At 60.3% G+C, this 57,671-nt stretch carries 53 protein-coding genes and 2 pseudogenes (1 of these 55 running past the window's edge); 33 read left to right on the forward strand and 22 right to left on the reverse strand.

Annotated features, from left to right (window positions below):
• The 3 genes from FFR93_RS20160 to FFR93_RS20170 all read right to left on the reverse strand — a co-directional run.
• Positions 1-548, reverse strand: a 548-nt coding sequence (locus tag FFR93_RS20160) for an electron transfer flavoprotein subunit beta/FixA family protein (RefSeq protein WP_138394505.1), incomplete at its 3' end; no start/stop codon positions are given.
• Between the two features lie 70 nt (positions 549-618).
• On the reverse strand, positions 619-1,224 hold the full coding sequence (locus tag FFR93_RS20165; protein ID WP_138394506.1) for a dimethylsulfoniopropionate lyase: 606 nt from the start codon (positions 1,222-1,224) through the stop codon (positions 619-621).
• Positions 1,225-1,266: 42 nt separating this feature from the next.
• Positions 1,267-3,303 (reverse strand): NADH:flavin oxidoreductase, encoded by a 2,037-nt coding sequence (locus FFR93_RS20170; RefSeq protein ID WP_138394507.1) that lies wholly within the window; start codon positions 3,301-3,303, stop codon positions 1,267-1,269.
• Positions 3,304-3,450: 147 nt separating this feature from the next.
• On the opposite strand from FFR93_RS20170, the gene FFR93_RS20175 reads away from it, so the two are divergent.
• The 5 genes from FFR93_RS20175 (at position 3,451) to FFR93_RS20195 (ending at position 8,010) form a co-directional block, all read left to right on the forward strand.
• Positions 3,451-4,080: a TetR/AcrR family transcriptional regulator gene (locus FFR93_RS20175; protein WP_138394508.1), complete on the forward strand. Its 630-nt coding sequence runs from the start codon at positions 3,451-3,453 to the stop codon at positions 4,078-4,080.
• Between the two features lie 11 nt (positions 4,081-4,091).
• Positions 4,092-4,886, forward strand: coding sequence for a pyrroline-5-carboxylate reductase dimerization domain-containing protein (locus FFR93_RS20180; protein WP_138394509.1), 795 nt, complete (start codon positions 4,092-4,094; stop codon positions 4,884-4,886).
• 68 nt (positions 4,887-4,954) lie between these two features.
• Positions 4,955-5,956, forward strand: a complete 1,002-nt coding sequence (locus FFR93_RS20185) for an ABC transporter substrate-binding protein (protein ID WP_064708550.1) — start codon at positions 4,955-4,957, stop codon at positions 5,954-5,956.
• Positions 5,957-6,050: 94 nt separating this feature from the next.
• Entirely contained in the window at positions 6,051-6,938 is an 888-nt protein-coding gene (locus FFR93_RS20190; protein ID WP_064708549.1) for a proline/glycine betaine ABC transporter permease, read from the forward strand.
• Positions 6,931-8,010, forward strand: a complete 1,080-nt coding sequence (locus tag FFR93_RS20195; RefSeq protein ID WP_064708548.1) for a glycine betaine/L-proline ABC transporter ATP-binding protein — start codon at positions 6,931-6,933, stop codon at positions 8,008-8,010. The genes FFR93_RS20190 and FFR93_RS20195 overlap by 8 nt, the downstream gene beginning before the upstream one ends.
• A gap of 753 nt (positions 8,011-8,763) precedes the next feature.
• Here FFR93_RS20195 and FFR93_RS41950 read toward each other — a convergent pair.
• Positions 8,764-8,895, reverse strand: a complete 132-nt coding sequence (locus tag FFR93_RS41950; RefSeq protein WP_259663980.1) for a hypothetical protein — start codon at positions 8,893-8,895, stop codon at positions 8,764-8,766.
• A gap of 231 nt (positions 8,896-9,126) precedes the next feature.
• Between FFR93_RS41950 and FFR93_RS20200 the strand changes: the two genes are divergently transcribed.
• The gene (locus FFR93_RS20200) at positions 9,127-10,125 is read left to right on the forward strand and encodes an AraC family transcriptional regulator (RefSeq protein ID WP_138394510.1); all 999 of its coding nucleotides are present in this window, start codon (positions 9,127-9,129) and stop codon (positions 10,123-10,125) included.
• A 56-nt stretch (positions 10,126-10,181) separates the two neighbouring features.
• Here FFR93_RS20200 and FFR93_RS20205 read toward each other — a convergent pair whose 3' ends face one another.
• From FFR93_RS20205 to FFR93_RS20215, 3 genes are all read right to left on the reverse strand, one after another.
• Positions 10,182-10,457 carry a hypothetical protein gene (locus tag FFR93_RS20205; RefSeq protein ID WP_138394511.1) on the reverse strand — a complete coding sequence of 92 codons (276 nt, stop codon included), beginning with the start codon at positions 10,455-10,457 and terminating at the stop codon, positions 10,182-10,184.
• Entirely contained in the window at positions 10,454-12,748 is a 2,295-nt protein-coding gene (locus tag FFR93_RS20210) for an FdhF/YdeP family oxidoreductase (protein ID WP_138394512.1), read from the reverse strand. The genes FFR93_RS20205 and FFR93_RS20210 overlap by 4 nt, the downstream gene beginning before the upstream one ends.
• Positions 12,749-12,849: 101 nt before the next feature.
• Positions 12,850-14,778, reverse strand: a complete 1,929-nt coding sequence (locus tag FFR93_RS20215) for a diguanylate cyclase (protein WP_171049222.1) — start codon at positions 14,776-14,778, stop codon at positions 12,850-12,852.
• 233 nt (positions 14,779-15,011) lie between these two features.
• Between FFR93_RS20215 and FFR93_RS20220 the strand changes: the two genes are divergently transcribed.
• From FFR93_RS20220 to FFR93_RS20235, 4 genes are all read left to right on the forward strand, one after another.
• Complete coding sequence (locus tag FFR93_RS20220; protein ID WP_138394514.1) at positions 15,012-16,058, forward strand: aldo/keto reductase; 1,047 nt, start codon at positions 15,012-15,014, stop codon at positions 16,056-16,058.
• Positions 16,059-16,288: 230 nt separating this feature from the next.
• On the forward strand, positions 16,289-16,810 hold the full coding sequence (locus FFR93_RS20225) for a DUF4142 domain-containing protein (RefSeq protein ID WP_138394515.1): 522 nt from the start codon (positions 16,289-16,291) through the stop codon (positions 16,808-16,810).
• A 7-nt stretch (positions 16,811-16,817) separates the two neighbouring features.
• On the forward strand, positions 16,818-17,138 hold the full coding sequence (locus FFR93_RS20230) for a cupredoxin family copper-binding protein (protein ID WP_138394516.1): 321 nt from the start codon (positions 16,818-16,820) through the stop codon (positions 17,136-17,138).
• Between the two features lie 34 nt (positions 17,139-17,172).
• Complete coding sequence (locus FFR93_RS20235) at positions 17,173-17,883, forward strand: RNA polymerase sigma factor (RefSeq protein WP_138394517.1); 711 nt, start codon at positions 17,173-17,175, stop codon at positions 17,881-17,883.
• A 33-nt stretch (positions 17,884-17,916) separates the two neighbouring features.
• Here FFR93_RS20235 and FFR93_RS20240 read toward each other — a convergent pair whose 3' ends face one another.
• Complete coding sequence (locus tag FFR93_RS20240) at positions 17,917-18,837, reverse strand: iron-siderophore ABC transporter substrate-binding protein (RefSeq protein ID WP_064708539.1); 921 nt, start codon at positions 18,835-18,837, stop codon at positions 17,917-17,919.
• A 93-nt stretch (positions 18,838-18,930) separates the two neighbouring features.
• On the opposite strand from FFR93_RS20240, the gene FFR93_RS20245 reads away from it, so the two are divergent.
• From FFR93_RS20245 to FFR93_RS20260, 4 genes are all read left to right on the forward strand, one after another.
• Entirely contained in the window at positions 18,931-19,938 is a 1,008-nt protein-coding gene (locus tag FFR93_RS20245; protein WP_246661342.1) for an iron ABC transporter permease, read from the forward strand.
• Positions 19,935-20,966: an iron ABC transporter permease gene (locus tag FFR93_RS20250; protein WP_138394518.1), complete on the forward strand. Its 1,032-nt coding sequence runs from the start codon at positions 19,935-19,937 to the stop codon at positions 20,964-20,966. Before FFR93_RS20245 ends, FFR93_RS20250 begins: the two co-directional genes overlap by 4 nt.
• Positions 20,959-21,777, forward strand: coding sequence for an ABC transporter ATP-binding protein (locus FFR93_RS20255; RefSeq protein ID WP_064708537.1), 819 nt, complete (start codon positions 20,959-20,961; stop codon positions 21,775-21,777). Before FFR93_RS20250 ends, FFR93_RS20255 begins: the two co-directional genes overlap by 8 nt.
• A 183-nt stretch (positions 21,778-21,960) precedes the next feature.
• Positions 21,961-22,215, forward strand: coding sequence for a hypothetical protein (locus tag FFR93_RS20260; protein ID WP_138394519.1), 255 nt, complete (start codon positions 21,961-21,963; stop codon positions 22,213-22,215).
• Here FFR93_RS20260 and FFR93_RS20265 read toward each other — a convergent pair.
• Positions 22,188-23,027, reverse strand: coding sequence for a hypothetical protein (locus FFR93_RS20265; RefSeq protein WP_138394520.1), 840 nt, complete (start codon positions 23,025-23,027; stop codon positions 22,188-22,190). The two genes, FFR93_RS20260 and FFR93_RS20265, sit on opposite strands and share 28 nt — an antisense overlap.
• A 318-nt stretch (positions 23,028-23,345) precedes the next feature.
• Entirely contained in the window at positions 23,346-23,528 is a 183-nt protein-coding gene (locus tag FFR93_RS41530) for a hypothetical protein (protein WP_348640331.1), read from the reverse strand.
• A gap of 202 nt (positions 23,529-23,730) precedes the next feature.
• Here FFR93_RS41530 and FFR93_RS20275 point away from each other — a divergent pair, with 202 nt between their 5' ends.
• Positions 23,731-24,516 carry a pyrroline-5-carboxylate reductase gene (locus FFR93_RS20275; protein ID WP_138394521.1) on the forward strand — a complete coding sequence of 262 codons (786 nt, stop codon included), beginning with the start codon at positions 23,731-23,733 and terminating at the stop codon, positions 24,514-24,516.
• A gap of 492 nt (positions 24,517-25,008) precedes the next feature.
• A pseudogene (locus FFR93_RS20285) lies at positions 25,009-25,342 on the forward strand (hypothetical protein); the annotation flags it as partial.
• A 96-nt stretch (positions 25,343-25,438) separates the two neighbouring features.
• Here FFR93_RS20285 and FFR93_RS20290 read toward each other — a convergent pair.
• On the reverse strand, positions 25,439-25,987 hold the full coding sequence (locus FFR93_RS20290) for a cupin domain-containing protein (protein ID WP_064712285.1): 549 nt from the start codon (positions 25,985-25,987) through the stop codon (positions 25,439-25,441).
• 139 nt (positions 25,988-26,126) lie between these two features.
• Here FFR93_RS20290 and FFR93_RS20295 point away from each other — a divergent pair, with 139 nt between their 5' ends.
• Positions 26,127-27,461 (forward strand): aspartate aminotransferase family protein, encoded by a 1,335-nt coding sequence (locus FFR93_RS20295; protein WP_138394522.1) that lies wholly within the window; start codon positions 26,127-26,129, stop codon positions 27,459-27,461.
• 210 nt (positions 27,462-27,671) lie between these two features.
• Here the strand turns inward: FFR93_RS20295 and FFR93_RS20300 are convergent, their stop codons facing one another.
• The 3 genes from FFR93_RS20300 to alr all read right to left on the reverse strand — a co-directional run bounded on the left by FFR93_RS20300 (position 27,672) and on the right by alr (position 31,185).
• Complete coding sequence (locus FFR93_RS20300) at positions 27,672-28,691, reverse strand: AraC family transcriptional regulator (protein WP_138394523.1); 1,020 nt, start codon at positions 28,689-28,691, stop codon at positions 27,672-27,674.
• Positions 28,692-28,768: 77 nt separating this feature from the next.
• The gene (locus FFR93_RS20305; RefSeq protein ID WP_138394524.1) at positions 28,769-30,019 is read right to left on the reverse strand and encodes a D-amino acid dehydrogenase; all 1,251 of its coding nucleotides are present in this window, start codon (positions 30,017-30,019) and stop codon (positions 28,769-28,771) included.
• 32 nt (positions 30,020-30,051) lie between these two features.
• Positions 30,052-31,185 (reverse strand): alanine racemase, encoded by a 1,134-nt coding sequence (alr, locus tag FFR93_RS20310; RefSeq protein ID WP_138394525.1) that lies wholly within the window; start codon positions 31,183-31,185, stop codon positions 30,052-30,054.
• Positions 31,186-31,309: 124 nt separating this feature from the next.
• Between alr and FFR93_RS20315 the strand changes: the two genes are divergently transcribed.
• On the forward strand, positions 31,310-31,774 hold the full coding sequence (locus tag FFR93_RS20315; RefSeq protein ID WP_138394526.1) for an Lrp/AsnC family transcriptional regulator: 465 nt from the start codon (positions 31,310-31,312) through the stop codon (positions 31,772-31,774).
• 12 nt (positions 31,775-31,786) lie between these two features.
• Here the strand turns inward: FFR93_RS20315 and FFR93_RS20320 are convergent, their stop codons facing one another.
• Both FFR93_RS20320 and FFR93_RS20325 read right to left on the reverse strand, forming a co-directional pair.
• A complete protein-coding gene (locus tag FFR93_RS20320) occupies positions 31,787-32,512 on the reverse strand; it encodes a LuxR family transcriptional regulator (RefSeq protein WP_064712288.1) in 726 nt (241 codons plus the stop codon).
• A gap of 155 nt (positions 32,513-32,667) precedes the next feature.
• A complete protein-coding gene (locus FFR93_RS20325) occupies positions 32,668-33,306 on the reverse strand; it encodes an acyl-homoserine-lactone synthase (protein ID WP_138394527.1) in 639 nt (212 codons plus the stop codon).
• Positions 33,307-33,480: 174 nt separating this feature from the next.
• Between FFR93_RS20325 and FFR93_RS20330 the strand changes: the two genes are divergently transcribed.
• The 9 genes from FFR93_RS20330 (at position 33,481) to FFR93_RS20370 (ending at position 43,937) form a co-directional block, all read left to right on the forward strand.
• Positions 33,481-33,825: a helix-turn-helix domain-containing protein gene (locus FFR93_RS20330; RefSeq protein ID WP_064708525.1), complete on the forward strand. Its 345-nt coding sequence runs from the start codon at positions 33,481-33,483 to the stop codon at positions 33,823-33,825.
• A gap of 251 nt (positions 33,826-34,076) precedes the next feature.
• Positions 34,077-35,504, forward strand: coding sequence for a glycoside hydrolase family 15 protein (locus tag FFR93_RS20335; RefSeq protein WP_138394528.1), 1,428 nt, complete (start codon positions 34,077-34,079; stop codon positions 35,502-35,504).
• 94 nt (positions 35,505-35,598) lie between these two features.
• Positions 35,599-37,470, forward strand: a complete 1,872-nt coding sequence (locus tag FFR93_RS20340; protein ID WP_138394529.1) for a GMC family oxidoreductase — start codon at positions 35,599-35,601, stop codon at positions 37,468-37,470.
• Positions 37,471-37,567: 97 nt separating this feature from the next.
• Positions 37,568-38,683, forward strand: coding sequence for a ferritin-like protein (locus FFR93_RS20345; RefSeq protein WP_138394530.1), 1,116 nt, complete (start codon positions 37,568-37,570; stop codon positions 38,681-38,683).
• Entirely contained in the window at positions 38,680-39,237 is a 558-nt protein-coding gene (locus tag FFR93_RS20350; RefSeq protein WP_138394531.1) for a hypothetical protein, read from the forward strand. The genes FFR93_RS20345 and FFR93_RS20350 overlap by 4 nt, the downstream gene beginning before the upstream one ends.
• Positions 39,203-40,141: a myo-inosose-2 dehydratase gene (iolE, locus tag FFR93_RS20355; protein WP_138394532.1), complete on the forward strand. Its 939-nt coding sequence runs from the start codon at positions 39,203-39,205 to the stop codon at positions 40,139-40,141. Before FFR93_RS20350 ends, iolE begins: the two co-directional genes overlap by 35 nt.
• Before the next feature lie 131 nt (positions 40,142-40,272).
• Entirely contained in the window at positions 40,273-41,301 is a 1,029-nt protein-coding gene (locus FFR93_RS20360) for a TIM barrel protein (protein WP_171049223.1), read from the forward strand.
• A gap of 117 nt (positions 41,302-41,418) precedes the next feature.
• Positions 41,419-42,243: an MBL fold metallo-hydrolase gene (locus tag FFR93_RS20365; RefSeq protein WP_138394534.1), complete on the forward strand. Its 825-nt coding sequence runs from the start codon at positions 41,419-41,421 to the stop codon at positions 42,241-42,243.
• Positions 42,244-42,281: 38 nt separating this feature from the next.
• Positions 42,282-43,937, forward strand: a complete 1,656-nt coding sequence (locus FFR93_RS20370) for a thiamine pyrophosphate-dependent enzyme (RefSeq protein ID WP_138394757.1) — start codon at positions 42,282-42,284, stop codon at positions 43,935-43,937.
• Between the two features lie 47 nt (positions 43,938-43,984).
• On the opposite strand, the gene FFR93_RS20375 is transcribed toward FFR93_RS20370, so the two are convergent.
• Together FFR93_RS20375 and FFR93_RS20380 are read right to left on the reverse strand one after the other, a co-directional pair.
• Complete coding sequence (locus FFR93_RS20375) at positions 43,985-45,724, reverse strand: EAL domain-containing protein (RefSeq protein ID WP_246661344.1); 1,740 nt, start codon at positions 45,722-45,724, stop codon at positions 43,985-43,987.
• 71 nt (positions 45,725-45,795) lie between these two features.
• A pseudogene (locus tag FFR93_RS20380) lies at positions 45,796-45,897 on the reverse strand (lipase); the annotation flags it as partial.
• A gap of 209 nt (positions 45,898-46,106) precedes the next feature.
• On the opposite strand from FFR93_RS20380, the gene FFR93_RS20385 reads away from it, so the two are divergent.
• Both FFR93_RS20385 and FFR93_RS20390 read left to right on the forward strand, forming a co-directional pair.
• Positions 46,107-46,403, forward strand: a complete 297-nt coding sequence (locus tag FFR93_RS20385; RefSeq protein ID WP_246661345.1) for a hypothetical protein — start codon at positions 46,107-46,109, stop codon at positions 46,401-46,403.
• A gap of 33 nt (positions 46,404-46,436) precedes the next feature.
• Complete coding sequence (locus FFR93_RS20390) at positions 46,437-47,156, forward strand: 4'-phosphopantetheinyl transferase superfamily protein (RefSeq protein WP_138394537.1); 720 nt, start codon at positions 46,437-46,439, stop codon at positions 47,154-47,156.
• Here FFR93_RS20390 and FFR93_RS20395 read toward each other — a convergent pair.
• Genes FFR93_RS20395 through FFR93_RS20405 form a run of 3 tightly spaced genes read right to left on the reverse strand, consistent with a single transcriptional unit; the run spans position 47,129 to position 52,716 of the window.
• Positions 47,129-48,487 carry a SidA/IucD/PvdA family monooxygenase gene (locus FFR93_RS20395; RefSeq protein WP_138394538.1) on the reverse strand — a complete coding sequence of 453 codons (1,359 nt, stop codon included), beginning with the start codon at positions 48,485-48,487 and terminating at the stop codon, positions 47,129-47,131. The genes FFR93_RS20390 and FFR93_RS20395 overlap by 28 nt on opposite strands.
• Positions 48,484-52,479 (reverse strand): non-ribosomal peptide synthetase, encoded by a 3,996-nt coding sequence (locus tag FFR93_RS20400; RefSeq protein ID WP_138394539.1) that lies wholly within the window; start codon positions 52,477-52,479, stop codon positions 48,484-48,486. The genes FFR93_RS20395 and FFR93_RS20400 overlap by 4 nt, the downstream gene beginning before the upstream one ends.
• An 18-nt stretch (positions 52,480-52,497) precedes the next feature.
• On the reverse strand, positions 52,498-52,716 hold the full coding sequence (locus FFR93_RS20405; RefSeq protein ID WP_138394540.1) for an MbtH family NRPS accessory protein: 219 nt from the start codon (positions 52,714-52,716) through the stop codon (positions 52,498-52,500).
• Between the two features lie 194 nt (positions 52,717-52,910).
• Between FFR93_RS20405 and FFR93_RS20410 the strand changes: the two genes are divergently transcribed.
• From FFR93_RS20410 to FFR93_RS20420, 3 genes are read left to right on the forward strand one after another with little or no spacing between them, the layout of a single operon-like run.
• Complete coding sequence (locus FFR93_RS20410) at positions 52,911-53,897, forward strand: GNAT family N-acetyltransferase (protein WP_171049234.1); 987 nt, start codon at positions 52,911-52,913, stop codon at positions 53,895-53,897.
• A complete protein-coding gene (locus FFR93_RS20415) occupies positions 53,894-55,312 on the forward strand; it encodes an MATE family efflux transporter (protein WP_138394541.1) in 1,419 nt (472 codons plus the stop codon). Before FFR93_RS20410 ends, FFR93_RS20415 begins: the two co-directional genes overlap by 4 nt.
• A gap of 10 nt (positions 55,313-55,322) precedes the next feature.
• Positions 55,323-56,510: a PLP-dependent transferase gene (locus FFR93_RS20420; RefSeq protein WP_138394542.1), complete on the forward strand. Its 1,188-nt coding sequence runs from the start codon at positions 55,323-55,325 to the stop codon at positions 56,508-56,510.
• Here the strand turns inward: FFR93_RS20420 and FFR93_RS20425 are convergent.
• Entirely contained in the window at positions 56,401-57,057 is a 657-nt protein-coding gene (locus tag FFR93_RS20425) for a sigma-70 family RNA polymerase sigma factor (protein WP_138394543.1), read from the reverse strand. The two genes, FFR93_RS20420 and FFR93_RS20425, sit on opposite strands and share 110 nt — an antisense overlap.
• Positions 57,058-57,219: 162 nt before the next feature.
• On the opposite strand from FFR93_RS20425, the gene FFR93_RS20430 reads away from it, so the two are divergent.
• On the forward strand, positions 57,220-57,671 hold the 5' portion of the coding sequence (locus FFR93_RS20430) for a GNAT family N-acetyltransferase (RefSeq protein ID WP_138394544.1). Its footprint extends 40 nt past the window's final position; 452 of the gene's 492 nt are visible here — the first part of the coding sequence; its start codon is at positions 57,220-57,222; its stop codon lies off the right edge, out of view.

The raw sequence follows: 57,671 nt of genomic DNA on the forward strand, positions 1-57,671 counted from the left end.
GGCTCGTTCAGTCTGAGGTCGGTGGTGACGACCGCCGGCAGCTTGATCTCGATCGTCTGCAGGCCGCCATCGACCTCACGGGTCACGGTCGCTTTGCCGTCACCGATCTCGATCTTCGAGGCGAAGGTCGCCTGGGGCCGGCCCAACAGCGCCGCCAGCATCTGGCCGGTCTGGTTCGAATCATCGTCGATCGCCTGCTTGCCTGTTATAACAAGGCCCGGCTGTTCGGCTTCGGCGACACCTTTGAGGATCTTTGCCACGGTGAGCGGCTCGACGGCGTCGTCGGTCTCGATGAGGATCGCCCGGTCGGCGCCCATGGCGAGCGCCGTCCGCAGCGTCTCCTCGGCCTTGGCCGGGCCGATCGAAACCACCACCACTTCCTCCGCCTTGCCGGCTTCCCTCAATCGCAGCGCCTCTTCCACCGAGATCTCGTCGAACGGGTTCATCGACATCTTCACATTGGCAAGCTCGACACCCGTGCCGTCCGGCTTCACGCGGATCTTCACGTTGTAGTCGACAACCCGCTTGACGGGCACGAGAATCTTCATTTGCAAATCCCCTTTGTTATTCCGAATGCTGGCCCTTACCGCGCCGAACGTTTTTTCTGCGCGTCTCACGCTACTGGTGCGGCCGTTCGGCAAGCAACGCCCAGAAGGCGAAGAGCGGCGTATGGACCGACCTCATGGCATGTTTGATCCCTGGGATATTATAGAAGGATCCGCCAATGCCCGGCGAAAACCAGTCCCCCTCCCCCTGTTTGAACTCCCCCTCGGACAGTACGAGATAGACTTCCTCGGGCGCATGATCATGAACCGGATAGCGCACATGCGGCGCCATCAACGTCACGCCGAACCAGAGGTCACTCCGCTCCTCCAATCCGCCGGGGCCGGTGATCATCGCATTGGCATGCCCATCGACGAAATTGTCGCTGGCCGAGCGGTCATACTTGGCGCGCCGACGCCATTCAAGCATCGGCTCGATGCCTTTGAACGCCTCGATCATCTGCGCCAACGAAGCATAGGACGTATCGACCGCGAGCGCCATATCGAGATGAGCGCAGACGGGCAATCGGCTTCCGTCTCCCACGCGCGCAGTCCCCGGACGCTCCAGCGCCGCGAAAAACTGCCCGATCGAGCGGCGGGCTTCTGGAGCGTTGGCGAACTGGCCGAAAGCGACCGAAGCAGCTTCCAGGAAATGCTGGAGGCTTTCGTTACGCAAACTCATATTATTCCCTCCCGATCTGCCGACCGGCGGCCTCTCTTGCAATCATATGTCCTTCGCGATGCGCAGACCGTCATAGACAGCGGCATGCGTGTTGCGGGCAGCGACAGCGTCGCCGATCCGGAACAGCTGGAACTTGCCCTCGGGATTGCGGATGACGGATTGCGGTTTCCCCGCGAGAAGTTGATCGTGCGACATTTCGCCGAGATTGCTGGATCTGGGCTTCAGCTCGAAATAAAGTTCGTCGAGGGGGATGGTCCCGTGATTGACGACGATCTGATCGTAGTTTTGCTGCCGCGCAATCCCGCCGTAATCGCTGCCGACATGGGCGACGAGCTGGTTGCCGCTTTTTTCGGCGGCTTCCAGGCGGTAAGTGACGGTGAAGGTCACGTCATGCTTCTGGAGTGAGCGCATATAGGGCACCAGGTTCATTGCCATGACTTCGGGTGCGAAGGAACGGTCGGGTGTCATAATCTCGACCTTGGCGCCCGCCTTGGCGATGAACTCCGCCGCCTGAAGGCCGGCGTGGTCGCCGGCATCGTCGAAAATCAGCACGTTGGTTCCGGGCTTCACGTCGCCGGAGATGATGTCCCAAGAGGAGACGACCAGCTCATTGCCGCTCGAGAGAACCTCGGTATGCGGCAGGCCGCCCGTCGCGATAATGACGACATCGGGCTTCTCCGCCTCGATCGTGTCCGCTTCCGCCCAGGTGTTGAAGTGGAAGGTGACATCATATTTCTCGCACTGACTCATGCGCCAGTCGATGATGCTGATCATTTCCCTGCGGCGTTCGCTTTGAGCTGTAAGGCGGATCTGACCGCCCGGGTTGTTCGCCGCTTCGAAAACGACCACCTCGTGGCCGCGCTCTCCCGCAACGCGCGCCGCCTCCAGCCCGGCAGGGCCGGCGCCAACAATGACAACCTTCTTCCTTACGTCGGCTTTTGCCACGATATGCGGCATTGTCAGCTCGCGGCCGGTGGCAGCGTTATGGATGCAATAGGCGGCCCCGCCCTGATAGATGCGGTCGAGACAGTAGTTGGCGCCGACGCAGGGACGAATGTCTTCCTCCCGCTTTTCAATGATCTTGCGAACAATATGCGGGTCGGTCATGTGGGCACGGGTCATGCCGACCATATCGACCTTGCCGGAAGCGATCGCGTGGCGCGCGGTGGCGACGTCGGGAATCTTCGCCGCATGGAAGGTCGGAAACTGGGTCGCGGCACGGATCTCACCGGCAAAATCGAGGTGCGGGGAGTTGGCCATGCCTTGTATGGGGATGACGTCGGTCAGGCCAGGATCCGTGTCGATGTGGCCGCGAATGACGTTCAGATAATCGATGAGACCGCTATCGCGCAGCCGCTTGGAGATCTCCATGCCTTCGGCCCGCCCGTTGCCGCCGGGCAGACATTCGTCCGCAGTATAGCGCACGCCGAGAATGAACTCTTCCCCCACCCTCTCGCGTATTGCCCCAAACACATCGAGGCAGAAGCGCATGCGGTTTTCGAGCGCCCCGCCGTAGGAGCCTTCGAGCTCATTGGTCAACGGAGATGCGAACTGGTCGATCAGGTGACCATAGGCCTCCAGCTCGATCCCATCCATACCGCCCGCTTTCATCCGCTCGGCCGCGTCGGCGAAATCCTTGATGATGCGCTCGATGTCCCAATCTTCAATCTTCTTCGGGAAGGCGCGGTGGGAAGCTTCCCGGTGATGCGACGGGGCCAAGACCGGCAGCCAGTCGCCCTTGTCCCAGCGCGTACGCCGACCGAGATGGGTAAGCTGGATCATGATCGCCGCACCCTCCTCATGCACAGCGTCCGTCATTTCCCTGATCCAGGGGACGATCTCGTCCTTATAGGCCAGCAGGTTGTTGAAGACCGGCGGGCTGTCCCGCGAAACCGCGGCCGAGCCCGCCGTCATCGTCAAGGCAACCCCGCCTTTTGCGCGCTCCACCGTATAGGAGCGATATTTCCCCTTCGGCATGCCGTCTTCCGGATAGGCCGGCTCGTGAGCGGTCACGATGATACGGTTGCGCAGCGTGAGGTGCTTGAGCTGGTAAGGCTGAAGGAGGGGATCATTCGACATGGGCCGCGGTTCCGGATTAAAAACGTTGAAGCAGACGCTAAGCTCAATGTACATATGTGTCAACGCGGAAAACAGTGGAGTCGTATATTTCGACAGCGATGTACATTTTTCTTGTACGCCGCTCCATAATTTGATAGGAGATAGTCTATGGACCAGGCTCTAAACGACACCGGTTGGCGCGGATCACAGGAGGGTTGGCTGGAAGCAGCCTACCAATCGCTGCTGGAATCCGGCGTAGATTCTGTGAAAATTCTGCCGCTCGCAAAGAAGCTCAATCTCTCGCGAACGAGCTTCTACTGGTTCTTCAAGGACCGGGAGGAACTGTTGAGCGCACTGGTGGCGCGGTGGCGCGAGAAAAACACCGGCAATATCGTCAAGCAGGCCGAAGCCTATGCGGAGTCGCTGGCCGAAGCGATGCTCAACGTCTTCGATTGCTGGTTGAACACCGATCTCTTCGACGCCAAGTTCGAGTTTGCCGTTCGCAGCTGGGCGCTGCAGTCGGACGAACTTCTGGCCGAGGTCCAGCAGGCCGATCAGATCCGGTTGGAGGCGCTCAAACGCATGTTTATGCGGTTCGGGGTACCAGAAACGACATCGGATGTCAGAGCGCGGACAACTTATCTCGTTCAGATCGGCTATATTTCCATGCAGTCGAAGGAGGATATCGCCGTCCGCATGAAACGGATTCCGGAATATATCGCGATCTACACGGGCGAAGTGCCGCAACAGAGGGAGCTTGATCGCTTCTTCGCCCGGCATGGCTATCGGCCCGGTTGAAGGAAACCCAGATGAGCGTTTCCCTGAGGATTGGTATTATAGGCGGCGGCGGCTGGCTCGGCGGGGCGATTGCCGGATCGATCCTCGATTCCGGCCTGGTGAATCCTGAAAATCTCGGCCTCTCCTATCGAAACGAACAGCCGCGACGTTTCCCGAACTCCTTCTGGACCACCGACAACCAGGCGCTTGCCGATCGCTCGGATGTGATCCTTCTCTCCGTCCGCCCCGATGACTGGCGTCCGCTCGAGGTGGATGCTTCCGGCAGGCTCGTGATTTCGGTCATGGCCGGCATTCGCTTGGCAGCCCTTTCGGAGCGCCACAAGACCGGCCGCGTCGTCCGCGCGCTGCCGAATGCCGCTGCCGAAGTGGGGAAATCCTACACACCCTGGATCGGCGCGAACGATGTCACGAGAGATGACCGGTCCGTCGTCCGGGCGATCTTCGAGACCTGCGGAATTGAGGACGAGGTCGCAAGCGAAAGCGACATCGATTATCTCACGGGCCTTTCCGGCTCCGGGCCGGCATTCCCGGCAATGCTTGCCGCGGCCATGATGCGCGACGCTGTCGCCCGGGGCCTGCCGGCCGAGGTTGCGCGCCGCGCCGTCAACACGGTGATATCAGGCGCCGGCCGGCTGCTAGAGCGCGGCAACGAATGTCCCGACGACGTCGTTCAAACCTTTCTCGACTATCGCGGCACCACCGCGGCAGCCATCGAAGGCATGCGCACCGCCGGGTTCGACGCGGCGGTGGCCGAAGGATTATCATCAGCATTCAAGAAATCGGTGAGTATGGGAGCTGCTTCCTGACGACCGTCGAGGGCGGGTACTGCGGCACCCCGCCTAGCCAGATCAGCCGCTAAATAGAGGGAACGAGAATGAAGAAACTACTTGCATCGACATGTTTGACGTTCGGCCTGATCGGCGGCGCGTCCTTCGCCGGCGCCGCCGAATGCGGCAGCGTCACCATCGCCAGCATGAACTGGCAGAGCGCCGAAGTTCTCTCGAACCTGGACAAATTCATCTTGAACGAAGGTTACGGTTGCAGCGCCGATATCACCGTTGGCGACACTGTTCCGACGATCACCTCCATGGCCGAAAAGGGACAGCCCGATATCGCGCCCGAAGCATGGATCGACTTGCTGCCCGACGTGGTCAAGAAGGGAACGGATGAAGGCCGCATCGTTCAGGTCGGCTCGCCGCTGCCGGACGGCGGCGTGCAGGGCTGGTGGATTCCCAAATATCTTGCCGACGCCCATCCCGACATCAAGACCATTGGCGACGTGCTGAAGCATCCGGAACTCTTCCCCGATCCCGAAGATCCGAAGAAGGGCGCCATCTTCAACGGGCCACAGGGCTGGGGCGGCACCGTGGTGACCACGCAGCTCTTCAAGGCGTTTGAGGCAGAGAAGGCGGGCTTTACCCTCGTCGATACCGGTTCGGCCGCTGGGCTCGATGGTTCGATCTCCAAAGCCTACGAACGCAAGGAAGGCTGGGTCGGTTATTACTGGGCTCCGACGGCACTACTCGGCAAGTATGAGATGGTCAAGCTCGAAGCCGGCGTGCCGAACGACGCTGCCGAATGGAAGCGTTGCAACACCGTCGCCGATTGCCCTGATCCGAAGCCGAATGCATGGCCGGTCGACAAGATCGTGACCCTGGTCGCCAAGCCCTTCTCGGAGAAGGCCGGCCCCGAAGTCATGGACTATCTGGCGAAACGCTCCTGGTCCAACGAAACGGTCAACAAGCTGATGGCATGGATGACTGACAATCAGGCGACCGGCGAAGACGGCGCCAAGCACTTCCTTGAAGAAAACAAGGACATCTGGACCAAGTGGGTCTCGCCCGAGGCGGCCAAGAAGATCGAAGCTGCGCTCTAACATTGACTACCGCGGTGCGCGAGAGCGCACCGCCTCTCGCTGCCGATAAAATCAAAAAGACTGCCACGGCTCTTTGAAGAAAAAGGGGATCCGAATGGAATGGTTTTATAAATTCCCGCACATGAACGACGACGCGCTTCGAAATCTGAAGAAAGCGATCGACGACGGTTTTCGTGCCTTCACGCGCAGCTATGGCGAGAGCATCGAAAACCTCTTCGTTCCGCTTCAGCATTTCCTCATCGCCGCTGAGCGCTTCATGACACAGACGCCGTGGCCGATCATCACCTTGATCATCCTCGTCATTGCCTGGTTTGCGAGCCGCAGCCTGAAGATCGTTCTCGGCTGTCTGGTTACTCTGCTGCTGATCGGCTATTTCGATATGTGGGACGATACCATGCGGACGGTCTCGATGATCTTTGTCTGCACCGTGCTCTCCATCGCCATCGGCATTCCGATCGGCATTCTGATGGCCCGCTCCGACCGGCTGCAGCGTGTCGTCAACCCGATCCTCGACGTCATGCAGACGATGCCAAGCTTCGTCTATCTCATTCCTGTCGTCATGCTCTTGGGTATCGGCAAGGTGCCAGGCCTGATCGCCGTCGTCATCTACGCCATTCCGCCGATGATCCGGCTCACCGATCTCGGGATCCGTCTGGTCGACAAGGATGTGCTCGAAGCTGCCGATGCCTTTGGGACGTCGCGATCGCAGAAGCTCTTCAAGGTCCAGCTGCCGCTGGCGCTTCCCACCATCATGGCCGGCATCAACCAGACGATCATGATGGCGCTCGCCATGGTGGTCATCGCTTCGATGATCGGCGTCCAGGGTCTTGGCCAGCCGGTGTTGAAAGCGATCGCCAACCAGTACTTCACGCTGGGCATTTTCAACGGGCTTGCCATCGTCGGCATCGCCATCATCTTCGACCGGGTCAGCCAGGCATATGGCAAAAGGCTCCAGAAGCATCGGGAGACTGTCCATGGCTGAGCATCGTTTCGGCGGCATCAAGATCCGCAATCTCTATAAGATCTTCGGCCCCAACCCGGCCGCTCATGTCGGAGCGGTGCAGAAAGGCCTGACGAAAGCCGAACTCAACGAAAAGTACGGTCATGTGCTGGGCTTGCGGGATATCAATATCGAGATCCCCTCCGGCCGCATCCAGGTCATCATGGGCCTTTCCGGATCGGGCAAGTCGACCCTCATCAGGCACATCAACCGGCTGATCGATCCAACCGCCGGCGAAGTGCTGGTCGACGGCGTCGATGTCGTGAAGATGAACGAGACCGAATTGCGGACATTCCGCCGGCAGCAGACCGCCATGGTGTTTCAGAAGTTCGCGCTTCTGCCGCATCGCAACGTTCTCGACAACACCATGTTCGGCCTTGAAGTGCAGGGCATGGAGCGGGCAAAAGCGGTCGACGTCGCCATGCGCTGGCTGGAGCGGGTTGGCCTGAAAGGGTTCGAGCAGAGATATCCCAACCAGCTTTCCGGCGGCATGCAGCAGCGCGTCGGCCTGGCGCGGGCGCTCTCCAACGATGCCCCGGTTCTATTGATGGACGAAGCCTATTCGGCTCTGGACCCCTTGATCCGCACGGACATGCAGACGGTCCTTCTCGACATTCAGAAGGAGATCAAGAAGACCATCGTCTTCATCACCCACGATCTCGACGAAGCTTTGCGCCTGGGCGACCAGATTGCAATCCTGCGCGACGGCGAAGTCATCCAGCAGGGCACCAGCCAGGACATCGTGCTGCGCCCTGCGGACGACTACATCGCCAACTTCGTCAAGGAGGTGAACCGAGGCCGGGTCGTTCATGTCGAAGCCATCATGACACCTCTGCACTCCGCCGCGGCAGCGGGCGGGTTGACGATCGCAGCGGGCACGACGGTCGAAGAGGCCGTCCGGATGCTGGCTTCGACGCCGGACGATAATGCCAGGGTGGTTTCCCCGTCGGGGGAAACATTGGGGCTTGTTACCTTCCGCCAGCTCGCCGGCGCAATGGTGAACTCGCAGGAGGTGGCTCCCCAGCGCGACAGCGCCCTTTCGGTCGCGCTCTGAAGGTCCACGTACGCCTCTCGGTTGCCCGGCGACATTGACGGTCGGCACGTCGCCACGCACTGCAACGGGCAAGCCGGCTGCCTGAGGGACCACCATGTCGAAGCTTTTTCCGCGTCTGGTTTCGCTCGTCAGTGTGCGCGGGCGCAGCTTGGGCAACAGGATCGTCTTCGGAGCGCATAGCACAAACTTGGCCAAGAACGGCGTGCCGGGTGACGAGCACGTCACGCCGACGCGCCATCGGCGGCGCCGAGATGATCGTGGTCTGAGTCGATGCCGGCCCATTTCGCCGCCATACTGACCCGCCGAAATTTTCGTCCCGGTTACGACAGCGTGGTCCTTCATTTCCGGCCGGCGACTCGGATTGGAGCTTTGATCCCGTGCCTTAAAAAGAAGGGCAGATAGCGCCAAGCCTATACGTTTTGCGCAGGACTAGTCCAGACTGCGTCACGAAAAGCCGATTGGCCGACAATATCGGCGCCCGACAATTGCTCCATCGCTACGGAATACTAAAGTAGACCCGACCGGAGCCATGATGGCTACGGTCCGGAAGCCCCCTCCATCACTCACCCCAAAATGGTGGAAGGGGATTACATCCATACGCACCCCATCCCGTGCGTATGCCAACTGCCTGTCAGCCTGCCGAAGGCTATCTCGAGCGGTCCACTTTAGAACCTTCGGCAGGCGACTTTTGGCTAGCGCACCCGAACGCGCCATTTGCCCACGCTGGCTCAACGTTTCATCACCGGACTACCATCAAAGCGGCGGCTCCGCGACCTTGCCGAGTGCTGCCGCTTCTGTCAGTTCCTGCCGGCCAAGATCCGCCAGTTCATAGGCCACACTGTGGCTCGGCCTGAACCTGCTTGCTCCAACCAGCGATGCCGACACCCGCATCACCTGAAACCTGCCCGTTTCGCTGACGCTTAATGCGCTTTGGCCTCTTATTCGCTAATATACAGCCAAGCCTCGTTCATCCTGCCCTTCATCGGGTCCTGAAAGGCGCGAGAAGAAAGATGAATCGCCGACGCCCAACCCAAAAAGAAGGACGCACTCATCTGATGGCGATGCCGCCGGGGCGTCATGCCTTATCCGCCGCCAGCGGAAATAGCGAGGGACAGCATGACGGAAAACAGCGCCCAGCCATTCTCCTTCCGATTCCATGGTTCGTCCTTCGACAACATGGTGGAAACTCTCGGCGGCGCTTTCGGGGCGTTTGATGCCGAGCCGGTCGGCCGCGCGAAGGACTTCCATTGGGGATTGGATTTTTCAGTGGCGGAGAGCGCCGTCCTGCTGACGGGCTATCACGAGGCGGAGTTCCAATTCAACATCGAGCCGACTGTCAGCACGGCGGAGTATCTGTCGCTCGTCGTGCCGCGTCGCGGCGGCATGGGAGTCACTTATGGCGCGCGCAAGGCCGAGGCCGGCCAAGGCAAACTGCTTCTCTACAACAATTTCGAACCCGACAGCGTTCTCATGCATGGGGAAGGCAACGTCATCGACGAACTGCTGATCAACTGGCCCGTTATCCTCCAGACCATCGGTCAGACTTTCGAAATGCCGTTCAGCGGCTCGATCGACCTTTTGCCGGAACTGGATCTGTCGTCGCCGGCGGGCCGTACGATCGGCAACCTCACGGAAACGATCATATCAGGGATGCGCGACGACGGCCCTTTGCTGCAGTCCCCGATCGCCATGGCGCATATGACGCAGGCGCTGGCCGATCTTGTCGTGCGTATGGTGCCGCACCGGCTGTCGCATTTCCTGGAAAAGGGGCCGGCCCTGATTGCGCCGAGACATGTGCGCAGGGCGATCGAATTCATGCAGGCCAATATCGATAAGCCGATCACCATGCCAAAGGTGGCCGAAGCGGCCGGCGTCTCCAGCAGAGCACTCGAAACCGGTTTCCGCGCGTTCAAGGGGACATCCCCCGCCGCCTACCTGCTGACGCTTCGTCTGCGTGCGGCGCGCCGCGATCTGCTCGATCCCGAGTGCACGAAGACGATGAAGGCCATCTGTCTGAAATGGGGTTTCTTTCATTTCGGCCGCTTTTCAGCGGTCTACAAGACAACATATGGCGAATACCCGTCCGAGACGAGAAAGCGCGCGAGCCGCGGGTAACCAGCATCTGACGCGCCTCGCGATCTTCCCCTTTCGCTCTTTGCGCCCTCTGTGTTTTAGAGCGCGGCCAGCCTGTAGTGCACGCGCATGGTCCGCGGATCCCGTCTGACGATTTCAAGCTTATCATCCCGAACTGTCAGGGCGCTGAGTTCCCGCAACACAAGGGCATGCGCGATCCCCAGCATTCGCGCAAAGGTGCGGCTGTCGAATGCGATCCCGAGCTCGGCAGCAACGAGCAGACCGGCCTGTATGGAGGTCAGTTCGCTGTCCCTGTCTTGCGCCGAAGCGACAAGGCCAAGAAACCTGTCGGCGCCGGAAGGCTCATTCCTCACGCGGCGTCTCGTCTGCGTAAGGAAACCATGATCGATTTAGAGGTCGGCGTATCGCTTTCCTCGCCGGCGCTGCCGAGCGGCACGAGCACGTTCAATTCCGGGTAATAACCGGCAATGCTGCCCCGCGGAATGTCATAGGGCACGAAGCGGAAATCCCGCGCGACGCGCTCGATGCCGTCGTCGTGCTCGCCGATCACGTCGACGCAGTCACCGGCTTCGGCATTCATCGCCTTCAGATCCGCCGGATGAATGAAGATGACCTGCCGCTCTCCGTAGACACCGCGATATCGGTCATCCAGACCATAGACCGTCGTATTGTATTGATCGTGCGACCGGAACGTCTGCAGGGCGAAACGCCCCTCGCCCCTTCGGGCACGCTGGTGCACCGTCTCCTCTGGAAGCGGCTGGAAGGAGAATGACGCCCTGCCCGCCGGCGTCTCCCACTCCCGATGGGCAGCCGCGTTGCGCAGATGGAATCCGCGCGGCTTGCGCAGACGCGCATTGTAATTTTCAAAGCCTGGAATGGTCGCCTCGATATGATCGCGGATACGGTCGTAATCGTCGGCAAGCTCTGCCCAGTCGACCACGGAGGAGCCAACCGTCGCCTGCGCAAGGCCGGCAATGATGGCGACCTCAGAGAGGAGATGCGGCGAGGCCGGGCGGTTGATGCCGGCGGAACCATGCACCATGCTCATCGAATCTTCGACGCTGACGAGTTGGGAATTGCCGGCAGAATTCAGATCCATCTCGGTGCGGCCGAGGCAAGGCAGAATGAAGGACGCCTCGCCGGGCATCAGATGCGAATGATTGGGTTTGGTGGCGATATGCACCGTCAGCTTCAACCGCCGAAGCGCTTTCTCGACCAGCGCGCTGTCAGGCGTGGCGCGGGCAAAATTGCCGCCAAGCCCGATGAAGGCCTCGGCCGAGCCGTCGAGCATCGCCCCGATCGCCGCGAGGACATTGTGGCCGTGGTCACGAGGCACGGAGAAGCGGAAATGCTTCTCCAGCGCATAGAGGAAATTCTCGGACGGTTTTTCGTTGATGCCGACGGTTCGGTCGCCTTGCACGTTGGAATGACCGCGAACCGGGCAAAGGCCAGCGCCAGGCTTGCCAATATTGCCGCGCAGGAACATGAAGTTGGCGATCTCCCGGATCGTCGCCACCGAATGCAGGTGCTGGGTCACACCCATCGCCCAGGTGCAGATGACCCGTTCGGCCCTGATATAGACATCGGCCGCCTGTTCGATGTCCCGTCGGCTCAGTCCCGATTGGTCTTCGATGTCAGCCCAGGCCGTCGCCTCGACCGCTGCCCGGTATTCTCCAAAACCCGCGCAATGTTCGGCCAGGAACGCATGGTCGAGAACCGGCTGCAGACCGGCCGCAACCGCAGCGTCTTCCGCGGCCAGCACCGCCTTTGCCATTCCACGCACAGCAGCCATGTCGCCGCCGAGCTGCGGTTGCAGATAAAGACTGGCAATGTCGGTCGAGCCGCCACGCAGCATCTCGATCTTGTCCTGCGGATCGGAGAAGCGCTCCAGTCCGCGCTCGCGGAAGGGATTGAGGACGACGATTCGCGCCCCGCGCATTGCCGCCCGGCGCAGGTCGCCAAGCATTCGCGGATGGTTGGTACCGGGGTTCTGCCCGATCACGAAGATCGCGTCGGCCTCTTCGAAATCCTCCAGCAGCACAGTGCCCTTGCCGACACCGATCGCCTGACGCATGCCGATGCCGCTCGCCTCGTGGCACATGTTGGAGCAATCGGGAAAATTATTGGTGCCGTAGATCCGCACGAACAACTGATAGAGGAAGGCAGCCTCGTTGCTGGCGCGGCCGGACGTGTAGAACTCCGCCCGATTGGGATTATCGAGGCCCTTCAAAATGCTGCCGATCTCGGCAAAAGCATCCTCCCACGCCACCGGCAGGTAACGGTCGCTCGCAGCATCGTAACGCATCGGATGGGTGAGGCGGCCATTGAGTTCCAGTTCGTAATCCGACAACTTGCGAAGCTCGGAGACCGTCCTCGCCGCGAAGAAGGCAGGGGTCGCCCGCTTTTCCGTGGCCTCCCAGGCGACGGCCTTAACGCCGTTTTCACAAAATTCGAACGAAGATCCGTGTTCCGGATCGCCCCAGGCGCAGCCCGGGCAATCGAAGCCGTCCGGCTGGTTCGCCTTCAGCATCGCCCGCGCCCCGGAGATGGGCATGCCGCTTTGCAGCAATTGCTTGCCGCAGCTTTTCAGAGCGCCCCAGCCGCCGGCTGCCGCCGATTTCTTCCCAATGAATTTTGTGTCCATGCGCCCTGTATTGTCGAACTGCGATAAACATCAAGGGCGTGCGCTCCATGGCTCGATAGAAGAATCCTATCGACAGAGTGAGGCCCTGTCGGGATTCGAGTCTAACCGGTTTCCTTCATGGCATGCCCGTTCTCGCGGGAGTGTGCCAGGATGCGGTTGCGGCCTTGCGTCTTGGCCTCGTAGAGCGCGGCATCGGCCTCGGCCAGCAGACGGTTCGGGCTGGTCCGCAGGGTCGCGCCTGTCATGCAGGATATGCCGATACTGGCGGTGACCCGGCCAAACTCGCTGCCGGAATGAATGATATTCTCCTGGGCCAGGCGACGCGCGAATTGCTCGGCAACGATCATCGCCCCCCTGGCGCTGGTGTCGGGAAGGAACACGGCGAATTCCTCCCCGCCGTAACGCGCGACGATGTCCGCCGGCCGGCTGACAGACTGGCGCAGACACTTGCTGACGACGCGCAGGCACTGGTCGCCGGCGGGATGGCCATAGGTATCGTTATAGGCTTTGAAGCGGTCGATATCGACCATCAACAGGCTGAAAGGCGTATTTTTCCTGGCGCTGCCCGCAGTCTCACGGGCGAAGGCTTCGTCGAAAGCGCGGCGATTGACGATCCCGGTAAGCCCGTCAGTCTCGGCGAGATTCTTCAACTGCTCCGCCGACAGCCTAAGCGCGATTTCCGCCTGCTTCGTCGCCGTAATATCCGAGACGACGGCCATCGCCGTGCCGTCTCCTGCAATCCTTGTGCGGATGCTGCGCCAATCGCCGTTGTGAAACTGGACCTCCTCATCCTTATTGCTGTGCAGAGTCGCGCTGGCGGTCTTGATCCACTCTTCCGGATCACCCTCTGCGATGGCCGGCCGCTCGCCGGTTTCGACGACGCGGCGCAAGATATCACTGATGTGCGCGCCGACCACGCGGGCGTCTCCGGAGAGCGGAAAAGCGTCACGGTACTGATCATTGCAAAAGAGAAGAAAGCCTTTGCTGTCGTACATGGCGATGCCGTCGGACATGTTCGCCATTGCATGCGACAGCAGATTCTTGCTTTCGCGCAACTCCCGCTCCAGCGCTGTGCGATCGGTCACATCACGCGTTACGCCTGCAAGACCAATGATCCGTCCCTGCTTGTCCCTGAGCGGCACCTTGGAAGCGAGCAGGAAACGGCCTCCGATCCGCTCATTGGAGTCGATCAGCGGCGTCCCTGTCTCCATCACCTGCTGCTCGAGATGATATAATTCTTCAGCGAGCGGCTGCGACATCAGATTGAAATCCGACAATCCGGTCATCTCCGCCGTCGTCCTGAAACGGAAGAGGCGCGTCATGTTTTCATTGACGGTGATGAAGCGGCTGTTCCGGTCCTTCACATAGAGATAGTCCGGCGATTGCGAAAATGCCGTCACCAGAATGCTTCTTTCGAGCTCCCATTGCTGCGTCTTGAGGAGGACGATGCCACCCAGCACGGTCGCCAGACAATTCAAGGCCGTCAAGGGAAATCCCGCTCCCGCCAATAGATGGGCAGTCACGAGGGTGGGAAGCAAGGCCATCGCGGCAACCAGAATGGCGCCAAGGGCAACGCCGAGCAGAACGACGTCGGTGAAACCGGGAGATCTCTTGCGGGTCCAGAAATGGCCGGCCACGCCGATGCCGGTCGCGAAGGCGATGGTGATGATGCCATCGACCATCGCCGTGCCGGCGACCGCAAAGCGGAAGGCGATCGCCAGCGATGCTGCAATAGCCGCAGCAATCGGTCCCCCGAACATGCCGGCCAATGCAAGCGGTGAAAATCGCAGATCGATATAAATGCCGGGATGGAATTCGATCGAAAGCAATATGGATCCGATGGAGGCGCCGCCGGCTATGATTCCGAAAGCGATCTTCTCCTGCCGGAAGGAACGGCGCTGAAACTGGATCGAAAAGAGCGCCCAGAGCGACATCGCCAGAGACACGAAGGAAAGGTTGCCGCCAAATTGCGTCCAGATGCCATTCACCGCGTTGGGTCCACCTTCCAAACCATGTAATAAACATGTCATACGACAACACTGGTTTGGGCTTCGTTAAGTCGGTCAGCTGGTTACGCAACTCACCCGGTTAATGCACCGGATATACCGCTCTTCTGCGGGATTCGGCTGGATGGGGCGCCCCTGGCCGGGACCATCGCAGACCGGGGTTTCTCACTTCAGGCTCGATTCCACCCAAGAGCGTTATTGGTTAGAATGCAGTTCCAGCACGAGCAGCAAACGAATATGGAATGCGGATCCTTGACATGAAGACGCGACATTGGGATCGCAGGGGCGACGGCGGGCTGACCTTTACCGAACTCGGGTTCGGCACCGCGCCTCTCGGCAATCTTTATCGGGCGATAACCGATGAGGAGGCGGCAGCAGTCTTGGATGCGGCCTGGCAACACGGCATCCGTTACTTCGACACTGCGCCGCTCTACGGGCTTGGCCTCGCCGAGAGGCGGGTTGGCCGCTTCCTTGCAACGAAGCAGCGTAATGACTTCGTCATCTCGACAAAAGTTGGCCGGCTCCTCAAGGTCTGCCGACCTGAACAGCGGACCGGCATCGGCAAGTTCTTCGGTACTCCAAATCGCCGAGAAGTTTTCGACTACAGCTACGATGGAGTCATGCGATCTTTCGAAGCCTCTTTCGAGCGGACCGGGCTGGACAGCTTCGATATTCTGTTCGTGCACGATCTGGATGTCTTCAATCACGGCACCCAGGCGGCCTGCGATCATTATGTCGAGCAATTCATGAACGGTGGGTATCAGGCCATGACCTCGCTACGCGACCAGGGAGTCGTGAAGGCCGTCGGTGGCGGAATAAACGAGTGGGAGATGTGTCAGACGCTTGCCGAGCGTTGTAACTTCGACCTGTTTCTGCTTGCCGGACGCTATACTCTGCTTGAGCAGCAAGCCTTGGAATCCTTTCTTCCCCTGTGCGCCGCCCGCAACATCGGCATAGTGCTCGGCGGACCGTATAATTCCGGCATACTGGCGACGGGCCCGGTTGCCGGCGCGCAATATAATTATTCTGACGCCCCATTACACATCCTCGATAAAGTCCGGCGAATCGAGGAAGTCTGCCTGAAATACAATGTCGCTCTCTCAGACGCGGCTCTCAACTTTCCCTTCTTTCATCCGGCTGTCGTTTCCGTCATCCCGGGTGGCCAGTCGATCGATCAAGTGGCGTCAAATCACCGCGGACGGAACAGACATATCCCTCGCAAACTGTGGGAGGACCTGAAATCTCTCGGCCTGATGCGAGATGACGCGCCCGTCTCTGAAACAGAGAGTCATGGGGAGCGCTGACTAGCTATCTAGAAGCGGCCCGATCATGCCGCTGCCGAACGCAGTCGATTCTATCGCTGCGTTCGCAGCCGCCAGGGCTTGCCAATGGTCTCCGACCCCGTCGACCGAAGTCATTCCGGCAAATTTTCGGGAACCTTCTCGACCGATCTGCATCCAATGCTCGCTACCAAGGCGCAACGCCGCCGCTGCCGACAGGCAGGGCGTCACGCGAGGACACAAGGAAACAGATCATGTTCAAACGAATTCTCGGCGCAACCTTCATCGCGGCATCGCTCGGTGCGGCTTCCATCGCCGTCGATGCCAAGCCGACCGACCCTCAGATCGCCCACATCGCCTATACGGCGGGGCAGATCGATATCACCGCCGCCGAGCAGGCGTTGAAGAAGAGCAAAAATCCCGAAGTCGTCGAATTCGCCAAGACCTTGGAACGCGATCACAAGGCCGTCAACGATCAGGCGCTCGCCCTCGTCAAGAAGCTGAAGGTGACGCCTGAGGACAACGAGATCAGCCAGTCGCTCTCGACCCAGGCGAACAAGGAACTGAAGACGCTTGACGCCCTGGACGGCGCTGCCTTCGACAAGGCTTATGTCGAAAACGAAGTCGCCTATCATAAGTCGGTCAACGATGCGCTTGCCAAGGTGCTGATCCCTTCGGCGCAGAATGAAGAGCTGAAATCGCTGCTGGAAACAGGCCTGACGCTGTTCAAGCAACACCAGACGCATGCCGAGCATCTCGCTTCGATGATCAAGTAGGCTTGCGATGGGGTCGCCGACAAAATTGTTGCCGGTGTTGTTGACGCTGCTCTGGGCAAGTAGCGGAGTTGCCTCGGCGGCAGAATATCAGCTTACCATCGCCGGCATGAAGTTCGGCCCAACGCCTGCCGAACTGCATGTCGGCGATGTGATCGTCTGGCGAAACGATGATATATTTCGGCATACGGTGACGGCTCGCGACAAAAGCTTCGATGTCGACCTGCCGCCGAAATCGCAGGCGCGAATGACGGTCGGCCGGGCGGGAGCGGTCGATTTCTATTGCCGCTTTCATCCCGCAATGACGGGAAAGCTGGACGTCCGGCCGTAAGGCCGGGCTCCGATCAAGCAACGCGGAGATTTCCATGGCAGCCATAGCGGTTCCGGTCGCGCCACACCGGCAGCACGTATCGACGCTCACCGATGCCGAGCTCGTACCCCTTGCAAGACAGGGTGACGAGCCCGCCATCCGTGCCATCGTCCAGCGTCACAATCAGCGCCTGTTCCGCACGGCGCGCGCCGTCATCCGCAGCGATTGGGAAGCGGAAGACGTCGTGCAGGCCGCCTATGTCAAGGCTTTCACCAATCTCGCGACATTCCGCGGCGAGGCCGAGCTTTCGACATGGCTGACGCGGATTGCGCTCAACGAGGCGCTAGGCCGGGTGCGCAGCCGAAAGAACACCGCCGGGCTCGAGGAAATCGACATGCAGACGACATCGCGAGGCGGAGAAGTCCTCCAGTTCCCCTCCTCGCTCTCCGCGAACGATCCGGAAAGCGAGCTTTCGCGAAGCCAGGCGCGGCATCTCCTCGAACAGGCCGTCGACGAACTCCCGGACCAATTTCGCGCCGTCTTCGTGCTGCGGGACGTCGAGGGCATGAGCACGGAGGAGGCCGCATCTTATCTCGGCATCAAACCTGAAACCGTGAAGACACGGCTGCACCGGGCGCGGAAGATGATGCGCCAGTCAATCGAACAAAAGCTCTCCGGCGCATTCTCGGCCCTGTTCCCCTTCGACGGCGCCCGCTGCGCCTCCATGGGAGACCGCGTCATCACAGCTCTTCGCCAGACATCGTGAAGTCCAGCAACAGCACGCGCCTGCTTCGACACCTCAACGCGAGGCGGGCAGGCCGTATATCTTCTCGATATCGTCGAGCATCAGGTTTGCCGCGATAATGCCGCCGGCCGTATTCCAGACGGCGTCGCTGACGGCCTCGACCTTGCCTGCCTTGACGACGGCAAGGTTCTTCCACAGCGGATCGGAGGTCCAGTCGGCCGCGGCAGCGGCGGTCTTGCCGTCCCCGGTATCATAGACGAGGTAGAACAGCCGATCGCCCTCGAATTCCGGCGTGCGCTCCTTAGTCACCTCGTCGGCGAATTCCATCCGGTCCTGGTTTGCCGGCCTGTTAAAACCGACCTGGCTCAATATATTACCGGCAAAAGTATCCTTCAGCAGGATCCGGGTGCGGCCGGGCATGAAGCGCACCAGCGAAATCTTCTCGGCCTTCTTATCTCCCAGCGCCTTGCTGATCGCCGCGACGCGATCGTCATAGGCCTTGAAGGCCGCATCGGCCTCCGGCAGCTTGCCGACGGCCGTGGCGTAGAGCTTCATATTGCCCTTCCAATCGCTCCTGATCCGCTCGGAAAGAACCGTCGGCGCGATGGCCGACAGCTGGGAATAGATCTTCTCCTGCCGGAACTTGGTGCCGAGGATGAGATCGGGCTCCAGCGAGGCGATCAGTTCGAGGTTGACGGCCGACTCGTCGCCGACGACGGTGACGCCGTCCATCTGCTTTGCGATGTGCTCGTACCAGGGCTTGCCCAGCCACGAGCGCACGGCGCCAACCGGCGTAATACCGGTCGCAAGCAGCGCTTCCGTTCCCTCGTTGGTCAGGACGACGATCCTCTTCGGCGCGTCCGGCACTTCGGTTACACCCATGGCATGGGTGACTTCGCGTGCACTCGCCGCGGCGGCGGTGATGAGGGACAGGAAAGCCGCGATGGCCGCGAACAGGATGGATCTCGTACGCACAAACGCCTCGAACTTGACAATCGGATGATTTTTCGACCAATCGATCGGGCCATAAGATGAGATGTATTATCCACTTAAAGTCAAGCTGAAACCGTGCGCCCGATTGCCCTCTCCACTTCTTCCCGTCCCGTGATATCGCTGACGATCGCACTATGGGCGGCGCTGACGGTTACCATCGTTGCGAGCGTGGCGCTGGGCTACCGGCAATATTCGCCGGCGGCGATCTGGAACGCGATCTTTTCCTTCGACGGCTCGGAAAGCTCTGTTGTCATCACCACGCTGCGCCTTCCCCGCGCCCTTCTCGCACCGCTCGTCGGCGCTGCTCTCGGGGTCGCCGGCGTCCTGACCCAGACACTGGCACGCAACCGCATCGCTTCTCCCGATACGCTCGGCATCAATGGCGGCGCCGCGCTCGCGGTGGTCGCGTCGAGCGTCTGGTTCGGTGTCGGTTCGATCGCCGGGATGTCGATGGCTGCCATCTCCGGTGCACTCGCCACCAGCCTGCTCGTCTTTGGCGTCGCCGCCAGCTCCGGAGGCTTCTCGCCGATCCGCATCGTGCTGGTGGGCGTCACCGTCGGAGGCCTCGGCTATTCGATCGTCCAGATCATCCTGACCACCAACGAAGCCCAGCTCAAAGAGCTGCTCTTCTGGCTCACTGGCTCGTTCGCCGACCGACCGATCGCCTTTGCCCTCGGGGGCGCGCCCGTGGTTCTGGCGGGTCTTTCGGTCGCATGGATGCTCGCGCAGCCGCTCGATGCGCTGCAGGCTGACGACACGACGGCGGCAAATCTCGGCGTGCCGCTCGCCGTGGTGCGCTGGGCCGGCTTCCTCACCATCTCGCTGCTGACCGGCGCCAGCGTCTGCATGGCAGGCCCGGTCGGCTTCGTCGGTTTCGTCGTGCCGCATGTGGCCAGACGCTTCGTCGGCCTCAACCATCGCCGCCTCATCGTGACCTCGGCGTTGATCGGCGCCATCTACGCCACGGCGGCCGATATTCTCGCGCGGTTCATCATCTACCCGGCCGAGGCGCCTGTCGGCGCGATCACCTCGACCGTTGGCGGGGTGGTTCTGCTCGTCCTGCTTAAGCGGAGAGCGGCATGATGGCCCGGGCCGGCTCGCTCGCCGCCTCCAGAGCGCCGCTGACGCTCGCGGCAATCATCCTCCTCTTCGTGGCTCTCGCGCTGACGGGGATCGCTTTCGGATCCACCTGGATCCCGCTCGCTCAGGTATGGGACGTGCTTTTCGGCGCAGACATCCGCGGCAAGACGGTCATCATCCTGCAGTTCCGCCTGCCACGCGTGGTGATCGCCGCCCTGGCAGGCGGCGGCTTTGCGGTCGCAGGCTATCTTCTCCAGCGCGTCACCCGCAATGAACTTGCGTCGCCCGGCATACTCGGCGTCGTCGACGGCGCGGCGCTGGCGGTCGTCTGCTTCCTCGCCGCACTCTCCAACGAATCCAACGCCCTCGTCACATCGGTCGCCTATCAGCCGGTCGCCGCCGTCGTCGGATCGGTGCTTGCAATCTTCACCGTCTTCGCATTTGCAGGCCGGCAGGCGGCGTCGGCGATCCGTCTGCTTCTCTTCGGCACCGCCGTCGCCGCGGTTTTGAAATCGCTGACCGTGATCGCCATGCTCGTCGGTCCTGTCTACCAGGCAGGACAGGCGGCCCGCTGGATTGCCGGCGCCGTCAACGAGATCAACTGGAATGAAATCCGCATCACCGCGGTCGGTATGCTTCCGCTCGTGCTGATCGTGCTGATCGTGGCCCGCAGGCTGCCGCCGGCCGATCTCGACGAGACATCAGCGAGAAGCGTCGGTCTCGACCTGCCGAGCTTCCGCATCCAGATCTTCGTCCTTGCGGCGGCCATGACCGCGCTTTCCGCTGCCTTCGTCGGCGGTGTCGGCTTCATCGGCCTGATAGCGCCGCATCTCGCGCGCCGGCTGATCGGGCGAACCGTCCATTTCGGTCTTATCGGCAGCTTCTTCATCGGGGCCTCGATGCTGGTCGGCGCGGATCTCCTCGTGCGAGTGCTCTTTTCGCCGACCGAAGTACCCGCCGGAACGGTTCCGGCCGTTATCGGCGCCCCCTACTTCCTTTATCTCCTGATGAGAAACCAGCGCCATGACTGACGCCGCCGCCATCGACAACGTGATCTCAATCGAGGAGCTCAGCCTCGACTACGGCAAGCTCAACGTCCTCCACTCCCTGTCTCTTGCCATCCCCAGGGGCAAGATCACGGTGCTTGCGGGCGCAAACGGCTGCGGCAAATCCACTTTGCTCCGAGCAATCCGCAGACTTCACAAACCGAGCAAGGGCCATATCCTCCTCGAGGAGTTGAACCTTCACAGCCTCGGCGAAAAGGCGCTCGCCAGGAAAATCGGGCTGCTGACCCAGAGCCCTTCGGCACCCGAAGACATGACGGTGCAGGAGCTCGTCCGCCTCGGCCGCTATCCGCACCAGACGCTGCTGCAGCCCTGGAGTGCCGGCGATGGAGAGGCGATCGAGCGGGCGATGGCCGGCACTGGCGTCGGGCATCTCAGCGATCGCAGGCTAGGCTCGCTCTCGGGAGGACAGCTGCAGCGAGCATGGATTGCGATGGTGCTGGCGCAGGAGACCGACATCATCTGCCTGGATGAGCCGGTCAACCATCTCGACCTCGCCCACCAGCTCGAATGCCTGGAACTGGTTCATCGTCTCAAGGAACAATTCGGCAGAACCGTCGTGCTCGTCCTGCACGATCTCAATCTCGCGGCACGCTACGGCGATAGGCTGGTTTTCCTCAAAGGCGGGGAGATCGTCGCCGCCGGCGCGCCGGCCGATCTCGTTACCGAAGAGAGGGTCGCCGAGGTTTTCAGCGTACAGGCGAGGATCATCACCGATCCCGTCCATGGCAGACCGCTTTGCATTCCGCTTCGCCTTGCCGGGAATTCGCCTGGATGAGGCAAGCGGCGGAATCGATAAGATTCCGTTGGCAATATTGTCGGTTATCAACCCTCAAACGATCAGTTGGCTTAGCTCGAATCCTCGGATCGTTTTCGAAAAGATGGACCGTGCGCGACATGGACCCGATTTCCGCTCCGCTCGATGACCGGTCGCGACCGCTGATATAATGGGTGCGCGCTTTTGCCGAACAATCCGGACTGGTGGAAGTGGGTGCGCCTCGCGTTCCAGCGCTTCGCCCTCTCGCAGGCCGGCAACCCGGAGACCGGGGACGAGCTGATCATCGATACCGCTCACCCGCGGAAACTGCTGCAGCTCAATTTCGCCGACCGAAAAAGCCCCAGCTCCGGCTGCGCAGCTACGACTATCACCACGGCCTCTATTGAGCTGCCCGCCGAGAACGAACCGGTTCACCCAGCGAGCTTGACGATGCCGTAGGGATTGAATTTGAACTCGTCTACTTCATAGACGGAATCGAAGGAGAGGCTTGCGCCGCGCGCCGTGAGCGTCGGATCGAGACCTTTCTTGCCGATTTCGTCGGCAACTGCATCCATGATGGCAACGACCTGCCTTTCGCTGCCGGCCGTCACCGGGACATAGACCTCCGGCAGCCCCACCAGGTGGAAGCCGACGCTTTCCAGATATCCGCGCGCCGAGAGCGGCCGCTTCGCAAAGGCCAGGCGGCCGATGCGCCGCTGGGCGAGCAGATCGCCGGCACCCTGCGCTTCGGCTCCCTGCCGGATCAGCTCTCTCCATCGGTCCAGCCCATGCGCGATGCCCGCACTTTCTCCCTTGACGGCAACCGCTCCGGCCTCGATCAGCCGCTCGACGAGACGCAGCGCCGTCATCGACACCTTCACAGTTTCTGCCTTCGCCATGCTCGGCCCGAGGACATAGAGGACGGACTGATGATCGGCGACGGATTGCTCGTCCGTCTCGCTCCATGCATCGGGTTCGACCCGATCCCAGCAGACGTCGAATGACCTTCCCATACGCTCATCCGGCTCGCCTTGCGAATAATCCTCGTCGACGCTGAATCCGGTGGCAAAGTCACGAATCGCTTGCCCTGCCGCTTCGGACAAGCGGCTGAGGTCGCGATCCCGCCCGAGAAAACACAGGACATGCCGGGGCGTCACCGACGACGCCTCCTCCTGGGTCACCTTTTCCGGACTGGCTTGCCCGGCGAAAGACGGTTTCCAGCCGATCATGGTCCATAGGGACCCCAAAAGCGCGCGACGCAGGATATGCAAGATCGATGCCTCCGTTCGGTCGGATGTTTTTGTTTACAGCTTCCGCTTGTAAACATATGGCGCCCGGAACGAAAGCGGGATCTCGCCGCCACAGGTCGCGGATTCCCTGATGCCGGAAGTCCTGGTTGAGCGGCAATTCGCCTTTCGCATGCAGAACGGCTTTGCGCCGGCAGACTCGTCAATCGGGGATGCGCCGATCTTCGCAACCAAGTCCTCGGCCATGTCGGTCCGCACTCTTATCCCGGCGCAATGGAGACGACGACGCCGTCGCGCCCAAAGCTCGAGTTGGCAACATAGATCAGGGCGGCCCTGGTCGCGCTATAGGGCATAACCGCGTTGGCCGGCGCGGCTTGCCATATTGACGATCCGCCCGCCGCCATTCTCCCGGAACTGCATGAGCGCTTCATACCAGAGGTCAGCCGCCGCGATGAAATTTACCTGGAGCTCCTCCCGGCAGGCGGCCAGACAGTCGGAGGGATCGGCATCGACCGAGGTGCGGATGTCGGCATTGTTGACGCGGCGTGGATGCGCCCCGCCGCTGCGAGCGCATCACGCCACAACGCAAGGCGCCGTCGGACCGGAGAGATCGGCCTGAGCGATCAGTCCGTTTCCGTCGATCTTGCGGAGCAGGGCTTCCGCTCCTTGCCTGTCGCGACCATAATGGATGTCGCGCTAGGACCGCTTAGAGCTACGGAGTGATCAGGTGAACATCAAAAGCATCGGATTTGTCGGAACCGGCGTCATCACCGAGGCGATGGTTCGCGGGCTTCTCGCTGAACCGACCTATGCCTTGGAGATTCACGTCTCTCCACGAAGCGCCCACATCGCGGAAACGCTGGCAGGGGAATTCGCCGCCGTGAAGATTGCCAAGGACAATCAGGACGTCGTCGATCGCAGCGACATGGTGTTCCTGGCAATACGGCCACAGATCGCCGAGGAGGTCGTGCGCGCGCTTTCGTTCACGGACGGACAGATGGTCGTCAGCGTCGTCGCGGCGACGGAGCGCCAGGCCCTCATCGATTGGGTCGGCGCGAACGTGCGCCTCGTGCAGGCGATCCCCCTGCCCTTCGTGGCAGCTCGCCAGGGCGTGACTGCAATCTATCCGGCTGATGACTCAGTCGCAGCGCTGTTCGACACACTTGGAACGGCCGTGCAATGCCAGTCGAGAAAGGAATACGATCTTCTCGCAGCCGCGAGTTCGATGATGTCGACCTATTTCGGGATCATGGAGACGGTGGCCGGCTGGCTTGAAGGGAACGGCCTTGAAAGGGCAAAGGGCCACGCCTACATTGCCCCGCTTTTTGCAAGCCTGGCGCAGAAGGCGAGCGGCCCTAGCGCCGAACCCTTCAGCACGCTGAGCCGCGAATTCGCGACCAGGGGCGGCCTGAACGAGCAAGTTCTCTCCGACTTCGGCAGGAAGGGCGGCATCGCCGCGCTGACCGCCGCCCTCGATGGCGTGCTCGCCCGCATCGAGGGCCGCAGCAGCTGAATAACGTCGATCCGCAGCGAAAATGCCTAAGATTGCGCTCATAGATGCAAACAGGTCCTGCAACATGCTTCTCGCAGCCATGATCATCTTCGGCGCCGTGCTTTCAACGCGTGCCTGGATGCCTTGGAACTGAGCCGCCAGAACCGTAAGGCCACAACCTAGTTTTACAAAAATATTGAACTCCGCATCGCTTACCAAAACTGGCGCACACGACCTGATCCGCAGAAGGAGGCGGGGGTGTGCGCACGACAACTCTCGAATGCGTCGGGGCTGTCGGCAAGGGCGATTAGCTCTGCCCATTCCAGACTCGGGTTGCAAGAATCGAAGAAACACAATTCAGGTCTGACGATAGTCGAAAACTACTCTGATAGAGAAAAAACTTGCGGCCCATTGGTCGGAAGAATGACAATCTTCCTCCGGCCTGCTTGTGCCGGCTTATCCCCATCTCATCACCCCCAATTAGCTATCAGTGCAACCGTAACATTTCGGCCGCAGCTGATGTTCAACAGCGCCTCAATCCGCTTCGATGACGCCTCGATGACCCAGAAGGCGCTCGACTATGCCGGCTCGAGGCAGGGCGTCACGGGCAGCGAGCTGGCGCAACCGCTGAAGGCGCTCGTGCAGATCATGATGGCGCAGCTCAACATGCCGGAGCTGCAGAACCAGGTATCGGCCGCCGTCAGCACCTGCTTGACGGACCGAAGAGCCTGACGATCAGCGCCGCCCCGGAAAAACCGGTTCCCGTTCCGATGATTGTGGGCGCCGCCATGGGCGCGCCGAACACCATTCCTTTGGTCTCGGCGTCAAGGTATCGGCGAACTATTAAGCCCAGGATTCGTTTCAAATCGCCACTGCGGGAGGCGGGCCGTTCGTCGATCCGCCCCGAACTTTCCAAACCAGCAAGCACTTTGCCGAAATTGCTCTAAAAAGTAGGCGGCGTGCAGGCGCTAATGACCTCGCAGGGCACCGGCCCCACGCAGCGAAACCGGTGCGGGCGCCGGCTGTCGAAATAGTAAGCGTCGCCTGGCCCCAGCACGCGCCGTTCGTCGCCGACCGTGACCTCGAGCCTTCCAGAGAGCACGATCCCGCCCTCCTCTCCCTCGTGAACAAGTGGGATTTTTCCGGTATCGGCGCCCGGCTGGTAGCACTCCTTGAGCATTTGCAGGCTGCGCCCGAACAGGGTTTCGCCAACCTGCTTGTAAGAAATGGCACCCTTTCCGATCTCCACGAGCTCCTCGGCGGCGTAGAAGGCCTTTTTCGGACGCTCGGGTTCAAAGGCGAAGAATTCCGCCAGACCGATCGGAATGCCGTCGAGAATCCGTTTCAAGGCGCCTACCGACGGATTGGAGGCGTTCGATTCGATCAGCGAGATCGTCGAGTTCGGCACACCGGTGCGTTTGGCGAGCTCACGCTGGGAAAGCTTGTGGGCGAGGCGAAGATGACGAAGGCGGCTGCCGATGTTTATTGACATGATGCGTCCGTTTGCGTTGTCCAGAATAGCTAAAACTTGTCAGATGAGCCGCTACATTTCAATGGTTTGCGGCGGGTAAGAAAAGGACTTGTTTGCAAGGAGGAAATCATCATTCTCGGTCCATCCCGGGGAGGCCAGAATGGACCAGCTGAACAAGACGAACGCGCCCGTACTCGAAAATTTCTGGATGCCGTTCACGGCGAACCGGCAGTTCAAGGCCGCGCCGCGCCTTTTGGCCGCGGCGGAGGGAATGTACTACACCGACGTCAATGGAAACCGGGTGCTGGACGGGACGGCCGGGCTCTGGTGCTGCAACGCCGGTCACGGCCGCAGGAAGATCGCCCAGGCGGTCGAGCGGCAGCTTGCCACCCTCGACTATGCCCCGACGTTCCAGATGGGCCATCCGATCGCCTTCGACTTCGCCGCGAAGCTCGCCGCAACCGCGCCAGGCGGGGCTGACGCCAAGCTCGACAGGATCTTCTTCACCGGCTCGGGCTCGGAATCGGTCGATACTGCTCTGAAAATCGCCATCGCCTACCAGCGCGCCATCGGCCAGGGCACACGCACACGGATCATCGGACGCGAAAAAGGCTATCACGGCGTCGGCTTCGGCGGCATTTCCGTTGGCGGCCTGGTCAATAATCGGCGGGTCTTCCCCCATATACCCGCCGACCACATGCGCCACACGCTCGACGTCGAGCGCAATGCTTATTCGAGAGGGATTCCCGCGCATGGCGTGGAACTGGCCGATGATCTCGAGCGCCTGGTGCAGTTGCACGGCGCCGAAACCATCGCCGCTGTCATCGTCGAGCCGATGTCGGGATCGGCGGGCGTTATCCTGCCGCCGAAGGGTTATCTGGAGAAGCTGCGCGCGACCGCCGACAAGTACGGCATCCTGCTGATCTTCGACGAAGTCATCACCGGCTTCGGACGTCTCGGCACAGCTTTCGCGGTGGATTATTTCGGCGTCGTGCCCGATCTGGTCACCGCGGCAAAAGGCCTGACCAACGGCGCCATTCCCATGGGCGCGGTCTTTGCCAGCCGTAAAGTTCATGACGGACTTATGATCGGACCCGACAATGCGATCGAGCTCTTCCACGGCTATACCTATTCAGGCCATCCGGTCGCCTGCGCGGCGGGGCTCGCCACCCTCGAAATCTACGAGCAAGAAAGGCTGCTGACGCGTGCATCGGACCTAGCCGAATATTGGCAGGACGCGCTCCACTCGCTGAAGGGCTTGCCTAGTGTCGTCGATATCCGCAATCTCGGACTGGTCGGCGCGATCGAACTGGCGCCTCGCGATGGAGCACCGGGAACCCGCGCCTACGACGTCTTCGTCGATTGCTTCAAGAAGGGCCTGCTGATCCGCGTGACCGGTGATATCATTGCGCTGTCACCGCCGCTGATCATCGAGAAAGACCAGATCGACACGATCGTCTCGACGATCGCCGATGCGCTGAAGCGCGCGGCATAGTCTGCCGACAATAGAGCGGTTCAGCTTTTCACGGAAGCGCAGAACCGCTCTAACTTTACGCAATTACCGGCAAAAGCGCTTCGCTTTGCCTGGGAAAACCGCTTCGCACTTTTCCTGGATTTGCTCCAACCGACGCGGTGGTGAACCAGCCGCCGCACGACTACTCTATAGGTTCACCTCGCCCTCGCGGCATGTCTCTTCAAGGCCCATCTAGCGCTTCACGGTCTGCGACGGCAACTGGCCGAAGCGCTTCCTGTAGTCGGCTGCAAATCGCCCGAGATGGGTGAAGCCCCATCTCAACGCGATTTCGGCGATGGCCTGCGTTCCGTCTGATTCCAGCAGCTCGCGATGGGCGGCAACCATCCTGATTTCATGCAGATAGGCGGTCGGGGTGGTGTTCCTGAACTGACGGAATCCTTGCTGCAAAGTCCGAACGCTTACCTTGGCCGCCATGGCGATCTCGCTGAGCGAGATCGGTTCCGCGATGTGTTCCTGCATGAAATCCATGGCCCATTTCACATGGCGCGGGGCCGGGAGCGGAGCGACACGCGCCAGTTCCTCCGAATAGTGATGGGGACATGTCTCCAAAAGCAGGTACACTGCCGCATCGCAGAGCGATTTGACGGCCAGTGGTGAGCGTTGCAGCAAGCCGTTGCCACTGAGACCGCTGTGGAGGTTCGAGACGAGTTGCTGCAGGAGGAATCCCGGACCGGCCGTCAGATCGATGTCGGTATGGAAGCCGACATCGCCGCTGATCGTCCGCTCGCACATATGGGTGAGCTGCGCGGCGATCTTGCCGCGGTCGATGAAGAGGCAGAAATGACTGCGGGGGCCGACGATCCTCGTTCCACTGACGCTGCCCTGTTCCAGTATCACGCCGCGACCGGGTACCGAATATATCGGCTCTTGCTTGCCGCCGAACCACATCATCCCCTGCTTCGGCAGGAACATAGCCAGTTTATCGGCCACCCCTTCCCGCTTGCAGAAAATCGTTCCTTCATAAGAGCAATCGGCCACGCTGACATCTTCCATCGAAATGAAATTGCAGCGATATGCAATGGGCATCGTGCCTTCGGTCGAGACCCTTATCGTGGATCTCGGCGTCGACAGTGCTTCCGCGAGCTGATCCGCGTCGGTTCCGTTCTGCACCGTTGCCCGAAACGACATATTCGCTACGGCCGACGATTGGACCACGCTGCCAGGGGCATGCCGATCGGGGCTAACGGACATTCGTGACCTCCTACAGTGATGCCCGCAAGTGACAAGCATGTACCATATCGTTCATTCCTCCTGTCGTCCATTTCGCGTCAGCCGTATCGGCTAACGGCAAGATCCCTGGCGTCGATATCGGGCGTGCGGCCGCCGACGAGGTCGCTGATCAGCCGGGCCGAACCGGTGCTCATGGTCCAGCCAAGCGTGCCGTGACCGGTATTGAGGAACAGGCCCTTGATCTTCGTCGGACCGATGACCGGCGTACCGTCCGGCGTCATCGGACGCAGGCCGGACCAGAAGGAAGCCTTGGAAACATCGCCGCCGGGGAAGAGATCGGTGACGGAATGCTCCAGCGTGCTGCGGCGGGCGAGACCGAGATCGTTGGTATAGCCTGAAATCTCAGCCATGCCGCCGACGCGGATCCGGTCGCCGAGCCGGGTGATCGCAATCTTGTAGGTTTCGTCCATGACGGTCGATTCCGGCGCGCGTGACACATCGCTGATCGGGATGGTGAGGGAGTAGCCCTTGACCGGATAGACCGGCAGGCCGATGCCCAAGGGCTTGAGCAGCAGCGGCGAATAGCTGCCGAGCGCGACCACCACCGCCTCCGCATCCATTCGCCCGCGGTCGGTGATAATCCCGCGCATGCGGCCCTCTTCGACGTCGAGCGCCTTGATCGTCGTCCCATAGGTGAAACGGACGCCGAGCGCCTCGGCCTTGGCGGCGAGCGCATTGGTGAACTTGAAGCAGTCACCGGTTTCATCCTTCGGCGTCAGCAGGCCGCCGACGATCTTGTCGCGCACGTGCCTGAGCGCCGGCTCTACGCGAATGCAGCCGTCGCGGTCGAGCACCTCATAGGGAATGCCGTCGGCGGCGAGCGCCTTGACGTCCTTGGCCGAGGAATCGAGCTGCTGCTCAGTGCGAAACAGCTGCAGGGTTCCCTGCATGCGCTCGTCATAGGCGATGCTGGTTTCGGCGCGGAGCTCGGCGAGCGCGATACGGCTGTAGTCGGCAAGGCGCAGCATGCGGCTCTTGTTGATCGCGTAGCGTTCGGAGGTGCAGTTCGACAACATCCTCGCCATCCAGGAGAGCATGGCCACATCGAATTTCGGGCGAAGGATGAGCGGCGCATGTTTCATGAACAGCCACTTCATCGCCTTCATCGGAATGCCAGGGGCCGCCCATGGCGAGCAATAGCCGAAGGAGACTTCGCCGGCATTGGCAAAGCTCGTCTCCAGCGCCGGCGCAGACTGCCGGTCGACGACGGTAACCTCATGGCCTGCCTTGGCAAGCTGATATGCGGATGTGACACCGACGATGCCGGCACCCAGAACGATGACTTTCATGATGTCCCCAAAAGGATGGAGCCAGCCGGCTCTCAGCAATATTGCCTGTGATACCGATCGCCGAGACCGGTCAGAATTTCATAAGATATGGTGTCGGCATCGCGCGCAATATCCTCAAGCGTCTGATGCGGACCGAGCACCTCGACAAGACTGCCGAGCGTCAGCGCGCCTTCGGGCAGCGCCGACATATCGACGGTGATGCTGTCCATCGAAACGCGGCCGACGATCGGCAGGCGCGTGCCCTCGTAATAGACGGCGCCGCGGTCGCTGAGGCAGCGCGGCAGGCCGTCGGCATAGCCGGCGGCAATGGTGGCGAGACGCATTTGCCGTTGCGCGAAATGCGCGCCGCCGTAACCAACCTTCGTGCCTGATGATACGGTCCGCGTCTGTACGACGGCAACATCGAGGCTGACGACCGGCTCCATCGGGTTTATCGCGCCGGCGCCTGGAGCGCCGCCGTAAAGTGCGATGCCCGGCCGGGCGAGCACGCCATGATAGGCTTTGCCAAGGAAAACGCCGCCGGAATTGGCGAAGGAAATATCGAAGCCTGGAAATTCGTCGGCGATGCGGGACATTACTGCCAGTTGATCGCTGTTCTGCTGGCCCTCGGTGTCATCTGCCGAAGCCAGGTGGCTCATGATGAACAGGACTTCGATGTTGGTGCCGTTGCGAAGGGCTGTCGCCAGTTCCGCCCTTTCTTCCGGGGGAAAGCCGAGCCGCGACATGCCGGTGTCGAATTGCAGGACAGCAGGCAGGCAGCGCTTCAGCGCGCACGCCGCTGACGACCATTGCTGCCACTGGGCGAGCGAATTGAGAACCGGAACAATGCCCATCTCGGCGCAGGCAATTTCATTGCCCGGCTGCAGGCCATTCAGCACGAAAACCTGGGCATCCCGCGCAAGCACCGGCCGCAGCCTCGCGGCTTCGACGAATTGGGCAACGAAGAAATGCCGGCAACCTTGGCCGTATAGCGTTTTCGCCACCCGTTCCGCGCCGAGGCCATAGGCATCGGCCTTGACGACGGCGCCAGCGCGAACCGGAGCCAGCATCGACACGAGCTTCCGATAATTGCGGCCGAGTGCGGCAAGATCAATCGTAAGATAGCCTGAGGCTCCCTGCGCGATCATGGCAGTCCGTGCATGGGAATCCAAAATATCGCCGTCCATGTTCACCCTCTTATTTCCAGACAGTGTATGGAAGAATCAGCGATATTGCCGGTCAATCTGTGACCGTTTATTGCAATCTTTGAAGTTCATGCGCATGATTGACGAAAATTTGGAACAATCGATCATGCCCGCCCTTGACACGATAGATCGCAACATCCTGAGGCTGCTGCGCCTCGACGCCCGGATGAGCAATGCCAAGCTTGCCGCTGAGGTTGGCCTTTCGCCATCGGCCTGCCTCAGACGCATCAAGATCATGGAAACGACTGGCGTGATCCGGGGCTATACGGCGCTTCTCGATACCAGCAATGCGGATGCGATGATTGCCGTTATAATCAACATCACTCTCGAACGGCAGACGGAGGACTATCTCGACCGTTTCGAGGCGGCCGTCCGCCGCCATCCGGAGATCCGCGAATGTTTCCTGATGACGGGAGGATCCGACTATCTACTGCGCGTGGAAGTCGCCAATGCCGGCGAATTCGAACGGATCCACAAGGAAATATTGTCGGCCATGCCAGGCGTCCTCAGGATTCACTCCAGCTTCTCGATTCGAAACGTCCTGGCAACGCGCGGCAGAGGCAAACGCTGAGACCAGGAAAGCTTATATCAGTTCGAGCGCAATCGCCTTGGCGACGGCTTCGCTCGTCGTGGCGACCGTCAGCTTCCGGCGCGCCGAGGCGAGATAGAGCTGCACCGCGCTGAGCGAAATGGACAATCGGGCGCCGATCTGCTTTGCCAGAAGGCCATTGGCGGTCATCTCCAGGCATTGAACCTCGCGGCGCGACAATTGCGGAACATCCGCAGCCTCACGCATCCCCGACAAGACCATTGCCCGGTCGTGGAGGTGGTGGGCGAGATACTGAAGGTCCCGCATGCTGTCCATCCGAAACTGCCGCCAGTAGGCATCAGGATGCGTGGATGTCACGGTAAACAGCGACCGCTCCCCCCGCGGGCCCCGCACCGGGAGGGTCACACCCTGCCGGCCGACGCCGAAGGCCATGGCTTCCTTGAAGAAGCCGTGCACCCGGCCCGAATCCCATTTCGAAGCGGACCATTCCACAGGCAGGAAGCCGCACCGGCCGAGACGCACGACAGGATCGATGCTGAAATAGTCCCGCTCAAGATATTGTTTCACCCATTCGGGCGGATAGGTCAGCATCAGCAACGGGATGGTGGCATTGCCGCCCGAGGAGCGGGTCACATGCAGAACCATATGCGAGATGGCGTAGATGTGGCGGACTTCGTCCAGCGTTGCCTCCAGATCTCGCATTGTGGGCGATGCGGAGATCCGGTCCAAACTATAGAAAAAACGAGAACTGCTCAGCATGAGTGGACTCGTGGTTGTGTGTTTTCCTAACTTCTCGCATTGGTAACATTTCGCGAGAGCCGAGAACAGGGTATTTTTTAGCAACCATGGCGCGACATGAAGAACAGGTTAAAGGCTGACCATCCCACTTGATGGCGGCGGGACAGCGGCTGCGCTTACCGCATGCCGCCATCGACAAGGGCTCCGGCAGGATTGGGAGAGGCTTGCTCCAGAAGTCGGGACAGGTTGGCCCGAAGTGCTCGACAGTTCTCCGACGTCACATCCCACAGGCCAACATACAGCTTGCCGATCTCCGGCCGGGATCGGGCAAGCGCCGTCGGCCTCCAGCCGATCTTGCGGTACACAGCAATCATTGCGACGTCATAGACGCCGACAATGCTCTCGATACCGGTGTCGAGCGCAAGATCGCAAAGCCCTGAGAGCAACTCCGTGGCGACTGCGCGCGATTGCTCCATTTGCCCGACATGCGGATGAAGGCAAAAGCGGGTACATTCCCAGGTCGTCGGGCTATCGACGTCGATGGGCTGATCGAAGAAATGCCGGAACTCGCTTTTGAGCATCGTCGCTCCGGTGGTCGGCAGCAGGCGCAGCGAACCCGTCAGCGTGCCGGAAGGGTGATGCGTGACGAGATAGACGGGATCCTCGGCCTCGTCGTATCGGTCCCTCTCCCATTGATCCCGGACATCCACCTGCCATCCCAGCCGATCGCGAAAAACGGCGGCGCGAGCCCGAAACATTTCATCGAAAGCACGTCGATCGGTATCGAGCATGTCTTTGGTGAGTATCCGCAACATATCCGTCCCTCCTGATGTGCTGACGTTTCACAACAGGAGGCCGAGCGGGGGCAATCTGGATATTTCACCAGGTTGACCAGTGCCTGGCTTTGCCTTCCCCTTCCATAAGAAGTTTCTGATGTTCGTCGATCGAAAGCTCTTGGTTATCCCGAGCAAGAAGAGGGAGGATTCTTGATGACCTACGACATGGCACGCGGCAGACGTATTCGAGAGGCAATATCCCGGGGCAAGTTCCGGAAAGTTCACGCCTTGGCGGCCGAATTAGACGTGTCCGTCGCCGCCGTCTCACGCTGGCAGAATGGCGGTCATACCTCGCTGGAGAGCGCCTGCGCGCTCGCTGACCTGCTGGATGTCTCCCTCGACTGGCTGCTGCTCGGGCGTGGCACTATGGACTGGCATAGGAACAGCGCGATCTCCCCCGCGGAACTGCAAATGATCCTGGCGTTGCGCAACCGGTCTGCGGCAACACGGTCCAATCTCGTTGGGCTGGTCGAATCCATCCCGCCGGAGCACCCGTAAAGCCAAGCGCAATTCCCTGAGATTTTTTGACCTGAGATCAACACGTTCAGGTTGCCAAAAAACAAAACGTCGACGATCTTTCCAGTTAAAGGTGCAACTGAAGCGAGGGTAAACGGCCAGCCACCCTGCCCTCCTCAGAGACCTTGTGTTCACTCTCAACGCCCATTCGACCGCAATATTTCTCTCATCCGGGTCCGGAATGTTTCCTTGATCTGGTCACGGCAAGTCTCAACCGATTTTGGAGTCAGTCGATGACAGTTGCGCTTTGGAGTCAGTCAATGACGGGTGCGAACCCGACCCATATCGGCGCCAATGCGCCTACGGTAAAACCGCGGCCTGCCTTCGCGCAGACCGATCTGGTCGCATTATCGCGCTATTTTTCTCTTCTTATGATGCGCAACATCACAAGCGATGGCTATGTCATCGAGGATCCCACATCGCCCGGCGTCTTTTCGGCCCCCGGCTGCGTCATCGCCGCACCCTCCTATCCAGCGAACACGCCGGGTGTCGACCAGGACTATGTTTTCAACTGGGTCCGCGACGGCGCCATTACGGCCATCGAGATCGCGCTAGCCGGATTGCTGCCCGTCCCGGGCGGAGTTTCGCCGAGCCTAGTCGACTATGTAAACTTCGCCGCGCTCTGCCAGGCGAATGCCAAGAATTCCGCGACCGTCACACTTGGCCACGCCTGCTTCACCATCGCCGGCGAGGTTCGCCCGTGGTCGGAGCAGAATGACGGGCCGGCCATTCAGTCGATCGCGATCATGACGCTGTTCGATCAGTTGGATGGCGCCACGCAGACGATCGCCAAACAGTTGGTCGAGGCCAACCTCGCTTATCTTCTCGAAGTTTACCAGAACAAGACCACAAATCTCTGGGAGGAATATGAAGGCTATTCGTTTTTCGCCAGAGCCGTACAGCTGCGCTTTTTCCGGGAAATTTCCGCAAACACGATCGGTATTGCGGTGCCTGCCGGGGTGGCCGATGCCATCTCGTGGCTGGAAAGCCAGCTGGCGACCCACTGGAACGGGCAGCTCTATGTCAGCATTCTGGATGCCGCGGAGCAAGCCGGTTATGACGCGAACATCGATATCGTCTCTTCGGTCTGCTATGGCGGGATCGAGCCGACCGATACCAAGCTTCTGGCAACGGCGGCCATTCTGCGGCGCCAGTGGGCCGATCCTTCGTCTTCGAACTATTACCCGGTCAATGGCGCCGACGCGGCCAAAGGGCTCGGACCACTCTTCGGGCGCTATCCAGGTGACCATTACGATGGCGATGTGGCAGCTCCAGTGGTCGGCGGGCATCCCTGGGCTCTGTGCACCGCCAACTTCGCCGAGTTTCAATATCGGCTTGCCAATGCCATCGATGCCAGCGGCGCCATCCCCCTCGATCAGTTCTCCGAACCCTTCTTCGCGGAACTGGGACTTGGCGCATCCAGCAGCGCCGCCGAAGCGTCGGCTGCCCTGCGGGCTTCGTCTGACGCCATGCTGCGCGCCATCGTCTATCACAGCGATCACTATGAGCTCAGCGAACAGTTCGATGGAACCGTCGGCTACGAGAAAAGCGTCCGGAATCTGACCTGGAGCTATGCCTCCTTTCTCTCGGCAGTCAGAGCCCGCGCCGTCGCGCCGGCCGCCAAGTCCAAGCCCCGAAACTCTCGCGGCGCGAAATCATGACGATGGAAGGCCCTAGGGCCTGAAATCTCGATTGAGTCCAGAACGGCATGGTTCGCAAAGCCCTGATGCGGCTTGGGATTAATGGAGGATCAAAGTGCTTTTTCCCCTCGAATCGGCAATAAGAGCCGATGCCAAGACCGTCGCAGAGTCTGGCGACTACGATATCGTGATCGTCGGCAGCGGCATTTCCGGAGCAATCATTGCCAAGCAGGCTGCGGAAGCGGGCAAACGTGTCCTTATCCTTGAAGCCGGAACCGGTGCCAATAGTACTCTGGCAGGCTATGACAATCTGCTGACGACTTTTTATTCGGCAGCCTCCAAGGACAACCAGTCGCCCTTTCCGCTGAATGCGAACGCGGCCATACCCCGCAGCCCGCAACTTCGCAAGCTGCAGGCGGGGGAAACCGATAGCTCGAACTATATCGTTCAATCCGGCCCTTATGTCAGTGATACGGTATATACCCGCATTTTCGGCGGAACGACCATGCACTGGGAGGCGAAAACGCCCCGTCTGCTTCGCTCGGATTTCAAAACGCGCACGCTTTTTGGCCAGGGGCTGGACTGGCCGCTGAGCTTTGAGGAAGTCGAGGAGGATTACCGCCTGGCCGAGCGGGAAATCGGCGTATCGGCAAATGTCGAGGATCAGCAATATCTCGGGCAGACGTTCCCGGACGACTATGTCTTTCCCATGCGCGGCATCCCGCTTTCCTATCTGGATCAGCAGGTCAACAAAGGCATCGAGGGCACCAGCGTCGAACTTTACGACAAGACCTATCCCCTGAAGGTCAGGCCCTATCCGCAGGGGCGCAATGGCATACCAAACCCGGCCTATGACGGTGGGAAGGGCTACCGTCCAATCGGCGCAGTCGATACACATCAGGTCGAAGAGGGTGGTCGCTGCCAAGGCAACACCAACTGCGTACCGCTCTGTCCCGTGCAAGCGCGCTACCACTCCGGCAAATCACTTGCCAAGGCGTTCGCTGTAAGCGGGGAAAGGGGCGAGCGGCTTGTCGAATTGTTGCCGCAGGCGGTCGCATCGAAAGTCAACATCGATCCGGATAGCGGGAAAGTCCGCTCTCTCGAGGTCAAGATTTACAAGGACCCGGCCTCACCGGCCCACGAGACCATCACCGTGAAGGGCAAGATTTTCGTGCTTGCGGCAGGCGCCATCGAAACGGCGCGTCTTATGCTGGCCTCCGGCCTGCGCAGCACCAGCGGTCTTGTCGGACGCAATCTGATGGACCACGCCTACCTGCTGAACTGGGCACTGATGCCTGAGATCTGCGGCACGATGCGCGGAACCAGTTCGACGGGCGGTATTGTCGACCTGCGGGACGGCCCTTTCCGGGAAAAGCAGGCCGCCTTCGCCATCGATATCCATAACGATGGCTGGGGTTGGGCCACGGGTGCGCCGACCTCCGACCTTCTGGAACTGGTGGATGATCGCAACCTCTATGGCGCGGATCTTCGGCGCGGCATGGTCGACCAGGTTTCGCGGCAGTTGCTGCTGGCGTTCATGATCGAGGTCATGCCCGTCGAAAGCAACCGCATCTCGGTGGATCCGCAATATACCGATGCTCTGGGCAACATGCGGCCCATCCTGTCCTTCACGGTTCCGGAATATACCATGAAGGGTGCCGCCTATGGCCGCCAGTTTGCGCGCACCGTCTTTGCGCGCCTCGGCGCGCGGGACCATACCCATTACGACCCCAGCGATTACGGCTATGTGGCCTATGAGGGACAAGGCTATGCGATCCGCGGCGGCAATCATCTGGCCGGCACCCATATCATGGGAACGACGAAGACCAATTCCGTCGTGGACAAGAACCAGCGCAGCTGGGACCACGAAAATCTCTATCTTGTGGGCGGCGGCAGCATGCCGACGATCGGCACGGCCAATGTCACCTTGACGCTGGCCGCCATGTGCTTCCGAAGCGGTCGCAACATTCTCAAGTCTCTGCATTGAACGAAGGCCGGCATCCAGCGCGCAAACGAACCGATGGTTCGATGCAGGCAACGCGAAGCCGGCCGGTGCACCCAACTCATTTTCATGGAGCATGAGCATGGATTCCAGTATCAAGACGCTCGATGAGCTGAAAGAGTTCCTCTACCGGGCGATGCAGCTCGAACATGCGACGATTCCGCCGTATCTGACGGCGCTTTACTCGATCAAGCCCGGCGCCAACCAGGATGCAACCCAGGTTTTGCGCGTGATCGTCGTGGAAGAAATGCTGCATCTGACGATCGCGGCCAATATTCTCAATGCCATCGGCGGCAAGCCGGATCTTGTCAGGCCGGACTTCGTAGCCAGATATCCCGCCGCCCTGCCGGACGGCGAGACCGATTTCAAGGTCGGCATCCAGGCTTTCGGCCGTGAGGCGCTAGCGACCTTCCTGAAGATCGAGCGGCCGGCCCAACGTCCTGAACATCTCGTCGGCAAGGGCCTGATATACCGCAAAACTCCGCCTGATATCACCGCGCTTGCCAGCCATCCGAGGCATGAGGATTTCCATTTCTACAGTATCGGCGAGTTCTACTCGGCGATCGCGGAAGGCATCAAATACTTGGAAGCGGAAGCGCATGGGGCGGGCACAACCATCTTTACCGGCGATGGGTCGCGCCAAATCACCTCGGAATATTATTACTCCGGCGGCGGCGAGCTGTTTCCGGTGACTGATCTGAAAAGTGCCCAGGAAGCCATCGAGCTCATCATCGAACAGGGCGAGGGCGACGGCGGCGGCATCTACGATGATGACGACCACGAACTGGCCCATTACTATCGTTTCGAGGAACTGGTCAAAGGCCGCTACTACCAGAAGGGCGACCAGCCCGGCCACCCCACGGGTCCGCACCTGCAGGTCGATTGGGAGGGCGCCCATCCCATAAAAGAGAACCTGAAAGTGGGGGACATACTCGAAGGTTCGGAACTGCGTGAGGCAGCGACCGCCTTCAACACGCGCTATGGCGAATTTCTCCAGCTTTTGACGCGTGCCTATAACGGCCAGCCAAACCTGCTGCTGGAAGCCGTTCCGATGATGTTCGAATTCCGCAACATGATCCTCGAACTCGTCCGCAATCCGCTGCCGGGGCATCCCGGCAAGAACGGCAGCCCCACCTATGAGATCCCCGGCGGTATCAAACAGCCAGCCGTCACCCGGCAGGCGGAGGTGAACGCATGAGCAGCCGTTTCGAGCCCTTTCTGGGCCTTTCCGTCGAATTGACGGCCTTCTCCCACTTCGACCTTCTGGGAACCGGCCTGGCAGAACGCTATCTCGCCACGCTCGACACGGTGGTCGGCGGCGAGATCACCGACGCGCTGCTGGCCGCGTTCACTGCCCTGCCACCGCCGGAAAGTAAGGCGCGTATCCAGGCAGTTCGCACGACCATCCTCGGCAGTGAATTGCTCGGAGACGTGGCCCGCGCGCTGATCAAGCTCTGGTATTCCGGCACCTGGTTCGAGCTGTCCTCCGCTTGGACGGAGCGCTTTGGACCCAGGCCCGCGAATACCACCTTCGTCGTTTCTCCCGATGCCTATATCGAGGGTCTGCTCTGGAAGGCGATCGGAGCCCACCCTCCTGGCGCCAAGGGGCAGGGCTTCGGCTCCTGGGCCTTTCCACCGAAAATTCCGGCTCCGGCCCCCGGTCCAAAATCTGACCTGACGCCACTTCCGCTTGTCTTCAAAGAACTGGATCAACGCCATGACGAAATATCTGCATCGACTGACGCCCGCTAAGGTCTGGCTCGGCGTCATCCCCACGCTCTGGTGGAATGACGATTTCATCAACATCGACATTGGCATCCCCTATGAGCAGGCTCTGAGTGAAATGGCGCTCGCCGGCTATGTCGGGTGCGGCGTCGGCCATAAATATCCGACGGATCCGAAAATCCTGCGCCCCGTCCTCGAACTCAGGGGATTGCGGATTTCCGAGCCTTGGGTGAGTACTTACTTCACCATAAAGGCGATGAATCGTCACACGCTTGAAAGCGTCGATGCTCAGCTCGACTTCCTCGAAGCCATGGAAGGCGGCAGCGACGATCCGCGCAGGGCCGATCTCGTCGTCGCCGAGTTTGGCGGAGCGGTCAATCCGCTTCCGGTCGCCCTGTTTCCCAATTGCCCCGAATTCTCCGAGGACCAGTGGAAACAGCTGATCGAAGGCCTGCACGCAGCCGGAGAGAAAGCCAGGGCCCGCAACCGCCGGCTCTGCTATCACCCGCACCTCGGAACCGGGGTGATGAAGACGGAAGCGATCCACCGGCTCATGGACGAGACGGATCCTCGCCTGGTCAACATGCTTCTCGATACAGCGCACCAGGCGGCCGCCGGTGTCGATCCGCTGGCGCTGGCCAGAAAATACGCCCACCGCATCAAACATGTTCACCTGAAAGACATTCGCGCCGAGGTGGTCACGAAGATTCACACGGGAGAATTGTCCTTCCAGCAAGGGATCGAGGCGGGGATCTTCACCGTGCCGGGCGACGGCTCCATAGAAACCTTTCCGGAAATACTCGATGCGTTGGCAGAGGCGGATTTCGCCGGGTGGATCTGCGTCGAGGCAGAGCAGGATCCGGCCAAGGCCAATCCGCTGCAATACGCGAAGATGGGCCGCGAATATCTGCGCAAGCTGCTTGGATGGTAGCCCTGCGCGGACGCACCGTTTGTTTCAGCCCTACGGCAATGTGAATGAGACGGGATGGATCTCCGCCTCATCACAAAGCCAGTCGAGACATCATGTGAACCACGCATTACTGGATAGCCACAGCTGGAGCGATGAAGATGGAAGAGGCACGCAGGCGAGATATATTTTTCAGCTTCTTTATGTTTACAGCCGATTTGAGACCGAATGACGCGGGCTATACTCAGGTTCTCGTCAGACATCTGAAAGCTCTTACCGAGATCGGCTACACCGGCTTCGATGTGCATATCGCCCCAGGACCGGCCCATGTCGGTCATCATGCTGAGGTTGAAAGCTATATCAGCCTCAAGAGGGCGTTCGATGAGGCAGGCTTCCGGGGTGTGACGTTCACAACCAATGTGGGGACCACGCGAAGCTTCGATCCGACCTCGCCCTACGAGGAGCAGCGCAAGCAGGCTTTGTCCTATCTCAAATCCCGCGTCGACATCACCTCGGTGCTGGGCGGGGAGAATACGATCATGTCGGGGCCGTTCCTGTACCCCTATGGTATCTTTCCGCTGACGGATGATGGCGATGGGATCTGGAGCGACGCACTTCAGGATTGGATGAAGCCACGATACGCGGCGGCGGCCTCCATCTTCCGGGAATTGGCGCAATATTCTGCCGAGAAGAGGGTGAAGCTCGCCATCGAACCCGTCAAGAATTGGGAAACGCCCGGGCCGACCATGGTCTCGGAGGCGCTGGATTTTCTCGAAAGCGCCGACATTCCGGTCTGTGGCGTCACGATCGATACGGCTCAGGTCGTGATGGAAAGCCAGGGGCCGGCAATATTCAGGAAAAATGTCGCCCGGGCAGCACAGCAGAGCCGGCTGAATTACGTTCATATCTCGGCGCCGGACCGGGGCGCTGTCAGCGACAGCTGGATTCCCTGGGAGATCATGCTGGACGAAATCGAGCCGGTCTATTCCGGCCCATATCTCGTCGAAGTCTTCAACGCGATTCCCCCCTTCGAGAGCTCCATGCGAATGACGCGCAGACGTTTCTGGCGGCCCGGCGAGGACGCGCCGGAGGCGGGCGTCGACAGCGCCTACGACATTGCGCGCGCCGCCCTGAGGACATTGGAGGAAAAGTTCGCGTCCCACGGCCGTCGATCTCATCGGTGATCGCGCTCCGGCGCGCAAATGTTGGAAACAGCCCGCGAATGCTGGGGAACCGAGTCTCCGCCATGCCCGGGTGAACGTCAAACCTCAACAAATGACCTTTCAATCAGGGAGATACCTATGGTGGCGCAATTGCCGGGTCCCATTAAAATCGTCAGGCGAGCAGGCGATGTCCGTATTCACACGTTCATTTCAGCTTTCACGGATGACAATATCGCCAACGCGACGCACATCATCGAAAGCAGGAACAAGCTTGTTCTTGTCGATGGGCAATTCCTCGTCCCCTATGCGCTGCAATTCAGGGCCTATGCCGACAGTCTCGGCAAGGAGATCGACCGGATTTATCTGTCGCACAGGCACCCCGACCATTGGTTCGGCCTGGGAGCCGCCTTCAGCGACATTCCGATTCATGCACTGTCGGAAACGAAGGAGTTCCTGAGGCAGCATGGGCAGGATTCCCTGAACGACCATTGGAAACTGGGCAACCTCGCTCCGAAGAGCTTGGTGATTCCCGAAAAAACCGTCCGCGCCGGCCACGAGATCATCGACGGAGTCAGATACGTATTTGATGAAGTCGTTGATACGGAGATCGATTTTCTCCTCACCATAGGTCTTCCGGACGTGGGCGTTTTTATTGCGCAAGACCTGATCTACAGCGGAACGCACCTTTATCTGACGAAATACATGGAGCATTGGATTGGGATTTTGCAGGGCATGCTGCTCTCCGATTATGATCTGTTCCTTCCCGGTCACGGCTTTCCGGCCGACAAAAACGAGGTTGCCAAAAATATAGAGTATTTGTCCGCCGCCATGGAGGCCGCCGGCAACGGACTTACCAATGATGCCTTCAAGCGCTTCCTGCTGGAAAGATTTCCCGAGCGAAAATGCCCCGGAATATTCGACATATACATACCGCGCTTATTCGATAACGCGAGCGAGTTCTAATATAGATCAATTGTCCTCAACAGGGGAGCCGTTTGAACATGGGCAATACATACACGGTTGGACAATATCTGGTCGACAGACTTGGCGAACTTGGCCTGGGACACCTGTTTTCCGTAGCGGGCGATTATTCGATCGAATGGGTAAACAGCTATGTCGAGAAAAGCGGTATTCAGGTCATCGAAGAGGTGAACGAACTGAATGCCGGTTACGCGGCCGACGGCTATGCGAGACTGAAAGGAATTGGCGCGCTGTGCGTCACCTATTCCGCGGGCTCGCTTTGCGCAACAAATGCGATCGCCGGATCTTACGTCGAGAAGGTGCCGGTCGTTCTGATCAACGGTGCGCCAAGCATCCAAAAAACGCTGACATTCGAACAAACCGGCTACAGTTCGCATCACTTCATCAGCGGACGGGAAACGGATCTTCAGGTGTTCGAATACATAACCGCCGCTACCGTCCGCATCGACAGCCCTCATCTTGCGCCAATGCTCATAGATTATGCGCTGACACAGTGCATCACGGAAAGACGTCCGGTCTATATCGAGTTGCTGGAGGATATGGTCGACCTCGAATGCGCGCGCCCTTCGAATGCATTGAAGGCGGCGCCCGTCATATCCGACGAAGACAGTCTCAATCAGTCGATCGCGCAAATCAGCGACAGATTGGAAAATGCCACCAAACCCTTGATCTGGATCGGTGTCGAGATCGACCGGTTTGGCCTTCACGACCAGGCGGAGCGGCTCATTCGTGACCTCAAAATTCCTTATGTGACTGAGCTTCTGAGCAAGGCCATCCTGTCGGAAGACGATGTCCAATTTGCCGGAGTGTTTGATGGCAAATCGTCGTCACCCGATGTCCAGTCTTTGGTCAGAGACTCCGACTTCGTATTGGCGCTGGGCGTCTGGTTGACTGATATCAACGATTTGGGCTGGCCTGTCGATCTTGATAAAACCGCATTCGCCTCTTGGGATACGGTAAAATACGGCACGATCTTCAATGCACAGGTTTCGCTGGCGGATCTCGTCAACGGCTTGATCGACAAAAGGCTGACGTGCAAAGCCCAAACTCTTCCGGCGAAAACCGCTCGGCAAGCGCCGGTCGTGAATCCAGCAGCCGAGATCACCTATCAGGGCTTCTACGATTTCATTCAGCAGCAGATCGACGGAAACACGATCGTTGGTGCCGACGCCAGTTTGAATTATTTCGGGAGCCTGCTTCTTGAAGTGGGTGCTCGCCGCGGTTTCATCGTCCAATCATCCTATTCGGCGATCGGTTATATTGGCCCGGCCGCGACCGGGGTTTCGCTGGCGAAGCAAGATAAACAGAGGCTGCTGGTCTTTGCGGGGGATGGCGGGTTTCAGATGACCGCTCAATGCCTCTCGACACAAACCCGTTTCAACCTCAACCCGATCGTGTTCGTGATGGACAACGGCATCTATGGCGTGGAGCAGTGGCTTGCCGATGCATCGGTTTTCCACGGCAACAAGCCGTTCTACAATTCATGCATTCTGCACAGATGGAATTACAGCAAGTTGGCGGAGGTCTTTGGCTGCCAAGGCTGGAAAGTGGATACCTATGGCGAACTGCAGGGCGCCATAAACGGCGCCAAAGAAAACCTGAACAGCCCGTCCATCATCCAGGTGGTCGTGCCTCAGCGGTCGATCCCCGACAATGCGAACTGGAAAGCAAGCTAGAACGGTTCAGCTTTTAACGAAGCGCAGAACCGCTCTAGCCTTTGTTTTTACGCAATTCCGGACGGAAAACGCACGACATCCGGTTGCCCGAACTCCAGTGCCTCCTGCTCCAATCGCGCCGCCAGATCGGCGAAGGACTGCGGCCGTCCAAAAGCATAACCCTGGAGAGTGTGGACGCCGAGATCGGCAAGCACTTTGGCATGGTCGAAGGTTTCCACCCCTTCAGCGATGACTTCCATGTCGAGCGCCCGCGCGATGTCGACCAGCGAACTGACGAGCCGTCGGCTGGGCACGGATTGCAGTATCGGCATCACAAGCCGGCGGTCGATCTTGACGCGGTCCGGCCTGAGCTCAAGCAGGCCCAACAGGGAAGCATGTCCTGATCCGAGATCGTCGATCTCGATGTCGATACCGAAGGACTTGATTGCCTGGATGTTCTGGCGCACCCGATCGCTTAGGCTGTCCAGGAATATCGTCTCAATCAGCTCGAAGCTCAACCGGCCGGGAGGGATGTCATAGCCACCGAGCTTTGTTGTCAATTCGGGATCATCGAGACGATCTGCGGAAAGGTTGATGGATAACCGGATGCCCTCCAGCAGGGAGGCCGCGGATTTCATATCCGACAGGACAGCCCTCAGTATGACATCGTCAAGCTCTGCGACCAATCCGTTCGCCGAGGCGAGAGACAGGAAATGGGCCGGAGCGAGAATTCCTCTCGCCGGGTGGTGCCACCTCGCCAGAGCTTCGACGCCGTTTACTCGGAATGACCTGGCGTCGACCTGCACCTGATAAAACGGACGGATCTGCCCGAGCGCCAATCCGGATCGCAGATCCTGGGCAAGCTGCCTTTCGTTGGCTAGGCTCGAGGCCATCTCATCGGTAAAAATCTCGGCGCGATTCCGACCATTCCGCTTGGCATGGTACAAAGCCAGGTCCGACTGGGAAAGCAGCTTGGCGAATTCTGCGCTCATGGCGCTGGCAACGCCGATCGAGCACTGCACGCTGAGCGCCTGGTCGCCTACAGGAAAAGGACTTTCCAGACGTCGCTGAATATGATCGAGCACGGCGTTCGTCTTGCCGGACTTGTTCTCGGCGATGACAACAGCGAACTCATCGCCGCCAAGGCGTGCCGCGAGGTCTCCCGCGGAAATAGCCTCCAAGAGAATCTCGCTGACATGACAGAGAATGAGGTCGCCGACCGCATGCCCGAAGCGGTCGTTGATCTCCTTGAAATGATCCACATCTATATGAAGAAGCGCAACTCGGACGCCTTCCTGCCTGGCAAGCTCAGACAGGGCGAAATCAAAGCTGCGCCGGTTCAAAAGTCCGGTGAGGTGATCGTGATCGGCGGCGAACCGAGCTTCCGCCCGGCTTCTCTCCAGCTCCTTGTTAAGAAGGACGTCGTCCGTCACATCCCATTCGGCGCCGACAAAGCAACCGTCGCCTGCCGCATCAACGAAATAGCGGGCGCGCGAGCGCAGGTAGCGGATCGCTCCATCCGGTCGAACAATGCGAAACTCGGATGCATAATCCGATTTGGTTTCGATCGCGCGCAAATATATTTCATTGGTCGGCCCCACGTCGTCGGGGTGGACGCTGTCGAGCCAGATGACATCGAGCGGCGCTTTCGGAACACCATATATGAGCTTGAGCTGCTCGTCCCAGCGAGTCTGATTCTTTGCGATATTGTGCTGCCAGATGCCGATCCCGGATGCTTCAAGGGCCAGGCCAAGCTGGCGGAGCAGGTTCTCAAGCTCGACGTTTGTTCTGGATCGTTTGTTGCTCAAGGCGGTCTCGCTTCTTCGTTCGCCCGAATGTCGCACTGAATATTTTAAAGAGTGCTAATTGATAGCCAGCCGTTCACAACCCGATGACCGTGGCCGGACAAAAATTCTGCAAGCTTCTCCATGCTTTTCTTCGTCCGGGCATTACCGTGAAAAAGGACAATCGTATCGTTCATCGTCTATCCGCTAACCTGCCGCTGCAGACCATATATCGACCTCATCGATAAATTCTGAAGTGTGCTGTCAGAGAGCTGCCTCCACAACAGGACTGATCAGAGCGCAAAGCTTCACCCGCGCAAATTTTCCTTCTATGCTGGCGAAATCCATTGGGACGCGCACTGCGGGAGGAATGATGTTCGGAGAAATCAGGTATCGGCTGGGTGGAATGCTTATCCTTCTCGTCGGCGTCGTCATGGCCTGGGTTGCCGTCTGGCAGCCGCTTCACCAATCGGAACTCGGAGCGGCTACAGTAACATGGATGCCGCGCATCGTCGTTCTTATTGCCGTTTGCACGGTGTTCGGTCTTTATCTGCTCGTGACCGGTAACCGGTATCCTTATCGCGATGCCGAGCGGCAGTCCCTGACGACGGCTGGCTGGATATTGTTCTCGATAACGGCCCTGACGGCGCTTGCGGGCTTCTTCTGGATGGATGCGACGCTCAAGTCTCTCGGTTACAGCTAATCCAGGTCAACCGGCCATTCGGGCTGAGGCGCTATGCAGCAATCAGAAAATCAACTTGCCGCGATCAATGTCGTGCTCTGGCGGTATGCGGAGAACGATGGCGACCAGAGCAACTGGATGCGGACGCTTTCGCCGAATGAGCGTGAGCGTGCCGCAACCTACCGATTCGACCGGGACCGAACCTCGTTCATCGCCGGCAGGTATCTGCTGCGGCGAATGTTGAGCGCGCATGCCGGCATCCAACCGGGCGAGGTAGTGCTGCTTGCAGACGAGCACGGCAGGCTGGCGCTCGACCGTCGTGATGCGCCACAATTCAGCCTTGCCAATGCCTATGGGCTGGTCGCAGTCGCCGTCGCTTCAGAATGCGAGTGCGTCGGAATAGATTGTGAGCGCGCGGACGCCGAGATCGAGGAGGCAGCACTGGTAACCTATTGCAGCGCCGACGAGCGACGCTGGCTGGACCATCTGCCCATACGTGAACGTCCGCGCGCGGCTGTTGCGCTTTGGGCGCTGAAGGAGAGCCACCTCAAGGCGCTCGGGGTCGGGCTCGGTGAAGATCCTCGCAACATCACTTTTTCCTGGGAGGATGGCACTCCTGTCGCGGCAAAGGGCGGCACCGCCGACCAGGCATGGCATCACCATCTGATCGAGGGCGGCAGCCAGCACGTCATCGCGCTGGCTGTCCGTTCTCAATGCGCTCTCCCAGGCATTCGCGTGGCTATGTTTCAGGACGACATCATACCGTCTGAATAGCCGGCCTGGAGCTGATGTGGCATGGCGGAAGCGGCCTGCGTCGCCCAGACGAGTTGAGCGTTGTCTGGCTCCGCATCGAAATGCTGCCGGCCGAGAAGCGCGTTGATGATGGTTGCGCTGCGCCAAGCCATCAGGCTGAGCTGCGAGTCGGCAATACCGTGCGAATACCGGCCGGCATTCTGCGCAAACAGCCGATTGGTCCTCGGACCTGTCCACTGCATCGTGTAATCGTCATTCAGACTGGGGTAGCCGTTTCTGTCGAGACTTATTCTTTCGCCAATCGAGCCGAGCGCATCCGGCAATCGGAACCTGTAGCCGGTTGCAAGAACCACCGCGTCGGCATGAAGCACCTCTATCCCGCCGTCAAAATGATTTCGGACGATGAGCCGGTAGGCATTGCCATTCCGCTCCATCTGGATCACATCGCGGCTCGGCGACAGCGACGCGTTGAGCGCGCTCGGTTCGAGATAACGCAGCGCGTAGAGCCGCCGGTAGATCGAATGGATCGTCGAAATCGACAGGCCGTCGCTGGTCAGGATCGAGTTCTTCAAGGCTGCCTGCTTCTGCTCGCCGCCGAGCTTCAGATAGGCCTGCACATATTCAGGCGAGAAGACCTGGTTCGAAAATGGCGTATCGTTGATCGGTTCGAAATTATGTCGCCGGCTGATCCAGGTCAGCTCCTTTATCGAACTCGGGTCACCAAGCAGCGCCTCGACCACCTCACCGCCGCTCTGACCGCCGCCGACCACCACGATACGGGCGGCCTTGAGATCGCCGAGACGCGATTTGGCCTCGCTGTTGTGGAAGCAGTCCCCACCCAGGAAGGGTTTCGCCCAATCGGGCACGAAAGGCGACGACCCCGTGCCGATTACGAGGTTGCGCGCCTCTTCCTGGCCATTGTCGAAGCGTAGCACGAAGCGGTCGTCGCGGTGCTCGACGTCGCGTATGTCGGTGGAAAAGCGCAGGCTCTCCACGCCCTTTGCCACCCAGGCGAGGTAACGGGCGAATTCCTGCCGGGGAACGGCGTCGTAATTGGCGTTCAAGAAGGCGTAGAGCCGCTTATGGGCCACCAGATAGGAAATGAAGGACCAGCGGCTGGTCGGCAAAACCGGGGTGACGAGGTCCTTCAGGAAGGACGACTGCAGTTCTACGCCGGGCATCATCATGCCGGGATGCCAGTCGAAGGAGCCGCGCCGCTCGAAGAAGCGGCTGCGGAGCTCGGGCACTGATTCCAACAGGCAGGCAAGGCTCAGATTGGACGGACCTATGCCTATGCCGGCAACATCGAGCGGCTCGTTCAGGGCATCCCTGCGGGTAAAAGCGACGGTCATGCGTTATCCTTCTCTGTTTCCTTGAGACGCAGGGCAAGCCTTGAATGGAAGGCGGGAGACCCGATCATGTGCAGGTGGTTGGTGCCCGTGATGATTTCGGCCGCGTGCGCCCGCGGCGACAGGCGGCGCCAGTCGATCAGGTTGAGGCCGCGGTTGAGGCTGTCGTCGGCCGCCCAGGGATAGATCGGCACGTCATGGGGAACGAGCCGATGCTTGCGGAAGATGAGCGCATTGTCGATCAGCACCCAGAATGTATGTTCGCGGCTGCTGATGTCAGGCCCGTCAGTTGGAAGCGGATCCTTCTCGTCCCCGACGAAGCGCAGGAACTGCTCATAGGTATCGGCGTCCATCGTCGAAAGCAGCCGGTCCCATTCGGAGCGCATCGCCGTCTTTTGCAGCCAAGCCTGCACGTCCCGATGCAGCGCGTCGCGTTCGCCGGGCCGGAAGCGGGGCTTGGCGCCGATCGCGAATTCGGAGCCGAGGTCACAAACGTCGACCATCGCCATCATCCTGACGTCGACCTCGTTACCGAGTGTGCGGGCCGCCTCGTAGGCCAGCAGACCGCCCCAGGACCAGCCGAGGAAATAGCAAGGGGCTCCCCTGCTGTGCGTCCTGATATAATCGACGTAACTCTCAATGATTTCTTCGATCGGCGCGCCGACTTCCTTCTTCTCGGAAAGAGAATGGCAAATGAAGCCCGTCGCCGGCTGATCGACCCCGAGATAATCGACCAGCTTCACATATTCGCGAGTACTGACGAGAAGGCCGGGGAAGCAATAGAGCCGCGGCTTGGCGCCTGATGCGCGCAGCACGATTACCTCGGACAGGTCCCGCTCTGCTCCCTGTTCCATCACGCCGGCAAAAGCGCGAATAGTCGGATTGTTGAAAATATCGGCGACGGTGAGCGGAACCTTCGGCCGGCGCTGCCGGAGCAGCGAAAGGATACGGATCGCGCCCAGCGAATTGCCGCCGATCGTGAAGAAATTGTCCTCGACGCTGATCGCCTCCAGCTTGAGAACCTGGCGCCACACCTGCAGCACCTCTTCCTCGAGCGTGGTCGCCGGCTCGACGATGGCGCGCTTGACCGGCTGCGGCGCCGGCAGCGCGAACCGGTCGAGCTTGCTGTTCGGGTTGGTCGGCATCTTTTCGAGTTCGACCACCGCCGCCGGCACCATGTAGGAAGGCAGGCTGCGTTCGAGGCCGGACCGGACCGTCTCGAGGTCGAGCGTCTCATCCTTCTTGGGAACGACATAGGCAACCAGAGCCTTTTCGCCCTCGGCATCGTCATCACGCAGCACGACCAGAGCTTCGCCGACGCCGGGCTGCTGCAACAGAGCCGCTTCGATCTCGCCGAGTTCGATGCGGTATCCGCGGAGCTTCACCTGATGGTCGACACGGCCTACGAATTCGACGGTTCCGTCTTCACGCCAACGCGTCAGATCGCCGGAGCGGTAAAGCCGGCCGCCCTCTTTCGAGAAGGGATCGGGGATGAAGCGATCGGCCGTCGTATCCGGCTTGCCGAGATAACCGCGTGCGATACCCTCGCCGCCGATATAAAGCTCGCCGGTCACGCCGATCGGGCACGGATTGAGGTCGGGGTCGAGCACATAGACACGCCGGAGCCCGACGGCACGGCCGAGCGGGGCATAGACGCCCTGGAATTTCGTGCCGGCTCGCACCTTCCAGACCATCGGCGTCATGATGGTTTCCGTGGGACCGTAGCCGTTGATCAGCCATTCCGATTTCAGCGCCCGCGACAGAAGATCGAAGGTCGATTGCGCAAGCCCCTCGCCGCCGAAGGAATAGAGACGCATCGGCGGCGCGCTATCCGATAAATCGGCCCATTCCGCCAGCTGCTGCAGATAGGTCGTCGGAATACTCGCATTGTTGGCGCCGTGCTTGCGCATCGCCGCCAATGTCTCCTCCGGCGTCCAGAGCGGCTGATCTGGGAGGATGATGCTGCCGCCTTCCATCAACGGATTCATCCACCGCTCATGGCCGCCGTCCGAACTGAAGGGCAGGAACGGCAATTCGCGAGATTCCGAGCTCATGCCGTAGACCCGGGAGGTATTCTGCAGATGGTGCGTCAACGGGCCGTGCTCGACGGCCACCCCCTTCGGCAATCCGGTAGATCCCGAGGTGTACATCACATAGGCGAGTTGGTCCTTGTGCGTGGGAACATAGAGCGGCGTATCCGGCTCGCTGTCGAGGTCGGTCTTATCGAGTTCGAGGACGATGGCGTCGAGCTCTTCCGGCAGCCGATGACGCAGCCAGCTATGGGTCAGGACGATCTTGACGCCGCCATCGCGCAGGATGTGATGGTTGCGGACCGGCGGATGGTCGGGCTCGACGGGAATATAGGCGCCGCCGGCCTTCAGCGTCGCGAGGATGCCGACGATCGCCTCCGGCGACCGTTTGATGAAGATCGCGACCGTCACCTCGGCGCGGACCCCGAGCTGCCGCAGCCGATGCCCGAGGCGGTTGGTGCTCGCCTCCAGCCAGCCGTGGCTCCATTCCTCGTCGCCGTAGACGATCGCGGTCTTCTCTGGCGTCCGTCGCGAATGGGCCGATATCAGCTCGTGGACCGGCCGGTCGTCGTTGACGACATTATCCTCATACGGCGCCGACAACCAGTCGAGCTCGTCGCTGCCGACGAGTTCGATATCCTTGATCCGCAGTGTTGGCTGCGCGACGATCTGCTCGAGCACCAGGCCAAAATGCCTGGAGATGCGGGCAATCAAGGCGCCGTCGTAAAGGTCCTGCGCATAGTCGATCAGCCCCGACGCGCTCCCGTCGGGACGCGCCTCGATCACCAGGGATAGTTCGCTGTCGGCGCGCGCGCCCTGTGGCTCCAGGTTCACCGCATCTTTCGCAACCGGGTAGGGCTCGCGGAATTCGAACAGCGCCTTTACAACCGCTTCCTGAGCGGCGACCTCGTCGACGACCAGTTCCTGCGTGATGCGCTCCAGGGGCACGAGCCGGCGCAAGCCCTCCTCCGTCACCGAGGAGATCGTCGCGACGACGTCGTCGAGGGTATGTCGGGAGGCGAGCGGCAGGACTAGGGGAAGAACCTGTTCGGCGCGGCCGCGGCTGGCCAGATGCTTCGCGTTGGGCCGCGCGACGAGAAGCCCGGTCAGCAAAGCATAGTTGCCGCTGTAGCGCGCCAGCAATGCGCAGAAGGCGGCGTGAAGGACACGCTCGACCTGAAATCCTTTGTTCCCCGCATGTCGTTCCAGCTTGCACCAGAGGTCGGACTCGATCGTAAACCGATGCTCAGCGCGCGCTACGCCTGCAAGTCCGCCGCTGTTGAAGCGGGTGGGGAAGGTCGAAGCCACATAGTCGAGGCCGATCGTGTCGCGCCAATATGCGAGCGCTTCCTGCGCCTCATCCGTCTGCAACCACTCGGCTTCCTGCGTTCCGGCCGAAATTTCCGCCGCGCGCACATCCCCGGCGGATTCGCTACTAAGAATTCGCGCCAGGGAATAGGCAAGAAAGGATTTTTCCCGCTCGTCGCAGATGATCGGATGCAGCACGATCGTCAGAAGCGACTGTCCACCGGCAAGCAGGATGATCTGGATGCGCGCGCCCGGGCCTTCCAGGAGATCGAAGCGCCTGTCGCGGAAGGCTTTTCGCGCGGCCAAGGCTTCAGTCTCGGACGGAGCGGCGCCTTCTTTGCCGAGGATTTCGATCGGCACGGCGTTCGATGCGCCGCGATATTGCTCGATGCGGCCGCCCGCGAGCCGGCGGAATCGGATGGCCAGCGACGGATTCTCGGCCACGAGCGCGCGGCAGGCACCGGCAATCGTCTCGACGTCGATCCCGGCGCTCAGTCGCAGCCCGATGACCTGGTCGGGAAAGACCGTGTAATTGCCGATCTGTTCCAGCGACCAGATGCGTTTCTGCGCGATGGTCAGCGGAAAGCTTTCGAAGATTGTGTCCACCGCCGCATCGGTCGGGCGGGCATCGGCGAAATTGGTGATCTGCTTGTTCATCTTGCCATCCAGACGTTTTCAGAGACGCGCATCGGCTGACATGGCCGAGCGCAGGGAGAGCGGGCGGGGATCGCTCCAGACCTCGCGAATACGAGCCAGGCATTCCTGGCGCGAACCGGAAAAACCCGCGGCCTCCCAACTCACCGGAATTTGCTTGTCCTGCGGCCAGACCGAGTAGTGGCGCTCAGCGTCGATAACGACGATCCAGAGATCGTCGCGGGGCTCAAGATTGTCCATTCGAAGCTCCTGCAGAGATTGACGTCTTGCGCAAATGACGGATCTCGCCAGCTGGAGTTTAGAAAATTGATGAGAATTTTTTTCTTCGCTTAACCCTAAATCGGCCCGGAGATGGATCGTCATTCTACCAAATCGGCGCAGGAGCGGGCTACATGCTCGCAACATCAAAAGCCCTGCCGATCAAGGAGAACATCATGGATTTCGACGCCGCCAAACAAAGGCGGGCTCTGCAGGCGCGCAGCTATGTCAGCCTCGCCCCCAATCTCGTCCACCTGAAGACCGCGCACGGGCACCATGAGGCCGCCTTCGAGGTCGAAGCCGGCATCGCAACGATCACTTTCTACCACGGTGATCCCGTACAATCGGCAGAGCTTCTGATGGCGGCCGCCGAAGCGGTGACGGCGGAAAATCGGTTGATCAAGTCGGTCACCTTCGAAGGGCATCAGGCAAGCCTTCCAAGACATATTTCGAGTGCAGGAAAGCTCGATTCCGCGATCATGTGGCAATGGCCGTCGCTGTGGCTGCCGCAGCTAACTTATCCGCTGCCGCCGGTGCAGCAGATGACCGCAGGCCGTTATCATCCGCGCCGGCCGGCAAAGCCCAAGGGCACGGTTTACCAGCGCTTCATCCCCTGGCTGGAGCGGGACATCAGCTTCAGGGTGGCCGATCCGGAGACCGATGTTGCGGCCTTCCACCGCTGGATGAACGACGAGCAGGTCAACACGATCTGGGAGGATGCCGGTTCGATCGACAAGCACCGGGAGATCCTGGAGGAGAGGATCGCCGATCCGCATGTCCTGCCGCTGATCGGCAGTTTCGCCGATATCCCCTTTGGCTATTTCGAAGTCTACTGGGCGAAGGAGAACCGGCTCGGTCCCTTCTACGATGCCGACGACTACGATCGCGGATGGCATGTGGCGATCGGCGAGCCGGATTATCGCGGCAAAAAGTGGATCAGCGCGTGGCTTCCTTCGCTGATGCATTTCATCTTCCTCGACGATCCCCGCACCAAACGCATCGTCGGTGAACCGCGCGCCAGCCATGAGCAGCAGATCCGCAATCTCGACCGCTCGGGCTTTGCCAAGGTCAAGCATTTCGATTTTCCGCACAAGCGTGCGCTTCTGGTGATGCTGACCCGCGAGCGCTTCTTCGGCGATCATCTGTGGGTCCCCGCATCATGAACGACATGAGCGAAATGAGCGGCAGGCTGCGGAAATGGCGGCTTGCCCCCGAAGACCTTGCCAGCCCGCAACTTTTCAGGTTGCTGCTGCGGCTCGGCCTGCCCGCCATGTTCGGCCTGTCGATCAATGCCGCGCACCATACGATCAACATGGTGTTCGTCGGCTTGATCGGCGAAGATCAGATCGCCGCGATCATGATCGTGCTGCCGATCCTCATGCTCGTCGCCGCTTTCGGCGAAGGCATCGGTGTCGGTGTGGCGACCGAGGTCGGGCGGGCGCTCGGGGCCGGCGATCGATCGAGAGCCGGGACCCTGGCCTCCGTCAGCCTTGCCGCCGGCATCGCCTTCGGAGCGGCAAGCGCCGTCGCAATCATTGCGTTCCCATCTTTCCTGCTGTTCGGCGCCACGGCCGCGATCGAGCCACTTGCGCAGCATTATCTCCTCATCATCGCGGTCTCGATCCCGCTGACGATGGCGCAGATCATTCTCGATTTTCTGGCGATCGCCGAGGGCAATGCCCGCTTCAGCATGTGGACGCTGGTCGCCTGTTTCGCGCTGAACATCATCCTGGACCCGATCATGATCTTCGGCTTCGGCCTCGGCCTTCAGGGGGTTGCGATCGCGACGATCCTGTCGCAGTTGGTGGCGCTCTCAATCTATGGCGCCTATCATGCGAGGCGGCTCGGGACGATCCGGCTGACGCTCGGCTGGCGGTTCGGCGATGTCAGGCATCTCCGGCCGGTCCTTGCCGTTGGCGCGCCGACAACACTGACGAGCCTCGCAACGGCCGGCGCAATCGCCGGGATCCTGTCGGTTGCCGGCACCTATCGCGGTGAAGACGGCATTGCCGGGGTCGGGATTGCCTTACGGTTGCTTGGGGTCGGCGCATTGCCTGTCATAGGCATTTCGCTCGGGGCACAGTCCATCTTGAGCTTCGCCTGGGGCCGCGGCGACATCGACCGGGTGCTGTTGGCAGCCCGCCTGCTCTGCGCAGTCACAAGCGCGGTCGGCGGCCTCTATGGACTGACGGCAATCCTCTTCTCCGAACACCTTGCCTCATTCTTCACCGACGATGCATCCGTCGTTTCGATCGCGGGGCAGGCGATCGTCGCAACTCATTTTCCCTTCCTGCTGTTCGGCATCAGGCAAACCGTGCTGATCCTCTTCCAGGCGCAGGGCAGGCCGAAAGCTGCCATCGCGGTCGGCTTGGCGCAGAACGGATATCTTCTCTTTCCGCTGCTTGCGCTCCTGCCGCCCTTCTTCGGTTTTTCGGGCTTGCTCGGAGCCATGTTCCTGGCCTCGGCGCTTACCGGCCTGCTGTCATGCTTCTGCCTGGCGCGGTCGCTCGGCGCGCTCCGGCAGAGCTCAGCCGACCGGCTGACCTCCATCCGTCCCCATCCCAGCTTTTGTCCATGAGAGGATTACGATGAACCAGTCGTTCAGCCCACGCGACCTTGGCGCCCATGCCGCCGCCGACGATCTCTTCACGCCCATCGATCCGGCGGCATTCAATGCCGTCTCGCCGCCGATCTTTCAGACGTCGCTCTTCACCTACGACAGTTACGAGGCGATGGAGGATGTCTTCGCCGGCCGGGCGCGCAACTTCATCTATTCGCGCGGCGACAATCCGACCGTCCGCGAGTTCGAACTTCTGGTCGCGCGGCTCGAAGGCGCGGAGGATGGCCGCGCCTTCTCAAGCGGAACGGCCGCCATCACCTCGACGATTCTCAGCCTCGTCGAAGCAGGCGATCGGGTCGTTGCGGTCCGCCACCTCTATAACGACGTCTATCGCCTTCTGGTGAAGCTGCTCGGCAGGCTCGGCGTCACGGTGGATTTCGTCGATCCCTCCGACCATGACGAGGTGCGCAAGGCGCTGCCCGGCGCCAAGCTGCTCTATCTCGAAAACCCCTCCTCCTTCGTCTTCGAGCTTCAGGACATCGTGGCGCTGTCGTCCATGGCGAAGGAGGCCGGTGTGGCGACCGTCATCGACAATTCCTGGGCGACGCCGCTCTTTCAGAAGCCGATCCAGCACGGCGTCGATATCGTCATTCATGCCGCCTCGAAATATCTTGGCGGCCATAGCGATACGGTCGCCGGCGTCGTCGTCGGCTCCAAGGAGGCGATTGCCAGGATCAACTCCACCTCCTATCCCTATGTCGGCGCCAAGCTCTCGCCCTTCGAGGCCTGGCTCCTGCTGCGGGGCATGCGCACGCTTCGGGTCCGGCTGAAGGAACATGAGCGCAGCGGGCTTCTGCTCGCCGACCGACTGAAACAGCATTCCGCCATCGCCCGCGTTCGCCACCCGGCCTTTCAGGATCATCCCGGCCGGGCGACGCTGTCGGGTTATGCCGGGCTTTTCGCCTTCGACCTCACGCCCGACATCGATGTCGCGCGCTTCGTCAACGCGCTTCGCGAGATCCGCCTTGGCGTCAGCTGGGGAGGGCCGGAAACGCTTGTCGTACCGGCCAAGGTCGCACTGCAGATCCCCGACCGGATGACCACCTTCATCCGGTTCGGCGTGAGCGAGCAGACGATACGTTTCGCTGTTGGGCTGGAAGAACCGGAACTGCTTTGGAGCGACCTGCAGCAGGCGCTGCACGCCGCGAGGCGGTAAGATCCTGCCGATGCTCTTGATCGGGGTGGGCGGGTTCCGTGATCGCCGAATGGCAATGCTGTTCCGCCGCCTTGATCATGAAATTGACAAGCGTCCGCGATACGCCGAGTTCGGCCGCGATATCCTTCTGCGGCACGCCGTTCAGGCGGTGGCGGATGAAGGCGTCGTTGGTTCGCTTCGGCAGCGCCTCGAGCGAGGCAAGCACATCGCGCAGGGTCTCGGCTGCGACCAGCTGATCGAGCACCGTCGGGATCGGCGCCGTAATCTCCTGCACCTGATCTATCGACCTATAGTTGTTCATTTGCTGACGCCGGCGGCGGCTCTCGTCCAGTGCGAGGTTGTAGACCATCCTGAATGCGTAACCAATCGGGCAACGAATGCCTTCGACGTTCACCCCGTAAGCTTTGATCACTCCGTCCTGAAATATATCCTCAGAATATGACCTTGATTTAACAACGCTTTCAATCGTCTTAAGGAGCTTTTCCTTATTTTCGATCATCGCGTTGACAACCGCATTTCCGTTCACATCACGATGCGATGCTCGCATGTCCTGTACCCTTTTTACAAATGGAAAATCAGGCTCTGTCGTTGCTGGTCGGTTCGGCCTCGGTGTTGCCTTTTGCACAAAGGTACACGATGTGATTGCAGTGTCTAATTTAAGGTGATAACAGGAGTCAAGTTTAAATCGACCGGCTGGAGACGAGAAAATATGGGACGAACAGTTGAGATCCTGAGTGGTAAGGCCGAGCTCTGCCGATCGATCATGAAGGCCCTGCCCGACTGGTTTTCGGAACCAGAGGTCATCGACGCAAGCGCCGAGGCGGTCGAAGATCTGCCGGTGTTCGGCTATATCGAGGCGGATGTCGTTACTGCCATGATCGCTCTCAAGCCGCATTTGCCCGGCGCGGTCGAGATCGCGCTGATCGCGACAAGGCCCGAATATCACGGCCAGGGCGCCGGGCGACATCTCGTCGATGCGGCCGAACGCTTCGCCCATGAATCGGGCGCCCGGCTGCTGACAGTCAAGACGCTCGCGCCACGCGGCCGCGACGAACCGCAATTCGAGGCGACGCGGCGCTTCTATGACCGGAACGGCTTCGTCAGGGCCGAAGTTTTTCCCAGGCTCTGGCACGAGGACCATCCATGCCTGTTCATGGTCAA

Source organism: Rhizobium sp. MHM7A (assembly GCF_005862215.1).
Taxonomy (GTDB): Bacteria; Pseudomonadota; Alphaproteobacteria; order Rhizobiales; family Rhizobiaceae; genus Rhizobium; species Rhizobium bangladeshense.

Coding starts and splice junctions, on each gene's coding strand:
- FFR93_RS20325 (WP_138394527.1), bottom strand. CDS start 33,306: ATGTTGCGGATACTCACCAAAGACATGCTCGATACCGATCGACGTGCT.
- FFR93_RS20345 (WP_138394530.1), top strand. CDS start 37,568: ATGGATTCCAGTATCAAGACGCTCGATGAGCTGAAAGAGTTCCTCTAC.
- FFR93_RS20370 (WP_138394757.1), top strand. CDS start 42,282: ATGGGCAATACATACACGGTTGGACAATATCTGGTCGACAGACTTGGC.
- FFR93_RS20390 (WP_138394537.1), top strand. CDS start 46,437: ATGCAGCAATCAGAAAATCAACTTGCCGCGATCAATGTCGTGCTCTGG.
- FFR93_RS20305 (WP_138394524.1), bottom strand. CDS start 30,019: ATGAAAGTCATCGTTCTGGGTGCCGGCATCGTCGGTGTCACATCCGCA.
- FFR93_RS20420 (WP_138394542.1), top strand. CDS start 55,323: ATGAACCAGTCGTTCAGCCCACGCGACCTTGGCGCCCATGCCGCCGCC.
- FFR93_RS20360 (WP_171049223.1), top strand. CDS start 40,273: ATGAAGATGGAAGAGGCACGCAGGCGAGATATATTTTTCAGCTTCTTT.
- FFR93_RS20365 (WP_138394534.1), top strand. CDS start 41,419: ATGGTGGCGCAATTGCCGGGTCCCATTAAAATCGTCAGGCGAGCAGGC.
- FFR93_RS20330 (WP_064708525.1), top strand. CDS start 33,481: ATGACCTACGACATGGCACGCGGCAGACGTATTCGAGAGGCAATATCC.
- FFR93_RS20315 (WP_138394526.1), top strand. CDS start 31,310: ATGCCCGCCCTTGACACGATAGATCGCAACATCCTGAGGCTGCTGCGC.
- FFR93_RS20295 (WP_138394522.1), top strand. CDS start 26,127: ATGGACCAGCTGAACAAGACGAACGCGCCCGTACTCGAAAATTTCTGG.
- FFR93_RS20165 (WP_138394506.1), bottom strand. CDS start 1,224: ATGAGTTTGCGTAACGAAAGCCTCCAGCATTTCCTGGAAGCTGCTTCG.
- FFR93_RS20300 (WP_138394523.1), bottom strand. CDS start 28,691: ATGTCCGTTAGCCCCGATCGGCATGCCCCTGGCAGCGTGGTCCAATCG.
- FFR93_RS20410 (WP_171049234.1), top strand. CDS start 52,911: ATGGATTTCGACGCCGCCAAACAAAGGCGGGCTCTGCAGGCGCGCAGC.
- FFR93_RS20335 (WP_138394528.1), top strand. CDS start 34,077: ATGACAGTTGCGCTTTGGAGTCAGTCAATGACGGGTGCGAACCCGACC.
- FFR93_RS20255 (WP_064708537.1), top strand. CDS start 20,959: ATGACTGACGCCGCCGCCATCGACAACGTGATCTCAATCGAGGAGCTC.
- FFR93_RS20230 (WP_138394516.1), top strand. CDS start 16,818: ATGGGGTCGCCGACAAAATTGTTGCCGGTGTTGTTGACGCTGCTCTGG.
- FFR93_RS20425 (WP_138394543.1), bottom strand. CDS start 57,057: ATGCGAGCATCGCATCGTGATGTGAACGGAAATGCGGTTGTCAACGCG.
- FFR93_RS20290 (WP_064712285.1), bottom strand. CDS start 25,987: ATGTCAATAAACATCGGCAGCCGCCTTCGTCATCTTCGCCTCGCCCAC.
- FFR93_RS20415 (WP_138394541.1), top strand. CDS start 53,894: ATGAACGACATGAGCGAAATGAGCGGCAGGCTGCGGAAATGGCGGCTT.
- iolE (WP_138394532.1), top strand. CDS start 39,203: ATGACGAAATATCTGCATCGACTGACGCCCGCTAAGGTCTGGCTCGGC.
- FFR93_RS20175 (WP_138394508.1), top strand. CDS start 3,451: ATGGACCAGGCTCTAAACGACACCGGTTGGCGCGGATCACAGGAGGGT.
- FFR93_RS20190 (WP_064708549.1), top strand. CDS start 6,051: ATGGAATGGTTTTATAAATTCCCGCACATGAACGACGACGCGCTTCGA.
- FFR93_RS20215 (WP_171049222.1), bottom strand. CDS start 14,778: ATGACATGTTTATTACATGGTTTGGAAGGTGGACCCAACGCGGTGAAT.
- FFR93_RS20385 (WP_246661345.1), top strand. CDS start 46,107: ATGCTTATCCTTCTCGTCGGCGTCGTCATGGCCTGGGTTGCCGTCTGG.
- FFR93_RS20200 (WP_138394510.1), top strand. CDS start 9,127: ATGACGGAAAACAGCGCCCAGCCATTCTCCTTCCGATTCCATGGTTCG.
- FFR93_RS20405 (WP_138394540.1), bottom strand. CDS start 52,716: ATGGACAATCTTGAGCCCCGCGACGATCTCTGGATCGTCGTTATCGAC.
- FFR93_RS20395 (WP_138394538.1), bottom strand. CDS start 48,487: ATGACCGTCGCTTTTACCCGCAGGGATGCCCTGAACGAGCCGCTCGAT.
- FFR93_RS20195 (WP_064708548.1), top strand. CDS start 6,931: ATGGCTGAGCATCGTTTCGGCGGCATCAAGATCCGCAATCTCTATAAG.
- FFR93_RS20170 (WP_138394507.1), bottom strand. CDS start 3,303: ATGTCGAATGATCCCCTCCTTCAGCCTTACCAGCTCAAGCACCTCACG.
- FFR93_RS20210 (WP_138394512.1), bottom strand. CDS start 12,748: ATGGACACAAAATTCATTGGGAAGAAATCGGCGGCAGCCGGCGGCTGG.
- FFR93_RS20250 (WP_138394518.1), top strand. CDS start 19,935: ATGATGGCCCGGGCCGGCTCGCTCGCCGCCTCCAGAGCGCCGCTGACG.
- FFR93_RS20225 (WP_138394515.1), top strand. CDS start 16,289: ATGTTCAAACGAATTCTCGGCGCAACCTTCATCGCGGCATCGCTCGGT.
- FFR93_RS20320 (WP_064712288.1), bottom strand. CDS start 32,512: ATGCTGAGCAGTTCTCGTTTTTTCTATAGTTTGGACCGGATCTCCGCA.
- FFR93_RS20235 (WP_138394517.1), top strand. CDS start 17,173: ATGGCAGCCATAGCGGTTCCGGTCGCGCCACACCGGCAGCACGTATCG.
- FFR93_RS20185 (WP_064708550.1), top strand. CDS start 4,955: ATGAAGAAACTACTTGCATCGACATGTTTGACGTTCGGCCTGATCGGC.
- FFR93_RS20400 (WP_138394539.1), bottom strand. CDS start 52,479: ATGAACAAGCAGATCACCAATTTCGCCGATGCCCGCCCGACCGATGCG.
- FFR93_RS20220 (WP_138394514.1), top strand. CDS start 15,012: ATGAAGACGCGACATTGGGATCGCAGGGGCGACGGCGGGCTGACCTTT.
- FFR93_RS20180 (WP_138394509.1), top strand. CDS start 4,092: ATGAGCGTTTCCCTGAGGATTGGTATTATAGGCGGCGGCGGCTGGCTC.
- FFR93_RS20350 (WP_138394531.1), top strand. CDS start 38,680: ATGAGCAGCCGTTTCGAGCCCTTTCTGGGCCTTTCCGTCGAATTGACG.
- alr (WP_138394525.1), bottom strand. CDS start 31,185: ATGGACGGCGATATTTTGGATTCCCATGCACGGACTGCCATGATCGCG.